Source organism: Leifsonia aquatica (assembly GCF_014190775.1).
GTDB lineage: Bacteria > Actinomycetota > Actinomycetes > Actinomycetales > Microbacteriaceae > Leifsonia > Leifsonia aquatica.
In genome coordinates, this window is the sequence record NZ_JACHVP010000002.1 from 1 (window position 1) to 56,729 (window position 56,729).

Sequence of the window (56,729 nt, forward strand, 5' to 3'; positions counted from 1 at the left end):
CCTATCTGACCATGGCCGAGGGTATCAGGATCGCCGCGCAGTCCTTCAGCACCGACGTCAGTAAGCTCTCCTGCTGCGCCGCGTAACCCTTGTTCCTTCATCACACCAACAACGAAAGCGGGTCACAATGACCGAGAACGACACGCTCGCAGAGCGCCTCACGTCGAGCGAGACCGGGCAGGAAGCCTCTCTCTGGCTGCCGCTGATGAAACTACTTGCCCAAGGCGACCCGGTTGAGGTCAGCACCCTCGCGACGGTGACCGGGCGCAGCGAAGCCGACGTGCAACAGGCGCTGGCCGCGGTTCCCGACATCGAGTACGAGTACGGCCGCATCATCGGCCAGGGCCTCACCCTGCGTCCCACCCCGCACCGCTTCGAGGTCAACGGTGAGCAGCTCTACACCTGGTGCGCACTGGACACCCTGATCTTCCCCACCCTGCTGGACGCGTCAGCGCGGGTCGAGTCCGTTAGCCCCGCAACCGGCGAGCCGATCGCCGTCACCGTCGGCCCCCACGGGGTTCAGTCGGTCTCGCCCGAGACCGCCGTGGTTTCCCTCGTCAATCCCGAGGACATGACCTCGATCCGATCGGCGTTCTGCAACCAGGTGCACTACTTCACGTCCGCCGAGGACGCGCAAACCTGGCTCGAGACACACCCAGGAGGAGAAGTCATGCCCGTGGCCGACGCCTACGCCCTCGGCACCCAAATGGCTCGAACCATGATCGAGAATGCCCAGGAGGGAAGCGGCCCGTCAGGCGCCGACAGCTGCTGCTAGAACACAGGCGGCTCAGCGACCCGACGATCAGCAAGAGCCAGCCGACGCCCAACGGCACCCGAAACGATCAATGACGACAACACAAGGAGTAGCTAATGAGTGAACGTGTCGATGTTGCGGTGCTCGGGATGGGCCCCGGCGGTGAGGTCGCGGCGAGCCGGCTGATGAAGGCTGGCAAGAAGGTTGCCGTGATCGAGCGGGAGCTGATCGGCGGGGAATGCGCCTACTGGGCCTGCGTCCCCTCGAAGACCGTGCTGCGGCCGCCGGAGGCGCAGACCGAGGTCCAGCGAGCGGCCGGAGTCAGCGGTGCGGAGTTGAACTGGTCGGAGACTAGCGACTACCGCGACTACATGATCCGGAACCTCAATGACGCTGGCCAGGTCGAGGGCTACAGCAAGCGAGGTGCCCTCGTCATCAAAGAGGATGCCCGCATCACCGGCCCTGGCCGTATCCAGGCCGGCGAGCAGGAAATACTGGCCGAGCACATCATCATCGCCACCGGTTCCGATGCGGTCGTGCCGCCACTGGAGGGTCTGGAGGACATCACCGCCTGGACGAACCGGGAGACCTACACCGCGACGTCACTGCCCGGCAGTGCCGTAATCGTCGGCGGGAGCGCCGTCGGGGTGGAAACGGCGACGTTCCTCTCCCGGTTCGGTGTGAACGTCACCCTGCTGCAGCGTGGCCCCAGGCTGATCGACCGCGAGGATCCGCGCGTCGGGGAGCTTGCCAAGCACTACCTTCAGAGCGCCGGGGTCGACGTGCGGCTGAACGCGGTGGTCCGAAGAGGGCGCCGCGATGGCGGCGCGAGCGTGATCGAGCTCGAGGACGGCAGCACGGCCACCGGAGACGTCGTGATCTTCGCCACCGGCCGCAGCCCCCGCAGCGGCGGCCTCGGCTTCGAGGACGTCGGCGTCTCGCTCGGTGAGCACGGTCAGGTGCTGGTGGACGACCAGTGCCGGGCGGCCGAGAACATCTGGGCGATCGGCGATGTGACCGGGGTCATGCCGTTCACCCATGTGGCGAAGTACCAGGGCCGCATCGCCGCCGAGGCGATCCTCGGCGGGACGCGGAAAGCGTTCTACGACGGCATCCCTCGCGTCGTGTTCGGGGAGCCGGAGATCGCCGCGGTGGGGCTCACCCAGCAGCAGTCCGATCACGCCGGTTTGCACACCACAGCCACCGAGCTCGACCTCGCCGACGCAATCACCCGGCCCTGGACTTACGAGAAGGACCCCGTCGGCAACCTCGGGCTCCTGGTCGATACCGAGGCGAAGGTGCTGGTCGGCGCCTGGGCCGTCGCACCCTTGGCCGGGGAGTGGATCCACCACGCCTCGCTCGCCATCCGGGCACGGATACCGCTAGACACCCTCCGCGACCAGGTCGCCCAATACCCCACCTACAACGAGGCCTACCTCGCCGCCCTCGACCACATCAAGGCCTGAGCTCGTGCGCGGGAGGGGCGGTCTGAAGAGCTGCCCGAGCTGGTTTCGTTCCCTCAAGAGCCGTGAAAAGATCAGCGTGAAGATCCCAGGAGCGATCGAAGACGTACTCACCGCGTAAGTCGGCGGCTACGTCGGCACGAAAGTTGCGGAGCCGGTGAGCACCAAGCTCAACGAAGTGCAGCCAAGCAGGCCCCGGCCGATGGAGGACGCTGTCCGACCCGGGGGCAACTGATCGCCGACGACATGGTGACACCGACGGCCGGCTTCAGCGCCCCGAATCGCGCCTACCGCTGGTCACCCACCTGCACGGTTTCCTCGCCCACCAAGTCTTCGGCCTCGCTGCCGTGGTCACCCTGCGAAGCCATCTAGCCACACGGTGGCGCCGCCGCTGAGACTGTCGGATCGGCCACTTGGAGCGACGTCCGGGCCCCGCGGCTACGCGCACGCCAGGCGGGCCGAATTCGGACCGTCCGAGCGGTGTGGACGGAATTCCGGGTCGGTGTCGAACTGTCGGCGCTCTTGCATGATGCGGTCAGTAGCCGCTCGGCCAGGCGAACCTGGGGGGCAACCGGACTGTTGCCGCCGTGGGTCACGATGATAGCGATGTCCTCCTTGCTTGACAGCGCGCCGCCTGCCGGCGGTCGTTGTTCGATAGCATCGATCTCCTCGGTCCCTCGTCCAGCGCGGCCACCGTCCCACGGCGGCCTCGAATTTCCCGGCTGCGATTACCGTGATCGCGGCTCGTCATCGTCGGCCGTCACTGTGTTCCGGGATCGGTTCCGCGCGCGGACGAGAATTGCGCTGATCAAGATGACCGCGACCGCGGCCAGGGCGGAGCCGGTGACCAGACCTATGTTGCTGCTGAGGAAAGCGGTCATAGCGGAGGAAATGCGGCTGCCGGTCGTGGCCAGGCTCTCATTCGCGCCCCCGGCGACCAACGCAGGTGCCCAATAGGCGACGAGGTAGATCCCGGACAGCAGCAGCACCGCCCCGGCGATCCGGGGCACATACCTTGCGGTGCGGTGCAGGATCCGCGCCAGCAGGCCGCTGGCCAGGGCCGAGGACAGAGCCAAGAGCACCAGCACCATCGCCGCTCCGGCTGCGTACGCGGCGAACACCACCACCAGGCCGACCGCGCTGCCAGCTGCCAGAGCCTGGCCGATCACCGCAAGCAGCACCGCGAGGGTGCAGGACAGGGACGCCACCCCGTACGCGGCACCAAAGGCGAGCATCGCGCTCGGGCCGCGTCCTTGCCGAGCGATCCGGCTGGAGTTCATGGTGAACCCGACGTGCCGGCCGGCGAGCAAAGCGGTGCCAAGCCCGACAAGCAGCACACCGACCAGCACTGCTACCCACGGCACCGCTCCGATCAGGCTGCGCATTCCAAGTGCGACCAGCAGCCCGGCCACGCTCAGCACTTCGGCGAATCCGGCGCTGACCAGCAGCCCGGCTCCGAGCCCGACCAGCGCACGCCGTACGAGGCTCTGCTGCGCGCCGGGTTCGTCGCGGCCAATGTAGTAGGCGAGGAACGCGGGCAGCATCGCGAATCCGCACGGGTTCACCGTCGACAGCATGCCCGCCGCGAAGGCGAAAGCGAAGGTACCCAACACGCCTCCTATGAGCCCGCGGCCGCGATGGCCTGGGCCGTCTGGGCCGCTGAGGGGTCCACCCCGCGGTAGACCACCCGCCCGGCTTTATCCAGCACCATCGTCAACCCGAGCGCGTCCACGTTAAACCGCTTCAGCAGGGTCCCGTCGTCGCGTACCACCGACAACGGCGGATTCCCGACGTCCTGCATGAACCCGTTGATTATGTTCACCGGCTCGCCGGGGTCCAGATCGACCGCGACGGCCTGCACCCCCGAGCCAGCCTTCGCCACACCCGCCCCGACGGACTTCGCGCCCGTCACGCAACTCGAACACGAGGCGGTGAAGAAGTAAAACAGAGCCGGCTTGTTGTTCGGCACCGTCAAATTCGTCCCGGACACCGTCCGCACCGTCGTGGACGGGAACGAGGACCCGGCAGCTGAGCCACCCGACGGGCCCGTTGCCGCGCCCGGCGACGTCTGCGCTCCGCACCCGGTAAGCAGCAACGCCACCGCGATCCCTGCCAAGGCGACGGCGAAACCACGACCTCGACGGCTTCGCAACAGGCTGGATCCCGAACCGCGCCTCACTTGCGCGCCGCCCGCTGGCGCCGCTCCTTATTCGGCGGCACCACTGCAGGGCTCGGCACAGCACAGCAGTCGTCAACCATCACTGGCAACACCTGCTCACCAGCACCCTCGCGGCCTGCGCTGTTGGTTTCCGCTGAACGGGCGGCCGAACGACGCCGCGCCCGAAGCACCGTGTACACCACGGCGGCGGCCATCACCAGGGCCGCCACAGCCAAGACCGGCCAGCTGCCCAGCACTCCACCAACCAACGCGAGTCCACCCGCCGCGATCAGCGCCGGGCCGCCGCAACACGCAACTGCCAGCCCCACCGCGCCGATGGCGATCAACGCCACGCTCATCCCGCCTCCACGATTCTCGGACATCGCACTCTCCATCCACGGTCAGACAATCCCGGCCATACCCGACCGGTCTGTATTCATCTTTCACGTTTCCCTATAGGGGAATGTCAACCCACCGGGCGCGAGCTGCTGCTGCTCTGCGCTGGTCATCCTCACATCCATCGAGGTGCGGGCTACAGTGCGGGAGGCCGGCCTTAGCAGATGAACCCTTGGAAGCGGTGATCGCTCGGGAAGAGGCCGTCCGTCTCGCCCGTCGCGTTCACGAACTCACCGAGCAGCTGGCAGCGAACCTGAATCGCATGACCGGACTGATTCAGACCAGCCCCGCCGCTCCGCTTCTTCAGATCACCGGGGTTGGGCCGGTCACCGCTGCAATCGTGCTCACCGCGTGGTCCCACCCCGGCAGGGTGCGCTCCGAGGCCGCCTTCGCTGCCCTCGCCGGCGTCAGCCCCATCCCCGCATCCTCGGGCAACACCACCAGGCATCGTCTCAATCGCGGAGGCGACCGACGTCTCAACAGGGCGCTCCACACGGCCGTGCTCGTCCGCATGGTCCACGACCCCGAAACCCGCGCCTACGTCGAAAACAGGCTCCAGGAAGGACGCAGCCGACGCGAGATCCGACGGGCACTGAAACGCTACCTCGCCCGAAGCGTTTATCGATCACTCAACGCGCTCCACCAGCCAGTGCTGACGACTTGACAGATATAGAAGCGTCGACCCGGCACTGCGCTCCGCTCCCGTTCACCCTCGATCCCCTTGCCAGACAGGCGAACAAGAACAGTTGAAGGGATCCCAGAACCATGAGCGACACCACCACCGTTGCGGGCACCATCGAACACCTCGACCCACACGCCCTGATCATCGAAACCAACGTGCGCCCCTCCGCACCCATCACCCCCGCGTTCGTGCAGAGCATCCGCGAGAACGGCGTTCTCACCCCGGTCCTCGGGCATCGAAGCGACGACGGCCAGGTGACCGTCCGAGCTGGACAGCGCAGGGTGTTCGCCGCCCGCGAAGCATGACTTGCCACCATTCCCGTCTACCTGGTGGAGGCTGACGAGGTGACCGCGGAGCGGATCGTGCAGCAGATGGTCGAGAACGACCAGCGCGAAGCCCTCACCGACGGCGACCGGGCCGCCGCCTTCCAACAACTCGCATTCGAAGGACTCAGCGTCACCGCGATCGCCCGACGCACCGGCACCAAGCAGAAGGAGGTCAAGACCGCACTCGCGGTGGTCGAGAACCAGGTGGCGGCGAGCGCAATCCAGGAGCACCAGCTGACCCTGGATCAGGCGGTCGTGCTGATCGAGTTCGACGGCGACGACGAAATCCGCAACGACCTCATCCAGGTCGCCACCACCGACCCAGCCCAGTTCGCGCACGCGGCCCAGCGGGCACGCGACGACAAAGCCCGCGCCAAGACCAAGGCGGATGCGGAAGCCGACCTGGCGGGACGTGGCTACCTAATCCTCGACGCGAACCCCGGCTACTACGACACCGAGTACACGCGCATCAGCGAACTCCTCACCGCCGATGACCAACGCGTTACCGTCGAGCACATCGAGAACCTGGACGGGCGAGCGGCCTTCGTGCGTGTCTACGCGGACGGCGACGCCACCATCAGCTACTTTCTCCGGGACGCGAGAGCGGCAGGCTTCCACACCTACGGCGGTACCCCGTCCAAGTCGGGGCCGATGACCGACGAGGAGAAGGCCCAACGGCGCATCCTGATCGCGAACAACAAGGCGTGGGCGTCCGCTGAGATCGTCCGCCGCGAATGGCTCGCCACGCTGCTGTCCCGGAAGGCTCTGCCCAAGGACGCGGCGGTCGTGATCGCCAAGGGTCTGACCGTCCACCGGCAGGCGATCAGCACCGCCACCCGTGAGGGCAACGAGCTCGCCCACCAGTTGCTCGGCCTGGAGCCCTCCGGCTACTTCGAGAACGACAAGCTCGTCGCGTTGCTTGAGCAGACCCCGGCAAAAGCGCAGCATGTCGCGCTGGCGGTCGTCCTCGGGGCGTGCGAGTCGGTCACGAGCAAGCAGACCTGGCGGTACCCCTCCCCCACCGATAAGGACTACTTCACCCAGCTCGCCGCGTGGGGCTACAACCTCAGCGATGTCGAGCAGATCGCGACAGTAGGCGAGGCCGTCCAGACGGCAGAAGAAGCTGGGGCGGTCAGCTCGGACCCTGGCGTGAGCGACTGATCCTGCCGGAGGGAAGCGGGCCTGCGCACCAGGCCCGCTTCTCGCTTGCGCTGTCAGGACAGTTCGCGAGTCGCCGCTTGCACCGTCGACGGCCCGACCACTGGACCTCCGCGCTGGGATACCCGGTTGAAGGCGACGAACGGCACACACGCCGTCTCAGCCGTGAGCGCCGCCAGACGGCCGATCGGTGTGCGGGGATCGGCGGCGATCGCCCATCCATCGACTGCGTACCGGCTCACCGTCTCGACGCACTCCCGCTTCTCCTCCGCCGAGGGGCTCGTCGAGCCGACCACCCCGACCAGACCGCCCCGCAGTTCCGGACCCATGTTTCTCGTATCGATGGCGAATACCCGCATCCTGATCACTCCCCTGGTTGATCGTTTTGTTTGCCTTTCCGGCGGGGAGATCAGTGGCGAGTGGGAGGTGCGCAGTGCCGGGACCGTGGAATACCGGACTGGAGCGAAGCGGAAGGAGGATATGCCGCGAAAGCCCGGCACGGAAGCACCGGGAACGAGCTACGATCGGGCGGCGGAAAGACACACAAAGCTCTGGGAACAGCGCCGCCGGGGGCGGCTCCTCCCGTCGTTGCCCGAGCGGTATCGCACGAGGGGGCCATCCAGTCGATCTCCGACGCCCGTCACCGACTTATTTCTCCGAGATCGGCTGGTCACAACGGCACCGGTCGACCACCGAGGCGGGAGTATCCCTTGCGCGAGCGGTTCGATGGCCGGCCGACCCGAACGGCGCGGCCATCGAACCATGCGCGCTGACAACCGGCTGGGGGGAGGCGGCGTCAGATGCGTGCCACCATACCCGGAGGTTCGCTAAGAATCCACCAAGGTCAGGGCCGCCATGAAAGCTGCCAGCCTTAGTTGACCTGGATTAGGGGACTTCCGAAAGAGTTCGCGTTCTCCATCACGGGTGCGCGAGCTCATCCGCGACCGCGGTCTGCGCCTGGGCGTGCGTGCCCAGCCCGTGCGCGGCGAGATAATGCTCCGCATCTAGGGCGGCAGCGCAGCCGGTGCCCGCTGCTGTGATGGCCTGCCGGTAGCGACGGTCGACGAGGTCGCCGCACGCGAATACGCCGGGCAGGTTCGTCTCGGTGGTCGGATGCTGAACCTTCACGTAACCGTCGGCGTCCAGATCGATCTGACCCGCGACCAATGCGCTGCGCGGGTCGTGACCGATCGCCACGAACAGGCCGGTCGCATCCAGGGTGCCCGGCTCGCCCGTGACGGTGTCGCGAACAGTGAGCCCGTTCAGCTTGTCGTCACCGTGGGCTTCGGCGATCTGGGTGTTCCAGCGGATACTGATCTTGGGGTTCTCTTGCGCCCGATCCTGCATGATCTTCGATGCGCGCAAGGCATCACGCCGGTGGATGAGGGTTACCGAGTTGGCGAACCGGGTGAGGAACATGGCCTCCTCCAGCGCCGAGTCGCCGCCGCCGGCGACCGCGATGTCCTGATTCTTGAAGAACGCGCCGTCGCAGGTGGCGCACCAAGATATCCCGTACCCGGAGAGCCGATCCTCTCCCTCGATGCCGAGCTTGCGGTGCGCCGACCCCATCGCAAGGACCACGACGTGTGCCTCGTACACGGTTCCGCTTCCGGTGGAGATCGTCTTGATCTCGCCCGTCAGGTCGACCGCGGTCGCATCGTCGTAGACGAGCCGGGCGCCGAAGCGCTCGGCCTGCTGCCGCAGGCTCTCCATCAGGTCCGGGCCCTGGATGCCGTCAATGAAGCCGGGAAAGTTCTCGACCTCGGTGGTGTTCATCAGCGCCCCGCCGATCTCGACCGAGCTGGTCAGCACGATCGGGTCAAGGCCGGCGCGGGCCAGGTAGATCGCGGCGGTGTATCCGGCGGGGCCGGAACCGATGACGACGACGTTCTCGACGCTCACGCGGGCGTGACCTCCAGGCTCTTCAGCAGCTCGCGCACGTGCTGCTCCACCTCGGCTCGGATCACCCGCACAGCCTCGACCGGCTGGCCCTGCGGATCAGCGAGCTCCCAATTCTGGTAGCGCTTGCCGGGGTAGATCGGGCAGGCGTCGCCGCAGCCCATCGTGACAACGACGTCTGCGGCCTGCACGACATCGTCGGTCAGCGGCTTCGGGAACTCGCGACTCATGTCCAGCCCGAGCTCCGCCATCACCTCGACCACAGCTGGATTCAGTTCGTACGCGGGCATCGACCCCGCGGAGCGGACGTGGACGCGTCCTCCGGAAAGAGACTCGGTGAGGACCGCCGCCATCTGTGAACGCCCAGCGTTCTGCTCACACACGAACAGCACCTCTGGCCAGATCACCGGCAGCGCACCCTTCGCTTGCGCCAGGGCGGTCAGCCGCTCCGTCGCGAAGTGGATCGTGCGCGTCGTCAGATGCGCCTTGACCTTCGCGGTGCGTAGCAGCGCGGTGTAGGACTCGAGGACATACCGCTCCACCGTCTCCCGGTTGAACACCCCGTCGAACTTGGCGGCCAGATCGTCGGCGAGCCGACGCAGGTACGCCTCCGGATAGGCCAGCTCAGGCTGGCTACGGCGCCCCGTTGCGTCGATAGTCATGATCGTCACACCACCGCGGGCAGGAGCTCAGCGAGCAGGTTCTCGACGCGCTGCTTGATGTCGTCGCGGATCGGGCGGACCTCGTCCACCGGGCGCCCGGCGGGGTCGGTGAGCTCCCAGTCCTCGTACCGCTTCCCCGGGAAGATCGGGCAAGTGTCGCCACAGCCCATCGTGATCACGACATCGGACTCCTTCACCGCAGCGGTGGTGAGGATCTTCGGCTGCTCGCCCGCGATGTCGATACCCTCCTCGGCCATGACCTGAACCGCGACCGGGTTGATCTGGTCCTTCGGCTCCGAACCGGCGGACAGTACCTCGACGCGGCCTCCGGAGAGCTCACGCATGAACCCGGCGGCCATCTGGGAGCGGCCGGCGTTGTGGATGCAGACGAACAGGACGGTGGGCTTGGTATCAGTCATGGTTCTCCTCGGTTCTCAACGATCTTCGTTAAGCATAGATGTAGGTCAATGCTTTTTCCAGTCGTCTATCGCCGAATTCGGCAATCGTTCACTTTTCGATCCGCTCGAGAAGGTCGCGGACGCGACCCTCGATGTCGTTTCGGATCTCGCGGACGCGGGCGATCGGTTGCCCGACGGGGTCGGGGATGTCCCAGTCCAGGTATTCGCGGCCCGGGTAGATGGGGCAGGCGTCACCACAGCCCATGGTGATCACGTAGTCGGCTGCGCGGACCGCCTCGTCGGTGAGCGGCTTGGGGAACTCGCCGCCGAGCGGGGTGCCGATCTCGTCGAGCACGGTGACGATCGTGGAGCGCACGGCCTCCGCCGGCTCCGAGCCGGCCGTACGGACGATGACCCGGTCGCCGGCGAGCTGGCGCAGGATCGCAGAGGCGAGCTGGGAGCGGCCGGCGTTCTGCACACAGACGAACAGCACCTCCGGCACGGTGTGGGTGGTTTCGTCGGCCCGTAGGAGCGCGTCGAGCCGATCGATCGTGAAGCTGCTGGTCTGGGACGCTCGGGTCGGGTGCGAGCCCGCACGCTCGCCCAGCATCCGGTAGCTGTCCTGCACGTACGAGCTGACGATGTCCGGTGCCAGTACCCCTCGGTATCGCGTGGTCAGGTCGGCGACGATGCGCTCCAGCGCCGCCGCGTCGTCGCGTGTCTCGCCGTCGCGGACCAGGTTGGCGACGCGGTCGAGCTGGGAGGGCGTGATCGAATACCACGCCGTGCGGCCGATCTGTTCGCGCTCGACCAGTCCCTCGTTCTTGAGCATCCGCAAGTGGTGAGACACGGTCGGTTGCGTGAGCCCGAGGGTCTCGGCCATGCGGGTCACCGACCCCCGGCCCTCCTCGGAATCGAGGATGATCCGGAGGAGGGCGGCGCGGGTGGGATCGCTGATGCGCTTGAGGCTCTGCAGGTCCGGGCTAACCGCTTGCGCTCCGCTCATAGATGGGAGTCTATGCGCGAGAATTGTGCAATGAACGTAATCGTGCTCCACATCGATGACTGCCCGAATTGGGTAGAGGCGTCCGACCGAGTTCGAGCAGCTCTTGACCTCGTGCGGCCGACGGCGCATCTGGAGACGCGAACGGTGACCACCCCCGACGAAGCAACGGTGCTCGGATTCGCGGGCTCGCCCACGATCCTTGTGGACGGACAGGATCTGTTCGACGGCATCCCCACCGACGCTCTCGCCTGTCGCGTGTACCGGACGCCAGAGGGCCTTGCGGGAGCTCCGACGACTGGAATGATCATCGAAGCCCTCCGCGAGAAGGGCACTGCTTAGGAGCAGCAGGACGACCCGCTCGCGCCGGTCGAGCACACGCCTGTGGCCGGGAGCACCAGTTGCACGTTGCGTGCCGACGCGATGTCGCCGGCGAGGTAGGCGGTGATGGATCGGACCTGCTCGTATCCGGTGGCGAGGAGGAACGTCGGGGCGCGTCCGTAGGACTTCATCCCGGCGAGGAAGAAGTTCGGCTCGGGCTGCTGCAACTCGGCGAACCCGTGGGGCTCGACCGTGCCGCAGGAGTGGATGTTCGGGTCGATCAGCGGCGCCAGCCGGACGGGAGCCTCCACGATCTCGTCCAGGTCGAGCCGGATCTCGCGCAGCATGTCGAGGTCGGGCCGGAACCCGGTCGCGTTCACCACGATGTCGGTGTCGTGCTCGACCCGCTCGCCCGCTCGCTGGCCGATCAGCTTGACGCCGTTCTCGGTTGCGGCGAGGCGAAGGATTTCGAACCGGTCGATCTGCTGGATGGCGCCGGTGGCGATGAGACGGTCGACGCGCTTGCCGATAGCGGCGCGCTCGATCAGCTGGTCGTCATCCGAGGTGGTGACCCGGACGGCGCTCGCGTTGCGGATCAGCCAGGTGATCCGCGTTTCCGGCACCTCACGCTTAAGGGCGGCGAGGTTCAGGAGGGTGTTGGCGGCGGAGTGTCCAGCGCCGACGACGGTGACGCGCTTGCCGGCGAACCGGGCGCGCTCGCGCCCGACCACATCCGGCAGCGCGTGCGAGACGTGCCCGGCGACCGCCGGCAGCCCGAGAGGGTCGAGTCCGGACGAGGCGAGGCTGTTCGGGGTCAGGTAGGTGCCGGATGCGTCGATGACGGCGCGGGCCGTGACCTCCCGCACGCCGTCCGCATCGCTGATGCGCAGCAGGAAGGGGGTGTCGGCGCGGCCGGTGCTCCGGGTGCGATCCATGCCCTCGCGACTGACGTCGGTGACGGTGACGCCGTAACGGATGTGCGGACGGATCGAGTCGATTGCAGCCAGCGGCGCCAGGTAGTCATCCAGGAACTGGCCGCCGGTGGGCAGCTGCTTCTCGTCGGGACTCGCCCACCCTGTTTCAGCCAGGAGCCGAGCGGCGGCCGGGTCCACCAGCATCTTCCACGGCGAGAAGAAACGGATATGCCCCCACTGGGAGACGGTGTGGCCGGACGTGTCGCCGGTCTCATAGATCTCGAACGGGATGCCCCGTTCGACCAAGTGGGCGGCGGCCGCGAGCCCGATCGGCCCGGCGCCGATGATCGCCACCGGGAGCCCGTCGAGGCGGCTGCTGCGGATCGTGGGGACGGTCAGGTCGACGAGAGTCATCCCTCATTCTCCATTCATTGAAGGTTTTCGATTTACAGTGTGCCTGCTTCATCGAAATCTGTCAATGTACGGCTAGACTAGTCGCATGGCCGTTCTCGAAGCACTCCCGATCACACCCGTGAACGCCTGCTGCACTCCTGTGACGAGCGAGACCCTCTCCCTCGACGAGGCGGAGTCGATGGCGGCGGCGTTCAAGGCTCTCGGCGACCCGACCCGACTTCGCCTGCTCTCGATCGTGGCCAACTCGGAGGGCCAGGAAGCGTGCGTCTGCGATCTGACCGAACCGATCGGGCTCAGCCAGCCGACGGTGTCACATCACCTCAAGCTTCTGCTCGACGCGGGCTACATCACCCGGTCGAAGCGTGGCACCTGGTCGTACTACAAGCTCGTCCCAGGAAGCCTGGAGCGCGTGTCGAAGGTCCTCACGACAGCGCTCTAACCGAGTGGCCCGACCGTCGTGCGCTATGCGCTCCGCGTCAGGTGTGCGGCGAGGGAGCCGACCCGGCGTGCGATCTCGTCGAAGGCAGCCTCGAACGCTTTCGAGCTGCCGTCCGGCACCGGATCGGGAATCGACCAATGAGCGTCGCCGTACCCGAGCTCCTCGTGCGCTCGGTCACAGACCGTGACGACATAGTCACCAACCTCGACGACATCCGCGTACAGCTTCGGTCGTCCCGCCAGAACGACACCATGTCGCGCCGCGACCTGCACCGCACCCACCGCGACCCCGGGCGCCGGGTGCGTCCCCGCGGAAAGGGCCGGGACATCGCTGGAGCGCGACCAGAGCGCCTCCGCCAACTGAGACCGCGCCGAGTTCGCCGTGCACACGAACACGACCCGACGCGCGGCATCATCCGCAGACGGCCCCAGCGCAGTGAGCGCGGCCGGCCGCAGGCGCACGTACGTCCTGCGGCGATCGCCCTCCGAACGCTCGCGCACGATGATGCCTTCACGCTCCAGGACCGCAAGGTGGTGCGCGAGCAGATTGGTGGAGACCGCCAGCTGCGCGACGAGCTCTCCCGGAGTCAGATCGCCGAGCACGAGAAGGTCCACGATTCGCAGACGCAGGGGATCCGCCAGAGCCGCGTGCAACGCGGCTCGCGTCTCCAACGGATTTCGCCCAGTGTTCATTACCTCAATGTTGACTGAGGTATCTCCTACCGGTCAAGATGAAGCCAATGAACACGCGCCTTCTCTCTCGCCTGCTCGCCGAATTCCTCGGAACCGGACTGCTCGTCACGGTCGTCGTCGGCTCCGGGATCGCCGCCAGCCGCCTCTCTCACGACACCGGCCTGCAGCTGCTCGAGAACAGCATCGCCACCGCCCTCGGCCTCGCCGTGCTGATCCTCTTGTTCGGCCCCGTCTCCGGAGCCCACTTCAACCCGGTCGTCTCACTTGTCGACTGGATCGTCGGCCGCTCCGCCCGCAACGGACTGACCCTCGCCGAGGCGGGGGCATACATCCTCGCGCAGGTCGTCGGCGCCATCGGCGGAGCCCTACTCGCCAACGCGATGTTCGAGCTGCCCACGCACGTCGCCACCACCGAGCGGGTCACTGCCGGGACGCTCATCGGCGAAGTCGTCGCGACGGCCGGGCTCATCATGCTGATCCTCGCGCTGGCGCGATCCGGCCGCAGCGCCGCTGCCGCCCCCGCGATCGGCGCCTACATCGGCGCCGCCTACTGGTTCACCAGCTCCACCTCGTTCGCGAACCCCGCCGTTACGATCGGCCGGATCTTCTCCGACTCGTTCGCCGGGATCGCCCCGGCGTCCGTCCTCCCCTTCATCGCCGCCCAACTCGTCGGCGCCGCCATCGACGTCGGACTCACCCTGGCGCTATTCCGCTCGGAGAAGGTCTTGGCCGAGGCCGCAGCGGACGTCGTCATCCCGCAGACCACCGATCGCTGAACGGAACCATCCCATGCATCTCGTCGCCATCGGCGGCAGCGACGCCGGAATCTCCGCCGCGCTGCGCGCCCGCGAACTCGACCCGGCGACTGACGTCACCGTCGTCGTCGCCGACGAATACCCGAACTTCTCCATCTGCGGCATCCCGTACTACTTCTCCGGTGACGTGCGCCCGTGGCAGTCGCTCGCCCACAGGACCCACGCCGACCTCGAGGCGACCGGGATGTCACTCAGGCTCAACACACTCGCCACCGGCATCGACGTCGCGGGTCAGCGATTGAACGTCCGGGCGGCGGACGGAACCGAGTCCGTGATCGGCTACGACGAGCTGATCGTCGGCACCGGCGCGCTCCCCTCGCACGCGGGCATAACCGGACTCGACCAGCTCACCCCCGCCGATGGGCTGCACGTCATCCACTCGATGGGCGACACCTTCGCCCTGGACCGCGACCTAGAAGCACGCGACCCGCGCACCGCGATCATCATCGGCGCCGGCTACGTCGGTCTCGAGATGGCCGAGGGATTCAGCGCGCGCGGCATCGACGTCACCGTCCTGCAGCGCGGACCCGAAGTCCTCTCCACCCTCGACCCGGAACTCGGCTCCTCCGTCCACGAGGAGCTGACCAGCCACGGCGTGCACGTGCGCACCCGCACCGTGGTTCGCTCGGTCGAGAAGGACACCGACGGTTTGCTTGTCCGCGCCGACCACGACGGCCAGCCCGTCAACCTGCGAGCCGACATCGTGCTCGCTGTTGTCGGTGTCCGCCCGAACACTCAGCTCCTGGAATCCGCCGGAGCCACCCTCGGCGCCGGCCGCGCGGTCGTCGTCGACGAGCAGATGCGAACCGGCCTGCCCCACGTCTACGCGGCCGGCGACGGGGTCGTCACCCACCACCGGCTGCTCGGGGTCACCTATCTCCCGCTCGGGACGACCGCGCACAAGCAGGGACGCGTGGCCGGGGAGAACGCAATCGGTGGCGACGCCCGCTTCGCCGGCTCGGTCGGAACACAGGTCGTCAAGGTCTTCGACCTCGTCGCCGCGCGAACCGGTCTTCGCGACCACGAAGCGCACGCCGCCGGCTTCCAGAGCGTCACCACCCAGACCACCGCCGACGACCACAAGCGCTACTACCCGGGCGCCCAGCCGATCAGCATCCGCATCACCGGAGACGCCGACAACGGACGCCTCCTCGGCGCTCAACTCGTCGGCCGCCTCGGCACCGAGACCGCCAAGCGCGTCGACACCTACGCGACGGCGCTGTTCGCCGGCCTCACCGTGCAGCAGATCAGCGACCTCGACCTCTCCTACACGCCGCCACTCGGCTCACCGTGGGATGCCGTCCAGGCGGCGACCCAAGCCTGGACACGAGCCACCATCGAAACCGAGATCACGGTATGAACGACGCCCCCACCGTCCTCTTCCTCTGCACCCACAACGCCGGCCGGTCGCAGCTTGGATCCCACCTCTTCCGTCGCGTCGCCGGCGATCGCGCCCACGCCACCAGCGCCGGCACAGCACCGGCCGACGGGCCAAGCCAGCCTGTGGTTCAGGCTCTCGCCGAGCTCGGTATCGACAGCTCCGACGCGCAGCCTCGAGCGGTGACGGTAGAGGACCTTGCGGCCGCTGACATCGTCGTGGCCATGAAGCCCGGGCTCGAGCTCCCCGGCCCTGTGGCGGGTCAGTTCGTGCAGTGGGAGTTCCCCGACCCGGCGACCTGGGACCTCGACGGCGTTCGGGAGCTCCGGGGCACGATCTTGGTGCAGGTCGAGGAGCTGGTGGAATGGGTGGCACCCGCTGAAGAATGATCCGGTGACGACTCTGGGAAGCACGGCAGCCGAATGATCATTCGCACGCTCACGCTCGCGGACTGGTCCGAGGTCGAGCGGATCTACGTCGAGGGGATCGCGACGGGCAACGCCACGTTCGAGTCGGAGCCTCCATCGTGGGAGCAATTCGACGCGAGCAAACTGCAGGTTGGGCGACTTGTCGCGGTCGATGAAGGCGGCGTCGCCGGCTGGGCAGCCGTGTCTCCGGTCTCCTTACGCGAGGTCTACCGGGGCGTCGTCGAACACTCCGTGTACGTTGCCGACCGCGCGCGCGGCCACGGACTTGGACGGCTGCTCCTGGACGAGCTGATCAACGCGTGCGACAACGCGGGCATCTGGACGATCCAGTCGAGCATCTTCCGCGAGAACACCGCCAGCCTCCGTCTCCACGAGCAGGTCGGCTTCCGAGTGGTCGGACATCGCGAACGCATCGCCCTGATGACCTACGGGCCGTGGGCCGGGCAATGGCGCGACACCATCCTCATCGAGCGGCGACGGGAACAGTAGTCCGCACCCCCTTGCGCAGCGCTACCCTGAGCGCACCGGAGGGAGGCCTCTCATGCGCACGGAACCCCTGCTCGGACTGGACGTAGCCTCGCTCTCCGCCGTCTTCCTCGCCCTGCTCGGAATCCACGTCGCGGCGGCTCTGGTCGCAATCGCGAGTGGGCTGGTTGCCATGTTCAGCCGAAAAGGCTCCGGCCGGCACGTTGTCAGTGGCCGGTTCTACTTCGGAGCGATTCTGATCGTCTTCGCTTCCGCGTGCGCGATGTCCGCCTTCCGGTGGCCCGCCGATCTGCCCCTTGTTGCGGCGGGTGCCGTCGCTGCCGTCGCGGCCTCCTTCGGGTTCATCTACCGTCGGCTCCACCGACCCGGCAACGCTCCACACATCATCGCCATGGGAGTCTCCTACGTCGCCATGCTGACCGCGTTCTACGTCGACAACGGACCCCAGCTCCCCCTTTGGCGCCTGCTGCCCTCGTGGTTGTTCTGGTTTCTTCCCGCGATCGTCGGGGCTCCGCTCATCATCCGCGCCGTGCTCAAGCACCGCCACCTCAGTTCCGACAGTGACAACCCGAGTATCAGGAATCCCGCGTGACGGGTCGCCGTGCCAGTGTGCCAACGCCCAGGTCGCTGGCCGCGGCGGTCGTCACGGAAGGAATCAGTCGAACCCTCAACGAGAAACGTCAGCGCGGTCTCCGCGCCAGAACACAGCTATCCAAAAACCGCAGCGCCGACACACGTACACGTCATTGCGCTCACCAAGCGCGTGAACCTGACGCCGGAGCCGCTCCCGGCCGCAGCAGGAGCACTCCACTGACTCATTGGTCGACATAGTTCACGATAACTCCGTGACACCGCTCCCGGTATGCGCGCAGATTTCTTCGCGGGTCACCGTCCTGGGCGCTTAAAGCCGTATCGTGCGTGGTGGTTGTCGGCGTGAAACGCTCGTGTTCGTGTTCACCTTCCTGTGCGACACTCGGCGCGTGGCGAAAGACGTATCCGACGAAGACACCATCCAGCAGGTAACTGAACGCCTCCAGGCGAAGTTCCCGGACATGTCCCGGGAAGAGATCGAGAACGCCACGCGCGCCGAGTTCGACGACTTCGTCGGCCGACCGGTGAAGGACTACCTGGCCATTCTGGTTGAGCGCTCTACGAAGAAGAGGCTGAAGAAATCGGCCAACGCGAAGGACTGACTGCCGAAACCCGTCAGCCCGGGGCCGATCTACCAACTTCCTCCTTTGCTGCCTGCCTTGTCCCTCCCGTGGGCGTCAGACACATGGATCATCGGCAGCGCTTGAGTTCAACGCCGCCCTAAGTCGCCATCCCATTTGCCGTCTACCTGCGTGATCGGATCGCACAACTCAGGGGACGTTGATAGAGCTCGCCCACGCAGGGTTGACTCAGGTACGAGTTTCTGCGCGGAGCCGACTACGTCGGCGCGAGCCGTGTCTTCTCCCCGCTCCGGCCTGCGATCGTAACGGCCTCCGGCTGCTCCGCGACCGACCCTCACTATTTGCAGACTCCGTCGCTGCGCTCCTCCACTTAGCAACCGCTCCTGCCGGTCACTGCTCAGCCTCCACCCGTTCTTGATCTTCGTGCCGGGACGGCGAGAAAGACGAGTGGACAAAGGAGCAACCGACATGACGCACACGACCATCACCCGATCCGCGGAGGCACGCCAGACGGAAGCAGAGGCACTGCACGCGTCGATCCTGGAGCAAGTCCAACAACTCGCCGACAGCGGCCAGTGGCGGGCATTCCTCGAGTTCGCCCGCTCCTTCCACAACTACAGCCTGAACAACCTCCTGCTGATCCTCGCCCAGAACCCCGACGCGACCATGGTCGCCGGTTTCCGGCAATGGCAGGCCAAGGGGCGCCAGGTCCGTAAGGGTGAGAAGTCGATCAAGATCTTCGGATACCGCGAGCGGAAGACCGAGACCGCTGCCGACGATGAGACCCCAGCCGACGACGAGCGTGTGGTCCGATACTTCCCGACTCTGTCCGTATTCGACATCGCACAGACCGACCCGATCGAGGGAGCCGACCCGGTCCCGAGTGATCCTACTCACCGACTCGTCGGCGACGACGACCACGGAGTCATTGCTCCGCTGACCGCTCACCTTGAGTCCCGGGGATGGAGGGTTAGCCGCGAACCGTTGGCCGATGCGAGCGGATACACGGACCCCGAGACGCTGCGCGTGATCCTTGCGGAAGGTATCAGCGTCGAGCAGTCCGCGAAGACTCTGATTCACGAGACGGCGCACATTGAGCTCCGCCATATCGACAGCGTCGAGGAGTACCGCCTGCACCGCGGACGCATGGAGGTCGAGGCTGAGTCGGTCGCCTTCGTGGTCGCAGGCCTGTGCGGCTTCGACACCAGCGCGTACAGCATCGGCTACATCGCCGGATGGAGCGACGAAGACGTCACCATGATTCGCGAGTCGGCTACGCGAGTCCTCGCGGCGGTTCACGACATCGTGGGGATGCTCGACCAGTAATCGCGACCGGACGAAAAGAACCCCGACCCAACTTGAGTGGGTCGGGGTTCTTTCGCGCTCGGGGGCGCGAAGTGCGGGCCGGCGGAAGAGGCGGCAAATGTTGAGCGGGAGAGATGGCCGTGACAAGAAAAGGACGAGACGAAGGGACGAGAAGCAACGAATGAAACCAAGGCGAAGGAGACCAACGAGAGAACGAGACCAGAAACGAGAGAGAACGATAAAGACGACAAGCCAAAGGGAAAAGAGCGAATGCACGTAGGCACTCTTCGAGTGTGCGCGCTCCGTGCGCGCCAAAAAGCGCGCGTAACCGGAAGTTCTAAGTGTGAGAGGTGGAGTGGCGCGCTGGAAGCGCGGGCAGGCGGCCCAGGGGGTCAAGCAGGCGGTGCACTACGCGTTCGGCGGCGTCTGCGACGCGACGCTGACGGCCAAGACCGCCGATGGCGCACTGGCCGCCGCGGGCTATGCGGACGCCGTGATGACCCGGTACATCGTTGAGAACGGCGCGATCCGTGACGACCTCCTCACCCGGTCCCAACTGAAGGATTGGGTCGATGGTGTCGACCCTCTGACGGGTGAGCGTCGGGGTCGGGATCTGGAGTCGCCGGTCGCGGATCTGATTTTGGATGCGACGATCAACGCACCGAAGTCGTTCTCGATCGCGGCGATGCTGGACCACGAGTTGGCGGCAGCGTACGAGGATCTGCAGGACCGGTTGCGGGACCGGATCATCAAGCTGTGGCAGACCGAGCTCAACGCCCGCCGCGGAAAGCAAGGTGCTATCCGAGAAGACCTCGCCCGCATCGAGGTCGTCGAGTTGCGACACGAACGGTCCCGCTCACTGGACCCTCATAAGCACCGCCACCTGTGGCTGAACGTCAAGGTCGAAGGACTCGACGGGAAGTGGTCCAACGTCGACACTCGCGTCGCGCTCCGGTTCCAGAACATCGTGAACGCCGAAGGCGACCTCGCCTGCAAGACCGACCCAGCATGGGTCGCTGCTCTCGCGTCGAAGGGCTTCACGCTGAATTCGGACGGGGAGATCGCGCAGCTGCAGCATCTGGTGCGGCCGCTGTCGAAGCGGTCCGCTCAGATCGAGTCCAACAAGGCTGCCCATCTTCGCCAGTGGAGGGAACAGCACGCGGACGAGGAGCCATCCGCCTCCGTCCTGAACCAGATCGATCAGTGGGCATGGGCGGCTGGCCGGCCGAACAAGCCGGGGCAGCTGGACGAGAACGATTGGGCGTCCGTTGTACTGACCGAACTCCTAAACGCCGACCCGCAACTCGTACAGCCACGAGGCGCGAAGGTGGCGCGCCCGATCGCCATCGAGGACCTGGACATCGAGCTTCTAGCGGCCAAGGCGATCGTCGATGCGGACGGTCGATCGACCGGGACGGGAGGACGATTCAGCGACATGGACGTCCGGGCAGGAGCCATCCGAGCGATCGCAGCATCAGGCGTAATCAATGATCGGACCCAGCTAGGTGTGGTCGTCGACGAAGTTACTGCCTACGCCGCCAGCACATACACGGTGACACTGCTGTCAGAGGCCAGCACTCCCCCACACATCAAGAGCCGGATGGCCATTGCCACTGCAACTCTCAAGGCCACAGTCGCGCATCGCACAGAGTCCCTCGCTACGCCTGGCACCGTGCCTTCCGTAGGGGAGATGACCGAAGTAGCGAAAGCCATAGATCCCAACCGCGCGCTGGACGAAGGGCAACTGGAGGGCGCCTCCTCGATCGCAGGTTCCGACCGAGTCGTGACGATCTCCGGTGCCGCTGGCACAGGCAAGACGACGATGCTCAAGGTGGCCGGAGCGGCTCTGCGTCGTGGCGGTCGAGCCATGATCATCGTCGCGCCAACGAAGAAGGCTTCCGCGGTCGCTGGACGCGAAACCGGGAGCGAGTCGTCATCTCTCCATCAGTTGCTATACGACTACGGATGGCGATGGATCAGCAATCCAGCCGGTGCCACCGAGTGGTCATGCCTAACGATCGGCGAGCTCGATCCGTCGACGGGTATGCCCTACGTCGGTCCGCGCATCGGCGTTCGACCGGGAGACCGTATCGTGGTTGACGAAGCTGGAATGCTTGACCTCGAGGCAGCGAACGCCCTGCTCGACGTCGTCGCCCGCACCGGCGCTTGCGTCGCCCTCGTCGGAGACCAGCATCAAGCTCTTCCGGTCGGTCACTCGGGCGCCATGGCCCTCTTCTGGCGACGCGCAACCCGCCAGGTCGAGCTCTTGACTATCCATCGATTCAAAGACCCAGCGTGGGCCAACCTGAGTCTTCGACTTCGGCAACCAGATGACCTAAAGGAAGCCGGTCATACGGCCGACGAATTGATCAACACGGGACACGTAGTGCTCTCAAACAGCCAGACTGACGCGCACGATGCCCTCGTAAGTGCCTGGTTTGAAGCCTCCCGAGAGCGACAGTCCATCGCCATAGTCTCCGCGACCCACGCCGAGGCGCAATCGGTGAGCGAGGCCATTCAGGCTCGCCGGATCTCGGTCGGCGAGGTCGACACCAGCGCAGCCGTTTCGGGTCAGGCCGGACAGGCGATCTTTGTCGGCGATGTCGTCCAAACGCGACGGAACGACAGCACGATGGACGTACAGAATCGCCAGAACTGGACGGTGAAGAACGTGACTGCGCAACATGTCATGTTGGCGTCCGCAAACGACTCGACAGATCTGCGAATGATCGATCACGAGTATGCAGGAACCCACCTCCACTTGGCATACGCCACGACCGTTTACGGCGTGCAGGGCGAGACAACGGACCGATCTATAGTCGGCCCTGGCGTCGACGGCGCCGGCCTGTATGTAGGAATGACGAGAGGCACGTCCAGCAACCTAGCGGTAGTCGTAGCTCCCACCGAGGCGTCGGCTCGGGCTCAGCTAGTCGAGACCATGCAACGGCAACCTGTGGAGGAGACGATCGAGATCTCTAGGGCCGCCGCACGAGCCGAATTCAACCGCGCGGCTCGTTCTCAAACGGGGCCCGCTACGAGCGTCTCGCCTCTCAGCTCTACAGGCCGTGCCCTGCACTAACCGGAACAGCTATCCCACAAGTCCACTCGCGAGTATCTGCCGACCAACAGCATTCGCGCCATCCAAAGCGCCCGTTCGTGGGTCGAAACGAAGCAGACCCACCGTTAGATTGTCTGCTCGGTCTTGTACCGTTGGGAAAACACCTCCCCTGAGGAAAACAAGTGATGAGCGGCCATCAACCGACCCGACGGCTGCAGCGCGCTCGACAACACCAAGGTCAAGATTTCCTCTGCGGCTTTGAACCCATGCAAGATACCGCGAGCTGTACAAATCACAAATGTCGGTGGCGGAGCCTTCCGCCACAACAACGTCGACTGCGCCCAGGTAGGCCATCCACTGGCGGCAGATCTCTACCGCTTCGCGTCCGGTAGCTCCGGACGGCGCTGGCGCTGGCGCATCGAGACTCATGTCACCAGTGTCCACCAGACCACGGCGGTTGGTGCGGTTCCGACCGGAAGGGCCATCCCCGGCAGCCGACCTTGGGAGCCAATAGCATCGATGAGTGATACCTTCGCTTCTCCCGCTCGCGCCCTTACTCATCTACTGGCACCCGGAGTGACGATGCGGCCATCCGTCCGATCATTTGTCCCAAATCGATCCGGCGCTTCCGCCTTCGAGGTCCATTCGAACCTAGGATTCGGCTGTGGACTTCTGGCAGCAGTTCTGGGCGACAATGTGGGGCGCGCTCGCGGGTGCGATCGTGGCCGGCGGGGTGACCGTGTTCGTCGCGTGGAGGAGCTGGGCGGTCTCGAGAGACTCCCAGTACCGGGACCGCTTCGATGATGCGTTGAGTGGCCTATTCAGTCACATCCGAGACCTTGTAGATAAGAGCTTTCGCGACTCGACTGACGTGATCCGAGTTAATTGGCCGCCGAAAGCTAGGGGGCTGCTAGTCGAGGTCGATCGTGTGCACATGCTCGCGCGGGGCCAAGACGCCCACATGATGGTTTTCGTTGGCAAGGTCGTGTACCGGCTGCCGAGACGTTCACACACTTGGATCGTTGCTAATCTTCCGGACCTGGTCGCATCCCTCCGAATGTGGCGAACCGGTGAAGTCGGCTTTGCAGAGACGATGCGCGCAGTCGAGAGCTTGGACGGATAGCCCTTCGCTCGATGCCGAGCAACCCGACCCTTCACTGCTTGCCCCCCCCCCCCCCCCAAATGGCACCTACCAGAACACCCGCTGCCTGAGGCAGGATACGGTGCCAGTGTGGATCGTGCTTGGAGGTGTCGTGGGAAAGGGACAACCCGGGGGCGCTAAACGCGAGGCTTTGAAGCGCCAACGCCAACGGGAGGCGCGCGCCGTCAGTTTGCTTTCGGAAGAGTCTTCCGATGAACTCTTTGCCCGGCTCCGAAGCGGAGCGGCGAACGTCGCGGGGGTGACCTATCAGATCAACCTTGCGACCCTGCTCCTCGGTTCCGGGAGGCTGTCGGACTCTCCACTTCCTCGGGTGTCCGCTGTCCGTCCTGAGGGTTTTGAGGACATTGATTGCCGCCTTCAGGACGGCAGCTGGCTTCTTGTCCAGAGTAAGCAGCGGAGCGCGCGGACCATGAGTCGCGCGGAGACTGCGTCTGTAATCGCGCATGCCGCTCAAGTCGAGGCGGCTCGCGACTACGACGGAAGCGTCGCCGGGTACGCCATCGTCAGCAATGCAGGCTTCGCCGCGGGCGCTACAGGATGGGGTTCAACAATCCCCCAAGGCGACGCTGAGCTTACGCGAGCGGTGCGAGACCAGCTATCAGCCAGTCGTCGCGACCCGGACACAGCGGAACGCCTAATTGGCCGAACCCACCTTGTCGTTGTTGAGGACCCACTTGTGGTCGAAGTCGAGTCGCTACTCGCAAGGGCCTACTCGATTCCTCCCGCGGTTGCCGTTATTGCGCGATCGCACCTTGCTGCAGATCTTGCTTTGGTATCGTCAGCGCAGCGTGGCCGCGACGTCGCGACTGCCCATCTTCGAACCCTCGCTGACGTGGACTCGATGATCTCCCGGTTGCGCGAGACTGTCGACCAACAGAACTTCGAGGCCGCGCTTCGGGAAGGTGTATGCGAGTTTGCCGACTTCTCACGCATAGAAACCGAAAGCGAGGAGCAGTTCTTCTCCGGCGTAAGGGTCGTCCCCAGCCACGTCGGGGCAGACCTCGACGTGGTCCGCGTCCCTGAGTGCGAGTCAATTCTGTCTTCACTCGAGTCGAGCCGTCAGGTCCTAATCGTCGGCGCGAGTGGCACAGGGAAATCAGGCCTGCTTTGGCGATCCGCGTCGCTGCTTCAGGACGGCCCAATGCTCATACGTGTGCTTCGGGTCTCGAGCGATTCAGACGTGCAAAGCCTGATCCGACTTGTGCGGATGCTTTCTCCGACGCCTGAACGCAGAGTAGTTGTTTGCATCGACGATCTAGGGCGCGCGGCAACCGAGCGTTGGCCAGAGGCTCGAGACCGGCTGCTCGAATTCTCAGGGGTTTCGATCCTGGCGGCATGTCGGCAAGAAGACCTTCTTCCGTCGATTGCTGAGGGTGCACACCTGGTGGACTCGCGGCTTGCGCGAGAGTCGGCTGCGCGAATATACGCTCGTCTCCGTGCCGCTGGGTTCGAACTTGCTACCGAACCCGAAGAGGCAATCCACCGCGCAGATGGACTTCTCATGGAGTTCGTGGCGATCGCCACGACAGGACGTCGGCTGCGCGAAGTGTTGCGCACTCAGCTGCAGGGACTCGATGACACTGACCATGCTGATTCAAGAGAACTCTTGGCAGTAATCACCGCCTTGCACACTCTCGGTCGATCCGTGCCCGCAGACGAATTGCCACGTTTAGTTGGGGAGTCTCCTGCGATCGTCGCGCGTCGTTTGTCACGACTGCGAGATGAGCATCTGATCGTCTCCGACGACGGCACCTCGTGGCGCGCCCTTCATGACCTGCGCGCGGAGGTGCTGCTGGATTTGCTCCACGAGGTCCCCCCGCCCACACTGGCCACAACATACGCACGGAGCATCGCCGCTGCTCCGGCGGAGGTGAGGCCAATGCTGTACCGGCGCGCTGCAACCCGCGTTCTGCGTGCGGCTAGGCTCGAAACCGTGTCGTCGGTTGCGGATCGACTCACTTCGGCCCGCCGCGTTATAGACCCGCTCGTGAAGTCAATTGCTGATCGCGTAAACGACCTCGCAAACGCGCCGGGCCCGACCTCGGCTAGGGAAATTGCAGCGCTTGTCGATGCTGCCGAGCGGCTAGACGTTTCGGCTTATGTGGCTGCGACCCTCGGATACGTCAAGCAAATCACGCCGCCGACGATTGATGTGTCTTCCTATTACCTCTTGGCCTATACCTCCAGGTTCAGCGACATCTTTACCGGCAATGATCTGTTCCGGCAGATTGCGTCCGCCGGCGCACGCCTTCCCGAGTGGGATTCTTCAGCCCGCCAAACGGTAGTCTCGAAGATTTCGGACGACGTGATTCTGCAGACACTCATGGAGGCCCCACTCGATGTTGCTGTGCGGTTCTCTGAACGGCTTGAGGGATATCGGACGCTGCCGCTAGCCGCTGCTGCCGCTGTATTTGCGAAACACTCGGCTCGAGTGGCAGACCCACTTCGTGTTGATGTAGTGGATGTATTCGCTCAGTTGATCGCCACGTTGGCCGTGGTTGCCGAACTTGAAGGGCCCAGAGTCGAGCAAGCATTTGGCCCACCTCGCCAGCGGGCAAGATGGGCCGTTGAGGCTGACGATTCCGGTTTTGCTGTGGATGTGGTCCTCTCGGATCGAAGAGAACTGCCCTCGTCGTCGAGCAACCTTGCGCGGGCCTCGACCTACACTTCGGACACATTCTGCGAGGTGTCCGCTAGGGCAGTGGCCCGATTTGGCACCGTGGATGTTCAGCGCGGATATCAGCCTCAAGCAGGTCAAGATCCGACCTCGCTCAATTCACAGGCAGTGTTTCTCGCGCAAAGACTGTTTGATGCGTGCCCAGAAGCTGACGTCGTTTCGGTTGAAGTCGTCGTGCCAGCCCGAGGCGCGTCTGCGCCAATCGACGGGAAGAAGCGAATGCGGGTCGGCGCTCTCCCAAGACGCATCGCGACGGAACGCTCCATCGCTTTGCAGATCGCAGTGACAGAGCTTCTGAGTACTGAACGATGGACCGATCGTTGCCGTAGACAAGCAGACGCGAGTGCCCAGCTTTTGGAACTCTTGATGGCGCTCCCTGCTCGTCTTTCCGAGCGAGACAGTTCGCGTGGGCGTCGAGAGTGGATCGAGAAGGTCGTCTCTGTTGCCGCGCTGGTTGCCCAACTTCCGGGACCGCCGCTCGATCCCCAACTCATTGGGCGACTTAGTGCCGAGCTACCGTTTGCCGCCGACTTCGATCTGCGGCTTCGCGAAACGACTCGTGATCCCTCCAAGGCCGCTCTCGACCTGATCGCCCAGAGCCTCCTGCAGGTTAGTCAGGGACTGAACGATGCCGCCAACCTCGGGGGCGCGGGCCTGCGCCTCGCCGGAGCCCCTCAGGCGCTGGCGGGGGCGCGGGCTGAGGATACCCTTCCGGAATACGCAGGGGTTGGACCGCTGCTTCCGAACGAACTCGGCAGTCTCGCCTCGATGGCTGCCCGTATTTTGGTTGCGCGTGGGCAGGGAGCGCTGTCGCCCGGGGACATTCGCGGGCGATCCTTGGAGGACACTAGCGCTCTGACGCTAACGAGTGCAGTCAGCGCTGCGGACGGATCCCTTGCGGCCGTTGAACAGCGGCTAACAGAGTCAGGTGTAGAGGTGTTCGCGAGTTCTGTGCAGGAAATCCTGAATCCGACCGATCCGCTGCTTCCACTCGAGCTAATCATCGCAGTCGACGCCTCTGCATGGGCAGCAACTGAGGAGTCCCTTCGGTCGTGGGGACCGTCGGCACGCGAGGAAGCATGCTTCCAGACCCGCACGCGGTTCGTCGCAATGCACCTCGGCCGACTTGTCCAAGTCGGCGCAGTTCTCGATGATGCCGAAGGTCCGCTGCGAGACATCGACCCCACTGACTACCCCGACATCGCGCGGCGCTTAGGAGCCCTACTGGCCCCGTCCGTGTTCCAGGAGCGAGCAGACAACTTAATCGGCTCGCTTATCTCTGCCTCGTCGGCGAACGGGTGGAGTCGTCGCCGTCCTGATGGATGGCGCGGTGTCCAATCCACCGCCCGGATTCCATCCGCCGAAAGCATTGACGATGATCCCCAAGCTTGGGCCGACGCGATCGTTATCTACAGGGAGCTCGAAAGTCTCGTGGCCAGCGAAGGGGATGATGGCGGCACGTTCGCGGAGGTGCTCGCCGGCGTAGACCTTTCTATCGCCGACACGTTCGCGTCTCCGATCGTTCAGGCCGTAGGACACCTGCGCGCTCTCGCGATTGAAGCAGATCTTCATTCGCTCTCAGCTGACGACGCCTCCTGAAGTCGGTTCCCATCGAAGCGTCAATCGAAGCACTCACTGGAGGCGGTGGGACCCGCCCAACGATTCACTTCGCACCGGGCGTCGACGGTAAGCGGACGTGGCGAGGCACATTCGACCGGCGTCACGTTGGCGCAACTCGCCATCTGAGTCCGACGAGACCTTGGTTGCTGCCGGGTGAGGGGAGAACGCTACCGGAACGCGCTACTGGTAGCTCCGATTGTTGCCGAGTCGCGTATTCGAGGTTCTCGACTCTGAATGATTAGTCAGCGCCTGCTGTATAGTTCAGTAGATGCTGACTATTGCTTCACGCCTCGACGTCATGAACCGGCTCGGCCGGGCGATGGCGGACCCGACGCGTTCCCGGATCCTGATGACTCTGCTCGGCGGCCCAAGCTACCCGGCCGTGCTCTCGCGTGAGCTGGAGCTGACCCGCTCGAACGTCTCCAACCACCTCACCTGTCTGCGTGACTGCGGGATTGTGGTTGCCGAGCCCGAGGGGCGGCAGACGCGCTACGAGATTGCCGACCCGCATCTCGCGGCGGCGCTGGCCGCGCTTTTAGATGTCACGCTCGCGGTGGACGAGAACGCGCCGTGTGTAGATGCGTCGTGCACTGTGCCGGGCTGCTGCGGAATCGGGGCGGGCGCATGAGCGATGTGACGAAGTCCCAGGTGGAGGGCGTCGAGCGCGACGATGACGATGATGACCACGACGGTCCTTGGTGGACCGATCGCGGGATCATGGTCCCGGTGCTCTCCGGCGTCGCGTTCCTGACCGGTCTGATCCTGGAGTGGTCCGGGATGGAGATCCCGGCGCTGGTGGCGTTCTGGATCGGCCTGCTGCTGGGTGCGTCGACCTTCACCCCGGGCGCGATCCGGAAGTTGTTCAAGGGCAAGCTGAGCATCAGCCTGCTGATGACGATCAGCGCGGTCGGCGCGGTCATCCTCGGGTATGTCGAGGAGGCCGCCGCGCTGGCGTTCCTGTACTCGATCGCCGAGGCGCTGGAGGACAAGGCGATGGACCGCGCCCGCGGCGGGCTGCGGGCGCTGCTCAAGCTCGTCCCCGAGACCGCGACCGTCCGCCGCGACGGCGTCTCGGTCGAGGTTGCCGCGAAGGACCTCCAAGCAGGGCAGCTGATGCTGGTGCGGCCGGGCGAGCGGATCGCAACCGACGGCGTCGTCCGCACGGGACGTTCCAGCCTGGACACGTCCGCGATCACCGGGGAGTCCATCCCGGTCGAGGTCGAGCCCGGAGACACAGTGTCGGCCGGTGCGATCAACACCGCCGGGGCGTTGGAGGTCGAGACGACCGCGGCGGGCACCGACAACTCGCTGACCACGATCGTGGAGCTCGTGGAGCAGGCGCAGGCGGAGAAGGGCGACCGGGCGCGTCTCGCGGACCGGATCGCGCGCCCTCTCGTCCCGGGTGTGCTCATCCTCGCTGCCCTCGTCGCGATCATCGGGTCGCTGCTCGGCGACCCGGAGCTGTGGATCACCCGCGCCCTCGTCGTGTTAGTTGCGGCGTCTCCATGTGCGCTGGCGATCTCGGTGCCGCTGACGGTGGTGGCCGCGATCGGGTCGGCGAGCAAGTTCGGCGTGATCATCAAGTCCGGTGCCGCGTTCGAGCGTTTCGGCGTGATCCGTCACGTCGCCGTCGACAAGACCGGCACCCTCACCCGCAACGAGCCCGCCGTCACCGCCGTGCTCACCGCCGACGGCATCACAGAGGAGGAGGCGCTGGCTTGGGCTGCCGCGCTGGAGCAGCACAGCACCCACCCCCTCGCCGCCGCGATCACGGCCGCCGCACCGGGAGCCGCCGCGGCCGAGGGTGTGACCGAGCAGGCCGGGCACGGCATCGAAGGCACGCTCGGCGGTGCGCGGATCACGGTCGGCAGCCCGCGCTGGCTCGACGCCGGGACGCTCGGAGACCGGGTCGCAGGGCTGGAGGAGCAGGGCATGACGGTCGTGATCGTGCACCGCGACGGTCTGTCCGTGGCTGCGATCGGCGTCCGCGACGAGCTGCGCTCTGAAGTTCCGGAAGTGGTCCGCACCCTCGCTGCCCAGGGCGTCGGTGTCACGATGCTCACCGGCGACAACGCCCGTACCGCCCGCGCGCTGGCCGCGCAGGCCGGGATCGAGGACGTGCGCGCCGAGCTGCGCCCCGAGGACAAGGCCGCCGCGATCGGCGAGCTCGGCACGCACGGGCCAGTCGCGATGATCGGCGACGGCATCAACGACGCGCCGGCCCTCGCGGCGGCGGACATCGGGATCGCGATGGGCGCGACCGGGTCGGATGCCGCGATCGAGTCCGCCGACGTCGCCTTCACCGGGCACGACCTGCGCCTACTGCCGCGCGCGTTCGACCACGCCCGCCGAGGACGGCACATCATCAACCAGAACATCCTCCTGTCGCTGCTGATCATTACTGCCTTGCTCCCGCTGGCCCTGTTCGGCGTCCTCGGTCTCGCGGCCGTGGTGCTGGTGCACGAGATCGCCGAGGTCGTCGTGATCCTCAACGGCCTGCGCGCCGCCCGGACGCGGAAGGTCAGCGCGTGACCGCGCAGGATGTCGTTGTTGTCGAGAAGACGAGTGAGTCGTCCAGGGGCAGCGGGCGGGCGCTCGGTGTCACCCTCGCCGTCGCGGTGCTCGCTCTGGTGATCGACCAGGGCTCCAAGGCCCTCGCGGTGGCGCAGCTGACGCAGGGTGAGCGGATCCCGCTTCTCGGTGATCTGTTCGGCCTGTCGCTGGTCTACAACCCCGGAGCCGCGTTCTCGCTCGGCTCCGGGGCCACCTGGATCATCACCCTCATCGGCGTGCTCGCGTCCGCCGCGGTGGTCGCCTTCGCCGTGCGGCTGCACGGCGCACGGTGGGGTCTTGCGTTGGGACTGATCCTGGGAGGCGCGGTCGGCAACCTCGTCGACCGGCTCGTGAACCCGCCCTCGTTCGCGCGCGGGCACGTCACCGACTTCCTCGCCTACGGCGACCTGTTCGTCGGAAACGTCGCCGACGTCTTCGTCGTGGTCGGTGTCGGCCTGGTGTGCCTGAACCTCCTGCTACCGATCGCGCGCGAGACGCTCAACGGCTGAGGACGTCAAGGAGGTCGTGGGCCAGGCCACCCACTCACTTCAGCCGGGCACTGCGCGGACCTTCGGGTAGTCCGACCAATCGCCGCTGGCGAGGCGCGACCACGCGGCCGCGGATGCTGGTGTGATACCGAGCAAGTCGGAGACGATCCGGGGGTGCATCTGACGGGTGAGCTCGATCAGGGCCGTGGTCCGGGCGCTCCCGGAGCGGAGTCCCTCCGCACGGAGACGGCGGCTGATTGGCCCCGGGGTCAAGTGCAGCCCCGGGTTTCTGCCAGGGAAGAGCCACCCCTCGGGATGGCGCATCGATGCGTCGACGAGGTCGACGATCGCGTTCCCGAGGGCCTCGGGGAGTTCGATCGGCTCGGTTCCGACGGTGAGTTTCACCGGGCGGGAGGTCGCGTCGACCTGATCGCGGGTGAGGGTGACGATGCGGGTGAGCTGGATACCGTAGAGGAGCACGAGCAGGCCCGCGGTGCGGGTCCTCGAGTCCATGTCCGCGTCGGTGAGGAATCGGCGGGCCATCTGCCACCGATGGTCGGACTCGTAGTGCCGGCCCTCGAGGCGACTCATGCGGAACTCGACGCGGAGGGTGCTCAGCCGGTGCCGTCGCAGCCAACGAGTGAATGGAGCCAGCGCGTCGCGCTGGCTCGGCGAGTCGGTGAGAAGCGCGTCGAGGCGGCGTTGCGGGAAAGTGGCGATCGTCTCGTGCTGCGATCGGATCTCGTGAAGGAGCGCGGCGCAGTGCTTGAGTGCTGCTCGTTGCCGCTGGAAGCCGACGGCGGGGCTCGATGGGCTGCGGGACACCGCCCGGAACGCACGGGTCGAACGGAGCAGCTCCCAGGTGCAGTACCGGCGCAGGATCAGCCGGTCCTCGGCATGCTCGACGTTGGCCAGCCATTCCTCGAGCCAGTGGTCGAAGCGCGCGGCCTCGACGTCGAGCTCCGGCAGAACGCCAGAGCGGACCAACAGTGAGAGGAGGAACGCCGCGGACTGCCCCGACCTGGCTCTGATGATGATTGCGTCGGCGGCAAGGGGCAGGGTCCCGTCTGCGAGCTCGCTGAGCACGGCTGCGCACTTGCTCTTGTGCAACCACCGCTCGAGCGAGATCGCTTTGCCATGGTGCGTGATCAGGTAGTCCGCGAGAGGTTGTAGTTCCGCACGGATCACTCCAGTGTCGTCGGCGAGGAGCCGGCGGATTGCGATGGGCCGGCGGCACTCGACGCACAGGCGGTGCTTGCGGACCTCCTCGATCGAACCGCAACCAGGACACGCCATCGTGACCGGGGTGCCCGCGCAATCGGCGCACACCTTCTGGTCGTTCATGAACCCGGTGAGGAACACCTTGCGCCCGCACTCCGGACAGGGCTGCGGAGTGCGCATCGCGTAGTAGCAGCGGGCGCAGACGCGTCGCCCGTCGAGGTGGGACGCGACTCTGCCGGGCTCCCCGCAGACCCCGCAGGTCTTGATCGGCGCGGTGTAACAGGCCAGGCAGACGAGCTCGGGGCGACGGACGACGATGGTCGCGTGCTGACCACACCGCGAGCAGTGGCCGAACGAGCGGGGGTCGGCGCGCCAGCATTCGCGGCAGTACCGCTTTCCGCTGATGGTGCGCTGCACTGGCCTCTCCCGCCCGCATGTCGCGCACGCGACGGATCTGGCATTCCTCTCGCACCGGGAGCAGCGACGTCCGCCGCTCGGCGTCTTGTGCGGCATGCGGACAGCGCGCCCGCATGTCTCGCACGTCGGCAGGACGACCCGGCTCGCCCCTTCCGCGATGAGCGCGTGCGCGAGGTCCTGGACCGTCACCGGCACGTTCTGGTGACGGCCTTCGAGGACTCCAGGCTGCTTGAGGAGGGCAAGCTCAAGAAGGCGTTGCGTGAGCGGTACCGGAGCGACTGTGCTCACGATCTCGGCGAGGCGTTCCGCCGGGATCTCGAGCGCGCCCCACTGGATGAGCATCACGACTTCCGCGACCCTCGGCTCCTGCGGCAGCTTGGCCACGACGGGCCTAATTCGTGCGTGGACGGCGGATCGTCGCGCGAACGGGGCGGAGATCACCGATTGACCCGCGCGTCGCCTCCTCGCCCACAGCCACCGGGGCCGCGGCCTCGCGGCGGGTGATCGTCACGAGATCGTCGAGAGAGCACCCCAGTGCGTCACAGAGCGCGGCGAGGACGTCAAGACGCACCCGCTGCGGCGGCTGCGTCACCAGCCGATACACCTGCTCCCGGGAGAGGTCGATGCCGCGCTCCTCGAGCAGCGGCTTCAGCTTGGAGGTCTGGAAGATCCCGCGCGACGCCATCACGCTGCGCAGGTTCCAGCCAGTCTCGAGTTCAACGGTCATCCCGCTTCTCCTTCGATGAGGGACTTCAGCGCCTCCGCGAGCACCCGGTTCTTGTAGTCCGAGCTGACAGAGGCATAGATCGAGGTCGTCGACGCGTGCATGTGCCCGACCTGCTCCTGGACGAAGCGCTCGGCGTAGCCGAACTCCAGCAAGTGCGTGACGTAGGAATGTCGGAGGCTGTGCAGCGTCAGATCCTTCGACAGGCCGGCCTCGTCACGCAGCTCCGCGAACCTTCGGTCGAGGTAGCCGGCGGACAGGCGCGTGCGGCGCTCGGTCACCCAGAGCGCGTCGAGGTCGTCGCCGGGAGCGAATCGCTCCCGAGCCTGCTCGAGCCATTGCTGCATGCCCGGCACCCACCAGTCGAACTCCGGCACCAGCAGCACTGTACGACGACGAGGCGCACCGCCTCCCGCGGCCTTCGCCCACCGCACGTGGATCGCGCCGTAGCGCCGCCACTGACGCATCTCGGCGTTGTGGTGCAGGTCGACGGTGTCGAGCATCACCGCCTCGGTGCGGTGCAGCCCGAACGCGTAGACCGTCTTCAGCAGCTGCGCGTCCCGCAACGCCCCGAGCGCGCCCTTCCGCCCGGAGTTCACAAGCAGCTCGACACGGGCGTCGGCGGTGTCAAACAGGCGCTCCACCTCGTCGTAGGTGAACGGGCGGCGCTTCCCGTCGCCCTCGAACTCGAACCGGTGCGCAACCGTGTTCCACGGCAAGCACACCTGCGACGGGATCTCGCTGAACTCCCGTTCGCAGATCTCCATCCAGTCGTACAACGGGTTCGTCAGGTAGTCGCAGAACCCGCGGATGGCTCCATGATGGTGGCGCAGCGTCGACAGGGTCAGCGTGCGATCGGTGGCTTCCCTCGTGAAATCGTCGACGTCCGCGACCGTCCACTTCCACGGCGGCTTGTCCACGAAATCCCGGAACCGGAGCACCGTCGCCGTGCGGTTCTGAATCGTCTGCTCACGGAGCCCGCGTGAGAGCTGCTGATTCCGCCAGCCGTCCATCATCGCGTCGAAGACCTGCTGCTCCGGGTTCAGTCAATATGGAATGTCCGATGACACCTGGACCCGCGCGACGAAGGAATTGGAGGCATTGGGGCTTCTGACGATATCGATCGAGTCCTGGGGCGACGACGAGCGGATGCGGCGGGTCCGGCGGAGGTATCTACTTACCGATCTCTCTAGCATTCCAGGGCCAAGCTGATGCAACGCGGCGAAGCCCCATGGGGCACGCGAAGGTGGGGTGGCCAAAGGACCACCCCACCTACTGTTTCGGACTAGACAACGGCCGGCGCTCGCCCGGCTGACGCGACGGTGGCGACTGGCCCGGTCACGTATGTGTCCGGGCCTTCAGCTTTTGGGGCGCGGCGGGTGACTTCCGCGGTGGTGTAGCGGAGGGAGGGGCCGACGCTGTCGGCGACGACTTCGGTGGCGGCTCGGGGTTCGCCGGTGGCTTGGTCGGTCCAGTGGCGGAACTCGAGGTTGCCGTTGACGATGACGGTGTCGCCTTTGGCGAGGCTGGCGCGGACGTTCTCGGCGGTGCGGCCGAAGACGGTGGTGCGGTGGTACTGGGTGTCTCCGTCGACCCACTTGCCGTCTTCGAGCTTGCGGTCGGTGACGGCGACGGTGAACTTGGCGAACTTCGTGCCGTTCTGGGACTCGCCGTAGTCGGGGTCGGCGACGAGGTTGCCTTCGATGCTGATCGGGACTCGTGTGCTCATCTTTCTTCCTTTCCATTTGGCGGCCATCTGTTGGGTCGCTTTCACTTAGAACTTCCGGGTCGGGCTCGGAAGATGCGCGCAGAGGGCGCGCAATCAGCGGCGTTCGGCTTGCGGATTGGCGTGGCTCTGGCGAATCCAATCGGCCCACTCCGTGGGGATTGTGTCGTCGCCGGTTTGTAGGAGTTCGGTGTGGCCGTTATGGCATTCGCCGTTGTACCAAGTCGCCAGTCGGGGCAGCGCGACGGCGAGGCGTTCGTGCCAGCCGATGGGTCCGTAGCCGGCGTCGAGGCTGTCGTAGGAGACCAGCCAGGCGGTGTGCAGGGCGGAGAGTTCCTCGACGAGCGCGCCGTGCTTGAACCAGCAGGGCGGGATCTTCCTCGGAGCGATGTTGTAGCGATGGGTGAACCAGACCACCCAGCTCCGCAGGTCGGTCCAGACCTGCGGGGCGTCCTCGTCCTCCAGGGTGCGCCAGTTGATGACGCGGATGCCGAGCATCCCCGGAGTCTGCCGGGGCGCTTGGTCTTCCCAGCCTGCGGCGAGGGAGGCGACGAGGTCGTCGAGGGGGATGTCGTCGGTCACTGCTGCTCCAGTGAGGCTTCGATGTAGTGGGCGATCTTCGCCCGTAGCCGGGCGATGGCTTGGAGTGAGGCGCTCCGGCGGGAGACGAACCCGGAGAACACGCGGTCGCGGTCGATGAGCTGGTGAACGTATTCGTGGCAGCGCGGATGCAGGGCCGTCAAGTCCTCGTGCTGCTCGTGGGCGGTCCAGCCGTGCGGGGTTTGAGTGACGCCGCGGTAGTCGAGGTGGTGCAGCTCGAGGCTGCGGGCACTGCCAACGCCGAGGCAGAGGGCGCAGCGGATGGTGCCGTTGCGGGACCCTTCCTCGAGGAACCATCGGTCGCGGCGGGCGAACCAGGCTCCCGAGTGCAGGTAGTTGGTGCGGTAGGTGTTGTCCCGGGCGGGACGGCGACGGTTGGACATCAGTTTCCCTCCCCCGCTGATCCTCGGCGATCGAGCGCGGCTTGATACTGTTCGGCGAAAACGACCTGCTGGTCGAGCTCGGTGAGCTTCTTGCCCGCGCTGACCTGTCGGGCGTCATCGCGATCTGTCCACCCCCGTAGGTCGAGCAGGATCCCGCGCCGGTTTCGGTAGGCGAGCAGCCCGACCGTTTCGGGCATCCGGCGAATCTCGTCGAGCGTCATGACCGGCACCTTCTCGTTCTGCACATTCGTGGACGATCCGTTGTCGTTGTACGAATGGCCGGTGTTCCGGATCCGACGGTTCCCGAGAAGCGATTCGATGTCCCGCAGGTGGTCGACATCGGACGCACCACCGAGCAGGAGCTTGGCCGTCGCGGCGGACCAGATCGTGTCAGCCTCGGATCGCGACCAGGCCGTCTCGGCCTGGGACAGAGCTTGGAGGACGACGATGGTGGAGATGCCGATGCCGCCGCCGTCGGCCATGATCCGCGGCAGTGCGGGCCAGGAGAACATGTTCGCGATCTCGTCGAGGATCAGCGCCAGCGGCAGGTCGAGCCGGGAGCCCACTGAGGCGAGTGCCTTGCGGCGCGCGGTCTCCACGATGTCATCGAGGACCGCTCCGAGGAATCCGCCGACCGACCCGGCTCCTGCTCCGGTGCCGACGAGATAGAGGCTGTTGGAGCCGACGAGGAAGGCGTCGAGGTCGAACTGCTCTCCTGGCCCGGGTGTCATCGCCTTCCGGATTGCGGGGATTGATAGTGGGCGGAGTGCGCCGAAGACTCCGAACCAGGAGTTGGCCAGCAGCTTTTCGTCGCCATTGATGATCGCGTCTAGGTCCTCTGACCAGCCCGGCGTCCCCTGGTTGGCGAGCACACCAACGGCCTCGAGGGCGAGGCGTGGGTTGGAGCCCCAGCGGGCGAGGGCGTCGGTGCCCCGCCCGGAGACGGCGGCCGCGTGCAGCAGTCGCGAGAGGACGGAGGAGGACACCTGCGCCCATTCCTGGTTCGTCTTGGATGCGCCGAGCGCGGTGCCGGCGATAATCGCTTGCCCACGCTGATCCGCGATCAGGGGATCCTCGCAGCCAGCCACTGGGGAGATCCGCAGCGCGGACCGAATACCGGTGAGTTCCTGCGGGTCGAACACCGTGACGTCGCCTACCCGAGCGCGCTCGCGCATCGTTGCCGAGAGGTTGTCGTTGCGGGTGGACGTGGTGATCAAAGGCCCGTCCCAGTCGAGGATGGCGTTGATGATGAACCGGTAGCCCTTCCCGGACCGGGGCGCGCCCTCAACCACGATCGAGTCCTCGATCGACACGTAGACGTCCTGCCCGTGGGCCCGCCCGACCTTCCAGCCCGCGGCCGACGGCGCGGGGTTGGCCACCGACGGCCGAAGGGTCTTGGCGCGGTGAAGAGCGGTGCGTGCGGAGGTGTGCTTGCGGACTTCGCCGGGCTTGGCGAGCCCGTCGCGGCCTCGGAGGTCGTTGATGAAGTGCCGGTCCGACTGCCGGTAGCGAAGCCACCAGACCACCCCAACGGCGATCGCGGTCAGAAGGAAGAAGACGGCCAGCAGAGCGAGGACCCGGATGAGGGTGACAGGCACCACGCACCCCGGCACCAAGCCGAAGCCGGAAACGTCTCCGCCGATGGCCAGTTGCAGACCGGCGAAGACGGTGCCTGGCTGGCCACCTGCGCCGCATGTTGCGGTGATGGTCGCGCTGGCGATTCCGGTGGTGAGGGCGCCGGCAATGACGATGGCGAAGAGGCTGTAGAGGGCGAGCTGCGTCCAGGAAGCGCCGTGGGTCCTCATGCTCGTTCACCACCCATCGCGTCGGTGCGGAAGATGCCGAGTTCGTAGTCGGTGCAGATATTGCGGACCTTCGCGACCCGGTCCTGGCCAATCTGCCAGAGCCCCTCCCCTTTATGGAGCTTGCGGACCAGGTCGGCCTGAGTGTCGTTCCAGCCCAGGATCTCCCGCGACCTCGCGATCTCCCCCGAGTGCTGCGCGTACGAGATCCGGGTCTCACAATCCGCGAGGAGCCCGAGCGCCCGTGAGTGGAGTGCGCTGTTGCGGTCACCGAGCGCGTCCAGGTCTGCGACGCGGTGGAGCAGATACCAGTTGGAGGTGCCGAGGTGTCGCGCGATCTTCTCGTCCTCGACCCGGTCGGCGAGGCCGTCTCCGCCGGAGACATCGTTCAGCAGCTCAACGGCGGCCTCCTCGTGGATGATGACCCGCGCCTGCCTATTCGCGCCGAGGGAAGAACGGCGGATCCAGTTCGCGGTCGCCAGCCGCGCTAGGGCCTGCGCTTCCGGCGATGCCCCTTTCAGCGCGGAGGTGTCGACGACCATCATCGGGGCGTCGGCGTCGAACCGGACGGTGGAGGGTCCGTCGAAGAACCCGGTGAGATCGCCGGAGACCATTCGCCGCAACGAGTGCGCCAACCGGTGGCCGGCCTCGACGACCTCGAGCGGCTGGCTCTGCTCGGGGTCGACGAGACGGTCGTAAACGTGGGTGATGGTGACGGTGGAGTTCCCGCGGAGGGCGTCGAGGGCGACGTCGAGGGCGGTGTGCTCGACCGGTTCCAGGTTCCCTCCTTCGCGGAGCCGGCGGATGATCGTCTTCACTGTCGCGCGACGGTACTGGAGCACGTTCAGGTTCCAGTCCTCGTCCGAGAACGAGGGATCCCGTGCGCCTTCGTCGAGGAGATTGATCCGGGCAGCCTTGCCCGGGCCGACGCTGATCGACTTCCCGCCGACGTACGCAGCGACGCGCAACCACTCCCCGTTCGGGTCGTGCGGGACGGCGATCTTGCGCCCCAGCCTGGCAAGTCTTGAGGACCAGGACTTGGCGAGCATCGACTTGCCTGTCCCCTTCACCCCGAGGATCGCGACCGAGTGGGAGCGGACGGCTTCGGCCGAGTAGGCGTCCCAGGGGTCGAAGCAGAACGGCGCCCGGGAGAGGAGATTTTCCCCGATGTACGCGCCGGTGAGGATGTCCCCGGTCTCGGCCAAGAACGGGTATGCACCACCCAGCACTTTTGAGGAGCAGCGGTGTGCGGGTGGGGTGGCGCGTAGTGGGCCGCGCAGGTTGTGCGGCTGTTTCCACCCCCACGCCGGCATCTTCGACGCCGGGAGTTCCGCGGACTGCAGCTTCCAGGTGGAGTTCTTGTCGGGGGAAGCGGACTGGCGGTGGCGGCCGTTGGCGCCAGGCTTCTCATTGGCCGGGATGCGACCGATGACAGCTGACTGCTTCATGTCATTCTCCTTCCAGTGGGACCGGGAGCGCCGCGGTGACGAACCCGGCGGCCTGCTGTCCCGACATCGAAGCCAGCACGAGCCGTGCCGGGTGTGACGCTTGCTCGATGTCGGTTCGAGCCTTGGCGAGGGCGTCCCTGGACTCGGCGGAGATCGTCACGAACCCGCGGTACTGGACATCGCCGTATCCATCGACAAGGTCGTGCTCCCGAACGGCGAGGTCTTCCTCCTCGCGGAGGTGCGTGAGCGGGATCCGAGAGGACAGTTTCATCCGGATGGTCGCTGCGGTTTCCATGTCGGACTGGGCGCGGTTCAGCTGGGCCAGCGCCTTGTGCGTTGCCACCGGGCGCACCTGCAACGTGATCACCCTGGTCGCGTCGCCTGCGTACAGAAGCGGTTCGAGGAAGCCGGTACGGACGTCGGTGCGCGGCCACTCGGCGACCCAAAAGGTCTGGTGCCAGGATTCGTCCACGCGCATCGCATCCCAGCCCTCGTCGATCCCCATCACCGGTGACGGCGCAGATACGATCCCGGAGTCCTGCTCACGCCGGGTCGCGGCGGCCACGGGGTCGGCCGACAGCGCGTTCAGCTCGTCAAGCTCGTCGGAGGTAAGCCATCCCGCTGGGGTGAGCCGGGCGTGCTCCATCGACGTCTCGATGCCTGCGACCCGCTCCTTCAGCACGGCGGCAAGGCCGGTGAGTCCTTTCCCCGCGTCACGGATAGCACCGTTGAGCGCTGCAGTGTCGAAGGTGAGGGTTATGTAGTTCGTGAACCCCATCGACCGCTTGGACGCCGCCTGCGTCAGCGCCCAATACTGCTCCCGGAGCTCGGCGGTGACCTGCGGGTCGTGCTCGTTCTCGCGCACGACCAAGTAGTCGCGCAGCTCGTTCGAGGAGGCCCTGTCGACGCGGATCCGGATCGTGGTCTCACGGACACCGGGCAAGTTCTCTAGCGAGCTGAGCCATTCCACGAACCCGTCGTACGCGGCCTCCTGGGTGCCCTTGTCGCGCAGCGCCCAGGCTTTCGATCCGACCTTGACGGTGACGGAGGCGAGTCGTCCGCGGGCGTTGTAGATGAAGCCGCCGGCACCGGGGATCTGGATGATCTGCGCGTCCCCGAGCGCGCCGGGGAGGAGGAACTTGGAGGTCACGACCGGGGTGACCGCGGCGACCTGCGCGTGCCCGACGTCGAGGGAGGCGACGCTCACCCGGAGCCAGACATCTCGGCGGAAGATCGTCTGTCCAGTCAGACTGCGACGCACGTAACGCGTAGCTTGGGCGACGATCACGATGACCGGTTCGCGCCGGTAGGTGGCGAGGGCGAAGAACACCACGACGGCGACGATCGGGATCATCACCCAGATCGCGTTGATGTCGATGAGGAGGGTGGAGAATAGGACCGCGACGGCGACGCCGATTACGACCAGTTGCAGGAACGTCAGGCCGAGGAAGATCCCTCGGCGTTCTCGGGCGGCGAAGCGGACCCGGGGTGCGCCTTCCTCGGTGATGATCTGGTCGGCGGTGAGGGTGGTCATGAGTTATCTCCCAACCTTGACGACTCGTGCCGCGGTGCGGACGGGTGCGGCGGCGGTGCTCGCCCGGGAGAACTGATCGCGGACGGAGAACCGGTGGTGGAGCGCGGTGCCGACTTCAGCACCGGCGAACGAGACGAGCTTGGTCGCCCAGAGCGGGCTGAACGAGGCGGCGATCACCGCGCCGGCGGCGACGAGGATGACGCCGATACTGAGGCTGGCTTTGGTCAGCTCGACCGCTAGGAGGACGACGCCGGCGGCGAGGGGCTTGGCGATAAGCAACCCGACGGAGAGGTTCAGCCAGCGTTGCGCCCAGGCGGTTAGCTTGGGCTGGCCGATCATCATCAGCCCGACCGGGGCCATCGCGGCCAGCGCCAGGAGTCCGAACTCGCGGATCGACATGGCGATGAACAGGAACAGCGAGGCGATCATCATCAGGCCGACGATGAGCAACGCCATCACGTATTCGCCAACCGAACCTGGACCCTGTGCCCCTTGGATGGCCATGCCCCAGATGACGCCGTCCTGGGAGAACTGCATGGTCTTCATCACGGCGCCGTGGATCTGTTTCGGGGCGTCGAAGAGGCCGACGACCCGGAGCAGGCTTTGGCTCAGGTCGCCGCCTTGGACGGCGGTGGTGAGAGCGTGGGTGATGTCGTCGGTGATGCCGGAGGCCTTCTGCATCCCCCACACGCAGATGGCACTGAAGGGGATGGCGAGGGCGGCGCCGACGGCGGTGCGGCCGATGCGTGACCAGTCCTGCAGGATCATCGCGATGCCGATCTGGACCAGCGCGACGATCAGGATGACGGGGGCGGTGACGGCGATCCAGAACAGGAATTGCGAGTGGGCGATGTTCCAGCTGGCCTGGTCGATGTTCGTGTTGAAGGAGCCGGCGATCATCGTGGCGATGAAGTCGCCGAGGTTCTTGATGGTGGACCCCATGAACTGGGCGACGGTTTGGGATGCCTGGCAGCCGAAGTCGGCGACGAAGCAGCCGTAGTTCGGGGCGAACGGATCCGGTGGTGCGGAAGCGAGAGTGGCGATCATGATGGTCACGCCACGTGGAGCGACTGGCCCCAGTTGATGAGTCCGGCGATGCTGCCGGCGACTGCGACCCCGGCGAGGCAGCTGAGCACGCCGATGATCCCAGCCTTCTGCACACGGCCGTTGCTGGAGACGTGGCCGACGACGATAAACCCGGCGGCGATCAGGCCGCCGATCACGCCGAGGATGAGCACGATGGCGAACACGACGTTCGCGATCGTCTGCAAGGCCCCGACGCCGGGCCCGGAGAAGTCCGGGCTGGGGTTCGGCACCGCCGCCACGGTGATGATGCGTGCGTGGACGGTGACGAGGGCTTCGTTGAGGGTGTTCATGATTCTTGGTTCCTTTCCGTGGGATCGGTCGACGGTTCGGGTTCTTGTGCTTCGCGCATGCGCCGTGCGGCGAGGTAGCCGGAGGCGGCGATGCCGAGCAGAGCGATACAGATCAGAGTCAGCAGGCCGAGGAGGTTGATCAGCAGGTCCATGACGGTCACTCCCCGCTCGCGGAGGCTGCGCCGGTCGCGGAGGCCGGAAGGGGGACGGTGAGGATGTTCGCCTTGCCCTCTGACGGGATGTTCACGGTGAGTTCGAGTTGGTCGACTCCGGCGGGGACGTAGTAGGCGGCGGCGAACGATCGGCTCTTCTCGTTCGGGACCGTCCAAGTCGTCTGTCCGTGGAATAGCCCGTTGGGCAGCCAGGGCAGGCCAGCGGCTTTGGCGGCGGCGGGTCCGTCTGCGGTGTCGAGGACGGCCGGTTCGGGTCGGCCGTCGAACTGTGTGCCCTTAAGGGTGGTGCCGGTGACGTCCTGGAAGTCCTGGTTGCCCTGGGAGGGGATCCACTTGCCGGTCATAGTGACCTTCAGCAACAGCACTCGGGTTCCGACCGGGAAGAGCTCGGAAGGCGAGTCCGGGAGCGTGCACCGGCAGCCGTGCTTGGCCTTGAAGGTGGTGCCGGGGTAGACGTCGACCCAGACGCTGCTGACGATGCCTGATGCCGCCGGCATCGCATCCTGTGCGGACGTCGACGTCGGGGTCGGTTTGGCCGGCGCGACTGTGGTGAACGACGGGTTCCGTGTTGGCGTCGTACCGACGCAGCCTGCGAAGGCCAGGCATGGAAGGAGGGCAACGAGTGCGATCAGCTTCTTGTTCATCTCAGTTCACCTCGGTTTCGTATGCGTCCTTCACTTAGAACTTCCGGTACGGAGCGATTTGTGGCGCGCATTTGGGAGACTCGTTTGGTCAGGGCACTTGGATGTGCTGGTGGTTGCAGGTATCGGGAAAGTCGCTGGTGAAGTTCGTAAGCACACCGAGCGTCATGTGCGCGCGGGACCGGCAGTCGCTTTGACCGACCGATGACCCATGCGGCGCGTACGGGTCCAGGGCGTGGATCAGCTGGACGGAAAGCGGGTCGGCGCCGGTTAGGGATTGGCGGTTGATCGCGTAGAAGTCGACGGCCTTGCCTTTCCAGTGCGCGGACGCTGTTCCCGCTCCTGGGGTTGTGCCTGTGCAGCGCCGGTTGAGGTCGCTGACCCCGACCTGCTGGAAGGCCTGGACAGCTACGACGATCAGCTGGAGGACGTGCGCGTCGATCGTGCAATCCGGCGTCGCGGTACCGTCAGCCATGTTGAAGATCTGCTGCTGGTAGCGGGGTTCGAGGAAATTCAGCTTCTTCGCCTGAATCGCACCAACCAGGACTGCGGCGGCCGCGCGGGCGTCTGCTGGCACCTGACATGCTCCGGCGCTCGCTCCCGTCAGGGCGGCGAGGACCTGCTCGGCGGCCGTCCAGAAGGGGGCGTAGTGGTTCGGGTCGGCGTTGATCTGGACCGTGTGCGCGACCAGGGTCGGCGCGAGGGTCTGCCAATCCGGGACGTGCAGCATTCGCGTGTAAAAGGCGGCGGCTGCGGTCGCCGGGTTCATCCGCTCCGCAGGGGTGCCGTAGCCGGCGCCCTGCTGGAAGACACCGATCGTGGTGTTGTCCACTGCGTCGCCATGGTCCAGGTTGCGCAGGCCGGACTCCCCGATCGCGACCATCAGCGCGAGTGTCTGCCCGTGCTGGGGCACGCTCATCTGCTGGCCGACGGTGATGATCGTCGCGGCGATTCTCAACTGATCAGGCCCGTAGCCGTCCACGTTCTGGCCTGCCTCGACCGACGGGACGGATCCGCCGCACACTCCCCCGCCGCCACCGAACCCGTTCGCCCCCATCGCGAGCACTAGCGACACCGGCACGGCGACGAGAGCGACAGGGACGACCAGCACGATGACGGCCGCGACGATCAGCAGGTTCCGAGTCGTTTTCGGATGCGTCACGGCATGAGCTGCCGCCGCGCCCGCACTGATCATGCCGCCACCTCCAACTCGAGGACGTCCCGGGCGATCATCAGCAATCGCTTGGCGGTCGCGATCCGGGCTCGCGCCGAGCCGGGATGGATGTGGAGGGTGGCGGCGATGGTGTCTGCGTCGTCGCCGATCATCTCGGCGACTTCCCGGAAACCGCCGGTCTCGGGCACGCACGACACGATCACGGACCCGGTCATCGGCAGTCCCGCGTCCGCGGCCGCGAGCGCGGCGAGCACGGTTCGGGCGGTCTGGCACACCCGCTCGCGGATCGTGCGGACACTGCGCTTGGACAGCTGGCGGGCTTCTGCCACCCGCTCGGCGTCGCCGTCGGCCAGGCTCAGGTCGCTCATCACGTGCCAGTCGGATGGGCCGACGTAGTCGGCGACCAACACCATCCAGCGGTGAGCGTCGAACCGGCGGATCATCGTCTCGAGCGGGTCGATGTCCGAGTCGGACTCGATGTTGACATCGATGGTGATTTCGTCCATCGGGCGATACTTCCGCTCGATCTCCCGCAGCACGACGTGACGGGTGATGCCGAACGCGAAAGCATGCGGAGTCCCCAGCTCCGGGTCAAAGGTGGAGCATCGGTGCCAGACCGTTTCGCGGGCCTGCTGTAAGACGGCGTCGACCTCATTCGGCCAGCCGCGCAATTGGAAGCGGACGTACGGCTGCAACGTGTCGACTTCACGGAGCAGCTCGGTGAGAAGAGCATCTGTCCGCGCGCGGACTTTGGTTCCTCCAGCCACGAGATCACAACCTTCCTTGCATGGAAGTGGCTACTGCGAAGGACCGGGTTCGAGTCGGGGACGGCTCGTCAGAACAGGGCTTTGTCAGCGCGAATTGGCGCGCAGGAGCCCCGCCTTGGATTAGGAAGGTTGGATGTTCCGAGCTGCGCCGGGGATATGAGCTTCGGGGCGGCGCTCCCGGATTCGATGGTGGAGTGGCGACTTCGACTCTGAAGTTCGGGAGTCTCAGCCACGATGCGTCTCCGCCGCCCTGACTCGCTTAACGAGGCCAGCGTCACGGTGAAGAGGGTAAGAATCGACCGCTCCATTTGGTGCCGCACGTTACCCCCGAACAGGGGTGGCGGGTCGGCGGCTCGCCGGGGTGAACCAGCTGTTCTACTGACAGCCTTCGCAGTGCAGATCATCCATCGGATCGACCGGGACAATGTATCCGTCCACGAAGTCCTGAATCACCCCCGGTGCATCTGACGGCAACCCGGCTACGCGTACGCTCCGGTCCTCGTCTGTGCGCTCGCTTCCAGCCATGCCAACACCTCCGTCCGCTTGTAGAGCACAGTGCGTGGGGTCGGCTTGTAGAAGCGCGGGCCCTTCCCGTGATACCGGAGTTGGGCGAGCGCTGCGACCGACAGCCCGGTGAGTTCAACCACCTCAGCGGGCTGAATGAATTCTCCTGTCATCTCATCTCCTCCGTTTCGACAACTCAGGAGCTTTCCAATTGTTGAAACGACCATACCAAGAAATCCGTGACTTGACAACAGAGGTGGAGATAGGCTGTCGAAATGGCAGACTTTCGATCGGAGACCAGCATCGGCGCGCGCATCAGGTTGGCGCGTCGCGAACGCGGATTTCGCACGACGAGCGACCTGGCAGATGCGATTCCCGGCGGGAACATCACCCCCGCAATCCTGGAGAACATCGAATCGGGCAGGAAGGCCGACATCAGCGTCAGCCAGCTCCTGAACATCGCGCGCGGCCTCGACGTGCCGATCAGCATGCTGCTCTCGCCCATCGGCCGGCCCGACTCCCAACTCGACCTGCAAAACCTCGGCGAGGACTTCGACGGAATGACCGCGGCCGAGTTCGATTGCTGGCTTTCAGCGACTCCATCGAGTTCGTATCGGCCACGACGGGCCGCCGAACGCGTGGACATCTCCGTCCTGAGTTCACTCCGCGAGCTCGGCACCCTTCGACGCGAGTTCGACCGCCTTCGGATCGTTCGCGATGTCGGAGCGGCGTCCGGAGACTCTGATCTCACACTCGACGCAAGCGTCGAGGCACGCCTGGAGCTGGTCGAGCTCGAGCTGGAGCGAGTGGCAGCCCTTCTCACCTCTGCGGGCATCCAAGAGGTGGCTGCGACCTAACAGGAGGGCGAAATGGGCAGCGTTCTGTCATATGAGTCTGCCGGGGGCCGACGCTATCGCGTCATGTACCGAACCCCCGACCACCGCCAGACCACGAAACGAGGATTCAAGACCAAGCGCGAAGCGGAGCTCTACCTCGCCACCGTCGAGACGAACAAGGCCCGTGGCGAGTACATCGATGCAAGCGCGGCGAGGGTGACTATCGCATCCCTCGGAGTGGAGTGGCTGGCGAACCAGACGCACCTCAAGCCTTCCTCACTCCGCCCGCTCGAGATTGCATGGCGGCTCCAGGTCGAGCCACGCTGGGGAAGAGTTCCCGTCGGCGATGTTCGGCACTCGGATGTCCAGGCATGGGTAACCTCACTAAGCGCCGGCAGGTCGGCTACGACTGTCTTGCGGGCGTTCGGTGTCCTCGCCGGAATCCTCGACATCGCCGTGAAGGACCGGCGCGTGCCTGTCAACGTAGCCCGTGGATCGCGACTGCCGCGCAAGGTCCCCCGAGCTCACCGGTACCTCACCCACCAACAGGTTCACGACCTCGCCTACGCGAGCGGCAAACACGAAGCCCTCGTTCTCCTCCTGGCTTACACTGGCCTTCGCTGGGGCGAAGTCATCGCCCTCCGCGTGCGCGACGTTGACTTCACTCGTCGCCGACTCGCCATCTCGGAGAACGCGGTAGAAGTCGGTCCTGCCACCATCGTCGGAACTCCGAAGAGCCACAAGCGTAGGTCGGTACCGTTCCCGGCGTTCCTCATCGACGCGCTGGCCGGCGCAGCTGCAGGCAAGGAGCCGAACGACCTGCTCTTTTCCGGCCGGTTCGGTGAACACATGAAGCGCGCGACACGCGGGCAACGGACGTGGTTCAAGAGCGCACTCGACCGGGCCGGCCTAGAACCGATGACCGTCCACGACCTGCGGCACACCGCCGCCAGCCTCGCCGTGAGCGCAGGAGCCAACGTGAAGGCGGTGCAGAGGATGCTCGGCCACGCCTCCGCCGCGATGACGCTGGACGTTTACGCGGACCTCTTCGACGACGACCTCGACGCAGTAGCTGAAGCTCTGGACGGCGCAGCCAGACGCTCTGTCGAACGATCGCATCTCGCCGAGCGTCCGTCCTCAGTGATGAGAAGACCAGTAAGCGCCGCCAACGTACTTAGCTAGCTTGCCCAGCCCTTTGACGCCGGCCCCTAAAACAAGGATTGCGAGCACGAGAGCGAACCACGGGTAGGCAATGACATCTGCCACGATCGCGTTCCAGATCATGACGATCGCTTCCCATTTCGCAGCGCGCCACGTATCGAGAAGCCAGCCGACATCGATCATGTCCACATTGAAGCGGTAGCCGCCGCCAATCGAGCTTTCCGACGCTCGCGATCACACAAACATGCCCCGGATGACCGACTTCCGCCAGCGTTTGTTGTCAGTTTGTTGTCAAATCGAGTGGAGCCAGTCCGGCGCCAATCGCTCGATCCCAGTGATTTACTGGGATCGAGACGCATAATCTGTGGCGGAGGGCGTGGGATTCGAACCCACGAGACATTTCTGCCCACCAGTTTTCAAGACTGGCTCCATCGGCCGCTCGGACAGCCCTCCTGGCGCCGGAGACCGGCGTCGCCCGATTCTACCGAAACGCGCCCGTGACGCGGCGACTGCGCTGCCACGGTACGTTTGCGGCCCAGCGAGCGGGGGCAAACGTCCCGAACGACCGCAGTCGCGTCAGTCCTGGAACGGCTTGGAGCAGGTGACCTGGGCGGCCGTCTGGCCGTGCACGTCCGACGGGAGGGTGACCGAGCTGTCGGTCGCGGCGTCCGTCGAGCCGTCCGTCGAGCCGCCCGTCGGGGCGGCGGGCGCCTGGGTCGCGGTGTCCGTCGGGGCGGCGGGAGCCTGCGTCGCGGCGCCGCCTGCGGCAGCCTCCGAACCGATCCCGGTGTCACCGGTGAGGGTGACGGGCTGGTCGTTCTTCAGCGCCGACATCAGGGTGTCCGCCGCGTCGACGGTCGGCGCCACGCCGCCGTCCACGTAGTGGTTCGGGTACTGGACGAAGACGACCTTATTGACGTCGATGTCCTTCAGCGCCACGGCCATCGACGCGATGGTGGTGACGTTCTGGAGGCTGTCGGACAGCTGGATGTCGCTCACCGCAGCCTTCGCCAGCCCGTACACCTTGAGCGGGTTGGTCAGGGTGTCCGCACTCTTGATGGTGCGGACGAGCGACGAGAGGAAGACCTGCTGGTTGCTGATGCGGCCGAGGTCGGAGCCGTCGCCGACGCCGTGACGGGTGCGGAGGAACGCGAGAGCCTGCGAGCCCTCCAGGGTGTTGTCGCCGGCCTTCACATCCAGGCCGGTGTACGGGTCGGTGATGTCTCCGGCCACACACACCGGGACGCCGCCGACCGCGTTCGACATCTCGATCACGCCGTCGAACTCGATGACGCCGGCGTAGGGGATGTCGAGGCCGGTGAGCTTCTCGACCGTCAGCACGGTGCACGCGAGGCCGCCGTAGCTCAGCGACGAGTTGATCTTCTGCCGGCTCATCGCGTCGAAGCTGCCGCCCTGGGGGTCGGGGCAGGAGGGGATGGCGACGAACATGTCGCGGGGGAAGCTGATGACCGTGGCGTTCTTGTGGTCGGACGAGACGTGCAGCACCATGGTGACGTCGTTGAGGACCTCGCCGCGGTCGCCGTAGGCCGCGTTGCCACCGCCGCTGTCGGATCCCGCGAGCAGCACGTTGAACGCGCCGTCCATCGCACCGACCTTGGGGACGACGGCGTTGCCCTTGGCATCGACCAGGGTGACGGCCTTCTTCGCGGTCGCGGTGCCGGTGACGTCGAGGACCGCGTAGGCGGCGACGCCGGCGGTCGAGACGCCGAGCACGGCGACGACGGTGACGAGCACGGCGAGGATCGTGCGGAACGGGTGGTGCTGCTTCAGCCGGCCGTGGCGGGCGATGGTCGGTCCAGCGGACTTCTCCTGAGCACGCGCCTGGGCACGGGTGGGCACCTCGTTCATTCACTCCCCTTCACGGAAACGCATCGGATGCGCCGCGGGTCCACCGGGCACACTATCCACCAGCTTGGCAGATCACCCTGGCAGAAATCTGGACGACGCGGGCGAAATGCCTGATCCGGACAGGGAATCCTGAGCTCAGAGGCTGTCGAGCAGCTCGGCGAGGCCGTCTTCGACGACGGTGCCGACGACGCGCGAGGCGACCGCCTTGACCTCGTCGGGAGCCTGTCCCATCGCCGCGCCCACACCCTGGGACGCGGCCCAGGTGAGCATGTCGATGTCGTTGCGACCGTCGCCGACCGCCACGACATCGGACAGCGGGATGTCGAGCGCGGCGCGCACACGCTCCAGCGCGGTGGCCTTGTTGACGCCGTCGGGTGCGATGTCGAGCCACGCCGTCCAGCCGATCGCGTAGCTGACCTTGTGCAGGCCCATCCGCTCCACGATCGAGAGGAACTGCTCCTCGTCGTGCTGCGGCGAGACCACGACGACACGGGTGGCGGGATGGTCGGAGAGCTCCTCGAAGCTCACCTCTTCGGCGTTCACGAGCTCCCACTCGGTCATGCCCGCGGTGTAGCGGCGGAACCCCGTCGGGTCCTCCACCATGAAGCTGCCGCTCGGGAGGTGCGGCCGGATGGTGCGCAGCACCTCGGTCGGGTCGAAGGTCTCGACGAACTCGCGGCGGTAACCCTCTTCGACGGTGTCGTCGCGGCGCATCGTGAGCGCGCCGTTGGCGCAGACGACGAACGTGCTGTCGAGGCCGAAGGTCTCGTGGATGGGCCGCGCGGTCTCCCAGCTGCGGCCGGTGGCGAGCATGACCTCGTGACCGGCGGCGCGTGCCCGGGTCACCGCCTCGCGGACGGCGTCGCCGACCGTCTCGTCCTCGTGGATCAGGGTGCCGTCGACGTCGAGCGCGATGAGCAGGCGGCGGCCGGCGCCGTCGGGAGCGGAGGCGTTCACCGGGCGATCGGCTCCAGCACCTCGAGGCCGCCGAGGTAGGGGCGCAGCGCCTCCGGGACGCGCACCGAGCCGTCCTCCTGCTGGTGGGTCTCGAGGATGGCCACGATCCACCGCGTGGTGGCGAGCGTGCCGTTCAGGGTCGCGACGGGCGAGGTCTTGCCGTTCTCGCCGCGGTGGCGCACCTCCAGGCGGCGCGCCTGGAACGTGGTGCAGTTGGACGTGGAGGTGAGCTCGCGGTAGCGGCCCTGCGTCGGGATCCACGCCTCCACGTCGTACTTGCGAGCGGCGCTGGAGCCGAGGTCGCCGGCGGCGGTGTCGATGACGCGGTAGCTGAGGCCCAGCTCCTGCATCATCTCCTCCTGCCAGCCGAGCAGGCGGCCGTGCTCGGCCTCCGCGTTCTCGGGCAGGGTGTAGACGAACATCTCCAGCTTGTTGAACTGGTGCACGCGGATGATGCCGCGGGTGTCCTTGCCCGCCGATCCGGCCTCGCGCCGGTAGCAGGTGGACCAGCCGGCGTAGCGCAGCGGCTCCGTCACGTCGATGATCTCGTCGGCGTGGTAGCCGGCGAGCGCGACCTCGCTGGTGCCCGTGAGGTAGAGGTCGTCGGCCGGCAGGTGGTAGACCTCGTCGGCGTGGGCGCCGAGGAAGCCGGTGCCCTGCATGATCTCGGGCTTCACCAGCGTCGGGGTGATCATCGGGATGAAGCCGTTGCCGACGGCCTTGTCGAGCGCCATGTTCATCAGGGCGATCTCGAGGCGGGCGCCGATGCCGCGCAGGTAGGAGAAGCGGGCGCCGGCGACCTTGGCGCCGCGGGCCATGTCGATCGCGCCGAGCAGCTCGCCGAGCTCCAGGTGGTCGCGCGCCTCGAAGTCGAACGCGGGGATCTCGCCGACCGTCTTGATGACGACGAAGTCGTCCTCGCCGCCGGCGGGGACGCCGTCGATGATGGGGTTGCCGATGCGGCGGAGTACCTCGGAGAACCGGGTCTCGGCGTCGCTCGCGGTGCGCTGCGCCTCCTTCACCCGGCCGGCCAGCTCCTGCGCCTGGGCGACGAGCTCCTTCTTCTGCTCCTTGGGCGCCTGCGCGACCTGCTTGCCGAAGGCGTTCTGCTCGGCGCGGAGCTCTTCGAACGCGGTGATGGCGGCGCGGCGCTCGACGTCGGCCTGCAGGGCCTCGTCGACGACCTCCACGGAATCTCCGCGCGCCTCCTGCGATCGGCGGACGACATCGGGGTTCTCGCGGAGCAGGACTGGATCGATCACGTGCCCCAGCTTATCGACCGCGCCGCCGCGTCTCCTGGTTCTCCACAGGGAACAGGTAGCGTGAACCCCGTGAACGGATGGGGAGGGATGCGGGACGCGACCGTCGCCGTGATCTACAACCCGGTCCGCATCGACGTCCCGCGGGTGCGCGCCGCCGTCGAGGCCGCCGCCGAACGCGCCGGCGGAGTGGACCTCATCTGGTTCGAGACGACGCCCGACGAGGGCGGACAGGCACAGGCGCGGGAGGCATTGTCGCGCGGTGCGACGCTCGTGCTCGCCGCCGGTGGGGACGGCACCGTGCGCGCCGTCGCCGAGGCCCTGCGCGACCGCAGTGCGACGCTCGGCCTGCTGCCGTCCGGCACCGGCAACCTCCTCGCCCGCAACATCGGCGTGCCGTACGCGAATGTGGAGGAGGCGTGCGCCATCGCCTTCGACGGCGAGACACGCGCGATCGACCTCGGCGTCGCGACGGCGACCCGCGAGGACGGCGAGCGCACCGAGCACGCCTTCCTCGTGATGGCGGGAGTCGGGATCGACGCGACCATGATCGCCAACGCCCGGCCGGAGCTGAAACGGCGGTTCGGCTGGCTCGCGTACGTCGACGCGGGGTTCCGCGCGCTGCCCAAGGCGCGCAAGGTCCGCATCCGGTACCGCCTCGACGCCGGCCAGGAGCGGTCGGCGCACGTCAGCACCATCCTGATCGCCAACTGCGGCACGCTCCCCGGCAACATGGAGCTCATCCCGGACGGCGCGGTGGACGACGGCCTGCTCGACGTCGCCATCCTGCAGCCCGAGTCGGTCTTCGGCTGGCTGACGATCTGGCGCAAGGTGACGTGGGAGAACCGGGTGCTGCGCAAGAGCGCGCTCGGCCGTCGCATCATCCGCTTCACCGACCGCGCGATCCGCACCCGCCTCAGCTACCTGCGGGGAGCCGACGTGCGGCTGCGGATGGAACAGCCCGCGCCGTTCGAGCTCGACGGCGACGCGTTCGGCGACGTGGTCGCACTCGACCTGGCCGTCGACGAGGGCGGCCTGCGCGTGCGGGTCCCCCGCCGCGGCTAGCCCGGTCCGGCTTTCCTGAGCGCCGGAACTCCGGACGCGGAGCCGGGTGGAGGCTACAGCTCGTCGTCCTGCGGCTCGCCGTCGTCCTCCGCGCCGGCACCCGCGGTGCCCGCACGGCGGCGGCCTGCGAGCGCGGTGATGAAGAGGAGGGCGACCAGGGTCGCGAACCCGATCGTGATCATCGGCCCGGCGAGCACCCAGCCGATCTGGGTCAGCACCTGCATCCCGACGTCGCCCGCGGCTCCGTTGTAGCTGGTCGTGTAGGAGGCGTTGACCGCCACCGCGTAGATGACGATGCCGAGCACGACGAGCCCGGCCCCGACGATCCAGAGGGCCAGCATGAGCGGGTTGCGGCGCGGGGAGAGCTCGGCGCCGGCGAGGAGGCCCGGGCCGGCGACCACGACGGTCGCGGGTTCTGCGGCGAGCGCCGGGACGGGCGTCGACACGGTCGTGAACGGCACGGGGTCGGTCGCCACCGGGAGCTCGCCCGCGGGCGTGGCCGTCGCCTCCCACGCATCCTCGACGGTCTGCGGCGAAGAGCCTGCAGCACGCACGTCGGCGCGCGACCGGTCCCGGGTCGGGGCGGGGGTGACGGCGCGCACGCGGGTGCGGGCGCGCTCTCCGGGCTGCGGCCGGTAGCCGCGCTGGAACGCCGGGTCGTAGCGGGGGTCGAACCCGCCGGGACGGGCGGTGTCCTGCTCGTCGTCCGCGATCATCTCCGACCTCCTCCTGCTGCTGCGCAGCCTACCCCTGCGGGGCCTCCCCGGCGCCGCTCTCGGTGAGCGACGCGAGCCACTGCCTCGCCTCCGTGAAGACCTCGTCGCGGTAGCGCTGGTCGAAGTCCACCGGCACGCTGTCCGCACGCGGGTACGAGCCGAGGAACATCACCGAGGGACTGAACCGGCGCAGACCCAGCAGGGCATCCGCCACGCGCTCGTCGTGGATGTGGCCGTCGGCATCGATGACGAACCGATACCGGCCGAGGGCGTCGCCGATCGGCCGCGACTCGATCAGGCTCAGGTTGATGCCGCGGGTCGAGAACTGCTCCAGGAGGTCGAGCAGCGCGCCGGGACGGTCGTCCGGCAGCTCGGCGATGAGGCTGGTCTTGTCGGCCCCGGTCGCGGGCGGAACCGTGCGCGCCGTGCTCACCAGCACGAAGCGGGTGACGGCGTTGGGGTTGTCGCCGATGTTCTCGGCGAGCACGACCACGTCATGGTGGTCGACGATCCCGGGAGGGGCGACGGCGGCGTCCGCCGTGCTGCCCTCGAAGAGCGAGGCGGCCGCGGCGACGTTGCTCGAGGCGGGCAGGTGCCCGTGCTCGGGCAGGTGCGCGTCCAGCCACTGGTGGCACTGCGAGTAGGCGACGGGATGCGCGTTCACGGTGCGCACGTCGGCGAGGGTCGTGCCCGGCCGCGCCACGAGCACGAAGTTGACGGGCACCAGGTACTCGCCCACGATCCGCAGGCCCGGCACGGTCGCGAGGGCGTCCTGCGCGACCGAGACGCCGCCCTCGATCGAGTTCTCGATCGCGATCATCGCGGCCACGCTCCGGCCGGCGACGACGTCGGCGAGCGCCTCCCCCACGTTGTTCACGGCCTTCCACCGCTTGCCGCGCGCCCCCGGAACCTGGGCCAGCGCCGCCTCCGTGAACGTCCCGGACGGCCCCAGGAAGCTGTAGACCTCGTCGACGGACGCGGGCAGCTCGGCGGTGGGCTCGGCGGGGTCTGTGGACATGGCGTTCAGCTTAGCGATGAGCGCACTCCCCACTCCCCTCGGCCGGGCGACCGTGGAAGCATAGGGGCATGGATCCCCGAGCAGGCACCCCCGCGCAGCCCTCCGACCTCATCGACGTGGACGCCCTCCGCACGGCGTATTACGAGCTCAAGCCGGATGTGAGCATCCCCGAGCAGCGGGTGGTGTTCGGCACCTCCGGTCACCGCGGCAGCTCGTTGAACACCGCCTTCAACGAGGATCACATCGCCGCCACGACGCAGGCGATCGTGGAGTACCGCACGGGCCAGGGCATCACGGGACCGCTGTTCATCGGCGCCGACACGCACCTCCTGAGCGAGTTCGCGATGACGACCGCGCTGGCCGTGCTGGTCGGCAACGAGGTGCGCGTGCTCGTGGACGAGTTCGACGACTGGGTGCCGACGCCGGCGGTGTCGCACGCGATCATCGCGTACAACAAGGCCGGGCACCCCGACCAGGCGGACGGCATCGTCGTCACGCCGAGCCACAACCCGCCCGCGGACGGCGGCTTCAAGTACAACCCGCCGCACGGCGGCCCGGCCGACACCGACGCGACCAGCTGGATCGCGGCGCGCGCCAACGAGATCATCGCCGGCGGGATGCGGGACGTGCGCATGGCCGAGCCGAGCGGCGTCGAGACCTACGACTTCCGCGGCAAGTACGTCGACGACATCGAGAACATCATCGACGTGAAGGCGATCCGCGAGAGCGGCATCCGCATCGGCGCCGACCCGCTCGGCGGTGCGAGCGTGCACTACTGGCAGGCGATCGCGGAGCGCTACGAGCTCGACCTGACCGTCGTGAACCCCGAGGTCGACCCGGCGTGGGGCTTCATGACCCTCGACTGGGACGGCAAGATCCGGATGGACCCGTCGAGCCCGTCGGCGATGGCATCGGTGGTCGAGCGCCGCGCCGACTACGACATCCTCACCGGCAACGACGCCGACTCCGACCGGCACGGCATCGTCACGCCCGACGGCGGCCTGATGAACCCGAACCACTACCTCGCCGTGGCGATCGACTACCTGTTCCGCACGCGGACGGGATGGCGGGAGGATGCCGCGGTCGGCAAGACGCTGGTGTCGTCCTCCATCATCGACAAGGTGGCGGAGTCGCTCGGCCGCCGGCTGTGGGAGGTCCCGGTCGGCTTCAAGTGGTTCGTCCCCGGCCTGATCGACGGCTCGGTCGGCTTCGGCGGCGAGGAGAGCGCCGGCGCGAGCTTCCTGCGCTTCGACGGCTCGGTCTGGACGACGGACAAGGACGGCATCCTGCTCGCCCTGCTCGCCAGCGAGATCCGCGCCGTGACCGGCAAGTCGCCCTCGGAGCTGTACCGCGAGCTGACCGAGCGCTTCGGCGACCCGGTCTACCAGCGCGTCGACGCCCCGGCGACGCCCGCGCAGAAGTCGGCCCTCGGCAAGCTCGACGGCGACGCGATCGCCGCGACCGAGCTGGCGGGCGAGCCGATCACCGCGAAGCTGAGCCGCGCACCCGGCAACGACGCCCCGCTCGGCGGCGTGAAGGTGGAGACCGCGACCGCGTGGTTCGCGGCGCGCCCCAGCGGCACCGAGGACGTCTACAAGATCTACGCCGAGAGCTTCGCCGGCGAGGAGAACCTGCGCGAGGTGCAGGAGGAGGCCAAGCGGATCGTGGGCGACGCGCTCGGCTGACCAGCGCTAGTCGCGGCGGACCAGGATGGCGAGCGCGTCCCCAACGGGCGCGGCGCCGTGCTCGTCGCGGGCGGCGCCGACGATGCGGGAGACGGCGCCGGCCGAGGTCGCCGAACCGCGCACGCGCGACTGCAGCACGCCGAGGCCGGCCTCGCCGCCGAGCGCGTCGAAGACGGCGTCGCTGATGACGAGCAGCGCCTCCCCCGCGCCGAGCGAGACGGAGTGCTCGGGACGCTCGCCGGCGATCCCGAGCGGGAGGGTGGAGGTCTCGAGCCGCTCGATGTCGCCCGTGCCGCGCACGACGAACGCGAGGCCGTGGCCGGCGTCGACGAAGCGCACGACACCGTCTCTGTCGACGCGGGCGTGGAAGACGGAGGTGTACGCGGCCAGCCGGTCGAGCTCCTCCTCGATCATGCGCGACGCCTCGGCGACCGCGGGCTCCAGATCCGCGAAGGCGGTGGCGCTGCGCAGGGCGGCGCGTACCGAGGCGGCGATGATGGCGATCGGGCTGCCGGTGCCGACCACGTCGCCGACGGTCACGGTGAATCCGCCGTCCGTGTCGTACCAGTCGTAGAAGTCGCCCGCGATGCGCTCGCCCGGCTCGCACGCGGCCGCCACGTCGTACCCGCGTGCGGTGGGCTTGCGGCGCGGGAGGAGCGCGCGCTGCACGACGGCCGTGCGGTCGAGCTCCTCGTCGCGGTCGAGCTCGGCCTGCACCCAGTCGGCGAGGTCGCGCAGCAGGCGCTGCTCGCCGCCGGTCAGGGTGCGCGGCTCGGTGTCGACGACGCAGAGCGTGCCGACGGCCTCCCCGCCGGGCGCGTGGATGGGCTCGCCCGCGTAGAAGCGCAGGTG

General features: G+C 66.8%; 55 protein-coding genes, 1 tRNA gene and 1 pseudogene (1 of these 57 running past the window's edge). 24 read left to right on the forward strand and 33 right to left on the reverse strand.

Annotated features, from left to right (window positions below; genetic code table 11):
* Positions 1 to 127 precede the first annotated feature (127 nt).
* Positions 128 to 775: an organomercurial lyase MerB gene (gene merB / locus FHX33_RS09840; protein ID WP_021763756.1), complete on the forward strand. Its 648-nt coding sequence runs from the start codon at positions 128 to 130 to the stop codon at positions 773 to 775.
* 95 nt (positions 776 to 870) lie between these two features.
* Positions 871 to 2,220 (forward strand): dihydrolipoyl dehydrogenase family protein, encoded by a 1,350-nt coding sequence (locus tag FHX33_RS09845; protein WP_021763755.1) that lies wholly within the window; start codon positions 871 to 873, stop codon positions 2,218 to 2,220.
* Between the two features lie 725 nt (positions 2,221 to 2,945).
* On the opposite strand, the gene FHX33_RS09850 is transcribed toward FHX33_RS09845, so the two are convergent.
* The 3 genes from FHX33_RS09850 to FHX33_RS09860 all read right to left on the reverse strand — a co-directional run bounded on the left by FHX33_RS09850 (position 2,946) and on the right by FHX33_RS09860 (position 4,734).
* Positions 2,946 to 3,830, reverse strand: coding sequence for a cytochrome c biogenesis CcdA family protein (locus FHX33_RS09850; RefSeq protein ID WP_338092018.1), 885 nt, complete (start codon positions 3,828 to 3,830; stop codon positions 2,946 to 2,948).
* A 5-nt stretch (positions 3,831 to 3,835) separates the two neighbouring features.
* Positions 3,836 to 4,207 carry a TlpA family protein disulfide reductase gene (locus FHX33_RS09855; RefSeq protein WP_168688435.1) on the reverse strand — a complete coding sequence of 124 codons (372 nt, stop codon included), beginning with the start codon at positions 4,205 to 4,207 and terminating at the stop codon, positions 3,836 to 3,838.
* Between the two features lie 185 nt (positions 4,208 to 4,392).
* Positions 4,393 to 4,734 (reverse strand): hypothetical protein, encoded by a 342-nt coding sequence (locus FHX33_RS09860; protein WP_051337006.1) that lies wholly within the window; start codon positions 4,732 to 4,734, stop codon positions 4,393 to 4,395.
* Positions 4,735 to 4,934: 200 nt separating this feature from the next.
* Between FHX33_RS09860 and FHX33_RS09865 the strand changes: the two are divergent.
* The 3 genes and pseudogenes from FHX33_RS09865 to FHX33_RS09875 all read left to right on the forward strand — a co-directional run.
* Positions 4,935 to 5,435, forward strand: a pseudogene (locus tag FHX33_RS09865) (IS110 family transposase); the annotation flags it as partial.
* A gap of 101 nt (positions 5,436 to 5,536) precedes the next feature.
* The gene (locus tag FHX33_RS09870) at positions 5,537 to 5,758 is read left to right on the forward strand and encodes a ParB N-terminal domain-containing protein (protein WP_168688433.1); all 222 of its coding nucleotides are present in this window, start codon (positions 5,537 to 5,539) and stop codon (positions 5,756 to 5,758) included.
* A 66-nt stretch (positions 5,759 to 5,824) separates the two neighbouring features.
* On the forward strand, positions 5,825 to 6,940 hold the full coding sequence (locus FHX33_RS09875) for a chromosome partitioning protein (RefSeq protein WP_221209560.1): 1,116 nt from the start codon (positions 5,825 to 5,827) through the stop codon (positions 6,938 to 6,940).
* A 53-nt stretch (positions 6,941 to 6,993) separates the two neighbouring features.
* Here the strand turns inward: FHX33_RS09875 and FHX33_RS09880 are convergent, their stop codons facing one another.
* From FHX33_RS09880 to FHX33_RS09900, 5 genes are all read right to left on the reverse strand, one after another.
* Positions 6,994 to 7,266, reverse strand: a complete 273-nt coding sequence (locus tag FHX33_RS09880) for a hypothetical protein (protein WP_155829196.1) — start codon at positions 7,264 to 7,266, stop codon at positions 6,994 to 6,996.
* A gap of 589 nt (positions 7,267 to 7,855) precedes the next feature.
* A complete protein-coding gene (gene trxB / locus FHX33_RS09885) occupies positions 7,856 to 8,839 on the reverse strand; it encodes a thioredoxin-disulfide reductase (RefSeq protein WP_021765552.1) in 984 nt (327 codons plus the stop codon).
* Positions 8,836 to 9,498, reverse strand: a complete 663-nt coding sequence (locus tag FHX33_RS09890) for an arsenate reductase/protein-tyrosine-phosphatase family protein (RefSeq protein WP_039924270.1) — start codon at positions 9,496 to 9,498, stop codon at positions 8,836 to 8,838. Before FHX33_RS09890 ends, trxB begins: the two co-directional genes overlap by 4 nt.
* Before the next feature lie 5 nt (positions 9,499 to 9,503).
* Complete coding sequence (locus FHX33_RS09895) at positions 9,504 to 9,917, reverse strand: arsenate reductase ArsC (protein WP_021765550.1); 414 nt, start codon at positions 9,915 to 9,917, stop codon at positions 9,504 to 9,506.
* Positions 9,918 to 10,005: 88 nt separating this feature from the next.
* The gene (locus FHX33_RS09900) at positions 10,006 to 10,902 is read right to left on the reverse strand and encodes a metalloregulator ArsR/SmtB family transcription factor (protein ID WP_021765549.1); all 897 of its coding nucleotides are present in this window, start codon (positions 10,900 to 10,902) and stop codon (positions 10,006 to 10,008) included.
* 30 nt (positions 10,903 to 10,932) lie between these two features.
* Here FHX33_RS09900 and FHX33_RS09905 point away from each other — a divergent pair, with 30 nt between their 5' ends.
* Complete coding sequence (locus FHX33_RS09905; RefSeq protein ID WP_021765548.1) at positions 10,933 to 11,241, forward strand: hypothetical protein; 309 nt, start codon at positions 10,933 to 10,935, stop codon at positions 11,239 to 11,241.
* Here FHX33_RS09905 and FHX33_RS09910 read toward each other — a convergent pair.
* Entirely contained in the window at positions 11,238 to 12,548 is a 1,311-nt protein-coding gene (locus tag FHX33_RS09910) for an NAD(P)-binding domain-containing protein (RefSeq protein WP_021765547.1), read from the reverse strand. The two genes, FHX33_RS09905 and FHX33_RS09910, sit on opposite strands and share 4 nt — an antisense overlap.
* A gap of 85 nt (positions 12,549 to 12,633) precedes the next feature.
* On the opposite strand from FHX33_RS09910, the gene FHX33_RS09915 reads away from it, so the two are divergent.
* Positions 12,634 to 12,987, forward strand: a complete 354-nt coding sequence (locus FHX33_RS09915) for an ArsR/SmtB family transcription factor (RefSeq protein ID WP_021765546.1) — start codon at positions 12,634 to 12,636, stop codon at positions 12,985 to 12,987.
* Between the two features lie 23 nt (positions 12,988 to 13,010).
* On the opposite strand, the gene FHX33_RS09920 is transcribed toward FHX33_RS09915, so the two are convergent.
* Positions 13,011 to 13,679, reverse strand: a complete 669-nt coding sequence (locus FHX33_RS09920; protein ID WP_039924259.1) for an arsenate reductase/protein-tyrosine-phosphatase family protein — start codon at positions 13,677 to 13,679, stop codon at positions 13,011 to 13,013.
* Between the two features lie 47 nt (positions 13,680 to 13,726).
* Between FHX33_RS09920 and FHX33_RS09925 the strand changes: the two genes are divergently transcribed.
* From FHX33_RS09925 to lspA, 13 genes are all read left to right on the forward strand, one after another.
* Positions 13,727 to 14,455, forward strand: coding sequence for an aquaporin (locus FHX33_RS09925; protein WP_021765544.1), 729 nt, complete (start codon positions 13,727 to 13,729; stop codon positions 14,453 to 14,455).
* A 13-nt stretch (positions 14,456 to 14,468) separates the two neighbouring features.
* The gene (locus FHX33_RS09930) at positions 14,469 to 15,854 is read left to right on the forward strand and encodes an FAD-dependent oxidoreductase (RefSeq protein ID WP_021765543.1); all 1,386 of its coding nucleotides are present in this window, start codon (positions 14,469 to 14,471) and stop codon (positions 15,852 to 15,854) included.
* Positions 15,851 to 16,261, forward strand: coding sequence for an arsenate-mycothiol transferase ArsC (locus FHX33_RS09935; protein WP_021765542.1), 411 nt, complete (start codon positions 15,851 to 15,853; stop codon positions 16,259 to 16,261). Before FHX33_RS09930 ends, FHX33_RS09935 begins: the two co-directional genes overlap by 4 nt.
* A gap of 33 nt (positions 16,262 to 16,294) precedes the next feature.
* Positions 16,295 to 16,789, forward strand: a complete 495-nt coding sequence (locus FHX33_RS09940; protein ID WP_021765541.1) for a GNAT family N-acetyltransferase — start codon at positions 16,295 to 16,297, stop codon at positions 16,787 to 16,789.
* A 52-nt stretch (positions 16,790 to 16,841) separates the two neighbouring features.
* A complete protein-coding gene (locus tag FHX33_RS09945) occupies positions 16,842 to 17,378 on the forward strand; it encodes a DUF2306 domain-containing protein (RefSeq protein WP_051337076.1) in 537 nt (178 codons plus the stop codon).
* 358 nt (positions 17,379 to 17,736) lie between these two features.
* Positions 17,737 to 17,979 (forward strand): three-helix bundle dimerization domain-containing protein, encoded by a 243-nt coding sequence (locus FHX33_RS09950; RefSeq protein WP_155829193.1) that lies wholly within the window; start codon positions 17,737 to 17,739, stop codon positions 17,977 to 17,979.
* Between the two features lie 447 nt (positions 17,980 to 18,426).
* Positions 18,427 to 19,284: an ArdC-like ssDNA-binding domain-containing protein gene (locus FHX33_RS09955; protein ID WP_168688430.1), complete on the forward strand. Its 858-nt coding sequence runs from the start codon at positions 18,427 to 18,429 to the stop codon at positions 19,282 to 19,284.
* Between the two features lie 334 nt (positions 19,285 to 19,618).
* A complete protein-coding gene (locus tag FHX33_RS09960) occupies positions 19,619 to 22,342 on the forward strand; it encodes an AAA family ATPase (RefSeq protein ID WP_247597253.1) in 2,724 nt (907 codons plus the stop codon).
* A gap of 643 nt (positions 22,343 to 22,985) precedes the next feature.
* Entirely contained in the window at positions 22,986 to 23,444 is a 459-nt protein-coding gene (locus tag FHX33_RS09965) for a hypothetical protein (protein WP_039921959.1), read from the forward strand.
* Between the two features lie 871 nt (positions 23,445 to 24,315).
* Complete coding sequence (locus FHX33_RS09970; RefSeq protein WP_155828967.1) at positions 24,316 to 27,759, forward strand: hypothetical protein; 3,444 nt, start codon at positions 24,316 to 24,318, stop codon at positions 27,757 to 27,759.
* A gap of 289 nt (positions 27,760 to 28,048) precedes the next feature.
* Entirely contained in the window at positions 28,049 to 28,408 is a 360-nt protein-coding gene (gene cmtR, locus FHX33_RS09975) for a Cd(II)/Pb(II)-sensing metalloregulatory transcriptional regulator CmtR (protein ID WP_021758374.1), read from the forward strand.
* On the forward strand, positions 28,405 to 30,312 hold the full coding sequence (locus FHX33_RS09980) for a heavy metal translocating P-type ATPase (protein ID WP_021758373.1): 1,908 nt from the start codon (positions 28,405 to 28,407) through the stop codon (positions 30,310 to 30,312). Before cmtR ends, FHX33_RS09980 begins: the two co-directional genes overlap by 4 nt.
* A complete protein-coding gene (gene lspA, locus FHX33_RS09985; RefSeq protein ID WP_021758372.1) occupies positions 30,309 to 30,842 on the forward strand; it encodes a signal peptidase II in 534 nt (177 codons plus the stop codon). Before FHX33_RS09980 ends, lspA begins: the two co-directional genes overlap by 4 nt.
* A gap of 39 nt (positions 30,843 to 30,881) precedes the next feature.
* Here the strand turns inward: lspA and FHX33_RS09990 are convergent, their stop codons facing one another.
* From FHX33_RS09990 to FHX33_RS10060, 15 genes are all read right to left on the reverse strand, one after another.
* Positions 30,882 to 32,843, reverse strand: a complete 1,962-nt coding sequence (locus tag FHX33_RS09990) for a hypothetical protein (protein WP_021758371.1) — start codon at positions 32,841 to 32,843, stop codon at positions 30,882 to 30,884.
* A 7-nt stretch (positions 32,844 to 32,850) separates the two neighbouring features.
* Positions 32,851 to 33,186 carry a helix-turn-helix domain-containing protein gene (locus FHX33_RS09995; RefSeq protein ID WP_021758370.1) on the reverse strand — a complete coding sequence of 112 codons (336 nt, stop codon included), beginning with the start codon at positions 33,184 to 33,186 and terminating at the stop codon, positions 32,851 to 32,853.
* Complete coding sequence (locus tag FHX33_RS10000; RefSeq protein WP_276325270.1) at positions 33,183 to 34,196, reverse strand: tyrosine-type recombinase/integrase; 1,014 nt, start codon at positions 34,194 to 34,196, stop codon at positions 33,183 to 33,185. The genes FHX33_RS09995 and FHX33_RS10000 overlap by 4 nt, the downstream gene beginning before the upstream one ends.
* Before the next feature lie 272 nt (positions 34,197 to 34,468).
* Entirely contained in the window at positions 34,469 to 34,912 is a 444-nt protein-coding gene (locus FHX33_RS10005; protein WP_021758367.1) for a single-stranded DNA-binding protein, read from the reverse strand.
* Between the two features lie 93 nt (positions 34,913 to 35,005).
* Positions 35,006 to 35,491, reverse strand: coding sequence for a hypothetical protein (locus FHX33_RS10010; protein ID WP_179603910.1), 486 nt, complete (start codon positions 35,489 to 35,491; stop codon positions 35,006 to 35,008).
* Entirely contained in the window at positions 35,488 to 35,892 is a 405-nt protein-coding gene (locus FHX33_RS10015) for a hypothetical protein (protein ID WP_179603911.1), read from the reverse strand. The genes FHX33_RS10010 and FHX33_RS10015 overlap by 4 nt, the downstream gene beginning before the upstream one ends.
* Complete coding sequence (locus FHX33_RS10020; RefSeq protein WP_243767934.1) at positions 35,892 to 37,697, reverse strand: type IV secretory system conjugative DNA transfer family protein; 1,806 nt, start codon at positions 37,695 to 37,697, stop codon at positions 35,892 to 35,894. The genes FHX33_RS10015 and FHX33_RS10020 overlap by 1 nt, the downstream gene beginning before the upstream one ends.
* Positions 37,694 to 39,142: an ATP-binding protein gene (locus FHX33_RS10025; protein ID WP_183428455.1), complete on the reverse strand. Its 1,449-nt coding sequence runs from the start codon at positions 39,140 to 39,142 to the stop codon at positions 37,694 to 37,696. Before FHX33_RS10025 ends, FHX33_RS10020 begins: the two co-directional genes overlap by 4 nt.
* 1 nt (position 39,143) lies before the next feature.
* Entirely contained in the window at positions 39,144 to 40,676 is a 1,533-nt protein-coding gene (locus tag FHX33_RS10030; RefSeq protein WP_183428456.1) for an SCO6880 family protein, read from the reverse strand.
* Between the two features lie 3 nt (positions 40,677 to 40,679).
* A complete protein-coding gene (locus FHX33_RS10035) occupies positions 40,680 to 41,732 on the reverse strand; it encodes a hypothetical protein (protein ID WP_221209561.1) in 1,053 nt (350 codons plus the stop codon).
* Positions 41,729 to 42,052, reverse strand: a complete 324-nt coding sequence (locus FHX33_RS10040; protein WP_021763920.1) for a hypothetical protein — start codon at positions 42,050 to 42,052, stop codon at positions 41,729 to 41,731. Before FHX33_RS10040 ends, FHX33_RS10035 begins: the two co-directional genes overlap by 4 nt.
* The gene (locus FHX33_RS10045) at positions 42,049 to 42,204 is read right to left on the reverse strand and encodes a hypothetical protein (protein ID WP_021763921.1); all 156 of its coding nucleotides are present in this window, start codon (positions 42,202 to 42,204) and stop codon (positions 42,049 to 42,051) included. Before FHX33_RS10045 ends, FHX33_RS10040 begins: the two co-directional genes overlap by 4 nt.
* 5 nt (positions 42,205 to 42,209) lie before the next feature.
* Positions 42,210 to 42,722: a hypothetical protein gene (locus FHX33_RS10050; protein ID WP_183428458.1), complete on the reverse strand. Its 513-nt coding sequence runs from the start codon at positions 42,720 to 42,722 to the stop codon at positions 42,210 to 42,212.
* A gap of 235 nt (positions 42,723 to 42,957) precedes the next feature.
* Positions 42,958 to 44,061: a hypothetical protein gene (locus tag FHX33_RS10055; RefSeq protein WP_183428459.1), complete on the reverse strand. Its 1,104-nt coding sequence runs from the start codon at positions 44,059 to 44,061 to the stop codon at positions 42,958 to 42,960.
* Complete coding sequence (locus tag FHX33_RS10060) at positions 44,058 to 44,807, reverse strand: sigma-70 RNA polymerase sigma factor region 4 domain-containing protein (RefSeq protein ID WP_039922428.1); 750 nt, start codon at positions 44,805 to 44,807, stop codon at positions 44,058 to 44,060. Before FHX33_RS10060 ends, FHX33_RS10055 begins: the two co-directional genes overlap by 4 nt.
* A gap of 779 nt (positions 44,808 to 45,586) precedes the next feature.
* On the opposite strand from FHX33_RS10060, the gene FHX33_RS10065 reads away from it, so the two are divergent.
* Entirely contained in the window at positions 45,587 to 46,168 is a 582-nt protein-coding gene (locus FHX33_RS10065; protein ID WP_021763917.1) for a helix-turn-helix domain-containing protein, read from the forward strand.
* A gap of 12 nt (positions 46,169 to 46,180) precedes the next feature.
* Entirely contained in the window at positions 46,181 to 47,329 is a 1,149-nt protein-coding gene (locus FHX33_RS10070) for a site-specific integrase (RefSeq protein ID WP_051337012.1), read from the forward strand.
* Here FHX33_RS10070 and FHX33_RS10075 read toward each other — a convergent pair.
* From FHX33_RS10075 to serS, 5 genes are all read right to left on the reverse strand, one after another.
* Positions 47,285 to 47,491 (reverse strand): hypothetical protein, encoded by a 207-nt coding sequence (locus FHX33_RS10075; protein WP_155829060.1) that lies wholly within the window; start codon positions 47,489 to 47,491, stop codon positions 47,285 to 47,287. The two genes, FHX33_RS10070 and FHX33_RS10075, sit on opposite strands and share 45 nt — an antisense overlap.
* A gap of 182 nt (positions 47,492 to 47,673) precedes the next feature.
* Positions 47,674 to 47,761: transfer RNA gene (locus FHX33_RS10080), tRNA-Ser, on the reverse strand.
* Positions 47,762 to 47,884: 123 nt separating this feature from the next.
* Positions 47,885 to 49,177, reverse strand: coding sequence for an LCP family protein (locus tag FHX33_RS10085; RefSeq protein WP_183428460.1), 1,293 nt, complete (start codon positions 49,175 to 49,177; stop codon positions 47,885 to 47,887).
* A 135-nt stretch (positions 49,178 to 49,312) separates the two neighbouring features.
* The gene (locus FHX33_RS10090) at positions 49,313 to 50,134 is read right to left on the reverse strand and encodes an HAD family hydrolase (RefSeq protein ID WP_021762442.1); all 822 of its coding nucleotides are present in this window, start codon (positions 50,132 to 50,134) and stop codon (positions 49,313 to 49,315) included.
* Entirely contained in the window at positions 50,131 to 51,396 is a 1,266-nt protein-coding gene (serS, locus tag FHX33_RS10095) for a serine--tRNA ligase (protein WP_021762441.1), read from the reverse strand. The genes FHX33_RS10090 and serS overlap by 4 nt, the downstream gene beginning before the upstream one ends.
* A gap of 69 nt (positions 51,397 to 51,465) precedes the next feature.
* Here serS and FHX33_RS10100 point away from each other — a divergent pair, with 69 nt between their 5' ends.
* On the forward strand, positions 51,466 to 52,458 hold the full coding sequence (locus FHX33_RS10100) for a diacylglycerol/lipid kinase family protein (RefSeq protein WP_338092019.1): 993 nt from the start codon (positions 51,466 to 51,468) through the stop codon (positions 52,456 to 52,458).
* 53 nt (positions 52,459 to 52,511) lie between these two features.
* Here the strand turns inward: FHX33_RS10100 and FHX33_RS10105 are convergent, their stop codons facing one another.
* Together FHX33_RS10105 and pheA are read right to left on the reverse strand one after the other, a co-directional pair.
* On the reverse strand, positions 52,512 to 53,174 hold the full coding sequence (locus FHX33_RS10105) for a hypothetical protein (RefSeq protein WP_183428461.1): 663 nt from the start codon (positions 53,172 to 53,174) through the stop codon (positions 52,512 to 52,514).
* A gap of 28 nt (positions 53,175 to 53,202) precedes the next feature.
* Positions 53,203 to 54,192 carry a prephenate dehydratase gene (pheA, locus tag FHX33_RS10110; RefSeq protein ID WP_021763219.1) on the reverse strand — a complete coding sequence of 330 codons (990 nt, stop codon included), beginning with the start codon at positions 54,190 to 54,192 and terminating at the stop codon, positions 53,203 to 53,205.
* A 68-nt stretch (positions 54,193 to 54,260) separates the two neighbouring features.
* On the opposite strand from pheA, the gene pgm reads away from it, so the two are divergent.
* Positions 54,261 to 55,877 carry a phosphoglucomutase (alpha-D-glucose-1,6-bisphosphate-dependent) gene (pgm, locus tag FHX33_RS10115; RefSeq protein ID WP_021763218.1) on the forward strand — a complete coding sequence of 539 codons (1,617 nt, stop codon included), beginning with the start codon at positions 54,261 to 54,263 and terminating at the stop codon, positions 55,875 to 55,877.
* 6 nt (positions 55,878 to 55,883) lie between these two features.
* On the opposite strand, the gene FHX33_RS10120 is transcribed toward pgm, so the two are convergent.
* Positions 55,884 to 56,729: the 3' portion of a PP2C family protein-serine/threonine phosphatase gene (locus FHX33_RS10120; RefSeq protein WP_338092020.1), read on the reverse strand. Its footprint extends 345 nt past the window's final position; the window shows 846 of its 1,191 coding nt (coding positions 346-1,191); the start codon falls outside the window, past its right edge; it ends in the stop codon at positions 55,884 to 55,886.

Coding starts and splice junctions, on each gene's coding strand:
- FHX33_RS10005 (WP_021758367.1), bottom strand. CDS start 34,912: ATGAGCACACGAGTCCCGATCAGCATCGAAGGCAACCTCGTCGCCGAC.
- FHX33_RS09860 (WP_051337006.1), bottom strand. CDS start 4,734: ATGAGCGTGGCGTTGATCGCCATCGGCGCGGTGGGGCTGGCAGTTGCG.
- FHX33_RS09930 (WP_021765543.1), top strand. CDS start 14,469: ATGCATCTCGTCGCCATCGGCGGCAGCGACGCCGGAATCTCCGCCGCG.
- FHX33_RS09910 (WP_021765547.1), bottom strand. CDS start 12,548: ATGACTCTCGTCGACCTGACCGTCCCCACGATCCGCAGCAGCCGCCTC.
- FHX33_RS10075 (WP_155829060.1), bottom strand. CDS start 47,491: ATGATCGATGTCGGCTGGCTTCTCGATACGTGGCGCGCTGCGAAATGG.
- pheA (WP_021763219.1), bottom strand. CDS start 54,192: ATGTCCACAGACCCCGCCGAGCCCACCGCCGAGCTGCCCGCGTCCGTC.
- FHX33_RS10030 (WP_183428456.1), bottom strand. CDS start 40,676: ATGACCACCCTCACCGCCGACCAGATCATCACCGAGGAAGGCGCACCC.
- FHX33_RS09900 (WP_021765549.1), bottom strand. CDS start 10,902: ATGAGCGGAGCGCAAGCGGTTAGCCCGGACCTGCAGAGCCTCAAGCGC.
- FHX33_RS10045 (WP_021763921.1), bottom strand. CDS start 42,204: ATGGACCTGCTGATCAACCTCCTCGGCCTGCTGACTCTGATCTGTATC.
- FHX33_RS10085 (WP_183428460.1), bottom strand. CDS start 49,177: ATGAACGAGGTGCCCACCCGTGCCCAGGCGCGTGCTCAGGAGAAGTCC.
- FHX33_RS09870 (WP_168688433.1), top strand. CDS start 5,537: ATGAGCGACACCACCACCGTTGCGGGCACCATCGAACACCTCGACCCA.
- FHX33_RS09875 (WP_221209560.1), top strand. CDS start 5,825: ATGGTCGAGAACGACCAGCGCGAAGCCCTCACCGACGGCGACCGGGCC.
- FHX33_RS09895 (WP_021765550.1), bottom strand. CDS start 9,917: ATGACTGATACCAAGCCCACCGTCCTGTTCGTCTGCATCCACAACGCC.
- FHX33_RS10000 (WP_276325270.1), bottom strand. CDS start 34,196: ATGGACGGCTGGCGGAATCAGCAGCTCTCACGCGGGCTCCGTGAGCAG.
- FHX33_RS09905 (WP_021765548.1), top strand. CDS start 10,933: ATGAACGTAATCGTGCTCCACATCGATGACTGCCCGAATTGGGTAGAG.
- FHX33_RS09995 (WP_021758370.1), bottom strand. CDS start 33,186: ATGACCGTTGAACTCGAGACTGGCTGGAACCTGCGCAGCGTGATGGCG.
- FHX33_RS10025 (WP_183428455.1), bottom strand. CDS start 39,142: ATGAAGCAGTCAGCTGTCATCGGTCGCATCCCGGCCAATGAGAAGCCT.
- FHX33_RS10105 (WP_183428461.1), bottom strand. CDS start 53,174: ATGATCGCGGACGACGAGCAGGACACCGCCCGTCCCGGCGGGTTCGAC.
- FHX33_RS09940 (WP_021765541.1), top strand. CDS start 16,295: ATGATCATTCGCACGCTCACGCTCGCGGACTGGTCCGAGGTCGAGCGG.
- merB (WP_021763756.1), top strand. CDS start 128: ATGACCGAGAACGACACGCTCGCAGAGCGCCTCACGTCGAGCGAGACC.
- FHX33_RS09980 (WP_021758373.1), top strand. CDS start 28,405: ATGAGCGATGTGACGAAGTCCCAGGTGGAGGGCGTCGAGCGCGACGAT.
- FHX33_RS09955 (WP_168688430.1), top strand. CDS start 18,427: ATGACGCACACGACCATCACCCGATCCGCGGAGGCACGCCAGACGGAA.
- pgm (WP_021763218.1), top strand. CDS start 54,261: ATGGATCCCCGAGCAGGCACCCCCGCGCAGCCCTCCGACCTCATCGAC.
- FHX33_RS10065 (WP_021763917.1), top strand. CDS start 45,587: ATGGCAGACTTTCGATCGGAGACCAGCATCGGCGCGCGCATCAGGTTG.
- FHX33_RS09945 (WP_051337076.1), top strand. CDS start 16,842: ATGCGCACGGAACCCCTGCTCGGACTGGACGTAGCCTCGCTCTCCGCC.
- FHX33_RS10070 (WP_051337012.1), top strand. CDS start 46,181: ATGGGCAGCGTTCTGTCATATGAGTCTGCCGGGGGCCGACGCTATCGC.
- FHX33_RS09935 (WP_021765542.1), top strand. CDS start 15,851: ATGAACGACGCCCCCACCGTCCTCTTCCTCTGCACCCACAACGCCGGC.
- FHX33_RS09845 (WP_021763755.1), top strand. CDS start 871: ATGAGTGAACGTGTCGATGTTGCGGTGCTCGGGATGGGCCCCGGCGGT.
- FHX33_RS10050 (WP_183428458.1), bottom strand. CDS start 42,722: ATGCCGGCGGCATCAGGCATCGTCAGCAGCGTCTGGGTCGACGTCTAC.
- FHX33_RS09880 (WP_155829196.1), bottom strand. CDS start 7,266: ATGGGTCCGGAACTGCGGGGCGGTCTGGTCGGGGTGGTCGGCTCGACG.
- FHX33_RS10040 (WP_021763920.1), bottom strand. CDS start 42,052: ATGAACACCCTCAACGAAGCCCTCGTCACCGTCCACGCACGCATCATC.
- cmtR (WP_021758374.1), top strand. CDS start 28,049: ATGCTGACTATTGCTTCACGCCTCGACGTCATGAACCGGCTCGGCCGG.
- FHX33_RS10055 (WP_183428459.1), bottom strand. CDS start 44,061: ATGATCAGTGCGGGCGCGGCGGCAGCTCATGCCGTGACGCATCCGAAA.
- FHX33_RS10020 (WP_243767934.1), bottom strand. CDS start 37,697: ATGAGGACCCACGGCGCTTCCTGGACGCAGCTCGCCCTCTACAGCCTC.
- FHX33_RS09915 (WP_021765546.1), top strand. CDS start 12,634: ATGGCCGTTCTCGAAGCACTCCCGATCACACCCGTGAACGCCTGCTGC.
- FHX33_RS09920 (WP_039924259.1), bottom strand. CDS start 13,679: ATGAACACTGGGCGAAATCCGTTGGAGACGCGAGCCGCGTTGCACGCG.
- FHX33_RS10015 (WP_179603911.1), bottom strand. CDS start 35,892: ATGTCCAACCGTCGCCGTCCCGCCCGGGACAACACCTACCGCACCAAC.
- FHX33_RS09925 (WP_021765544.1), top strand. CDS start 13,727: ATGAACACGCGCCTTCTCTCTCGCCTGCTCGCCGAATTCCTCGGAACC.
- FHX33_RS09890 (WP_039924270.1), bottom strand. CDS start 9,498: ATGACTATCGACGCAACGGGGCGCCGTAGCCAGCCTGAGCTGGCCTAT.